The organism is Pseudomonas sp. Gutcm_11s (assembly GCF_028649395.1).
Classification (GTDB): domain Bacteria; phylum Pseudomonadota; class Gammaproteobacteria; order Pseudomonadales; family Pseudomonadaceae; genus Aquipseudomonas.
Genome location: NZ_JAQSUW010000015.1, coordinates 164265 through 218645, shown reverse-complemented (window position 1 = coordinate 218645; position 54381 = coordinate 164265). Strand labels below are relative to the sequence as shown.

Sequence of the window (54381 nt, the reverse complement as noted above, 5' to 3'; positions counted from 1 at the left end):
TTTCCGACAGCACCAGGCCGAGCATGGCGCCCATGAACAGCAGCAGGTAGGCGAAGAAGCGGCCAATCGCCTCGCGCTCGGACAGGTAGTAGCGGGCGTAGAGGATGACCAGCAGGCCGATGCCGAGAATCAGCAGGGCGAAGAGGAAGGACAGACCATCGAGGCGCAGAGACAGGTTGAAGCCCAGCTGGCTCAGCCAGGGCTGCGAGACCACCAGCACCTCACCGGCGAACACTCGCGGCGCCTGCCACAGCAGCAGGCCCAGGCCGAGCAGCGGCGCCACCGCCGTGGCCAGGCTGGCAGCCAGGCGACCATGACGCTCGAACAGGATGGGAAGCAAGGCACCGAGAAACGGCAATCCGACTATGAGCAATAGCTCCATGCATCTCCCCTATCCGGGCCCCGGCGCTGGTCTGGCTGGGGCAAATCTGTTCTTTCCTCGCGCGGCGGTGCCTCTGTCAGCGAAGGGCGTGCGGCGATTATCCATAACTATCAGAACTAAGCCATAGATAAATTATTACATTATGCACAGAGCGTCCCGCTTCTGGCCGAGGATAGATCAGATGGGCGCGCAGCGAGTGCCCTCAGGATTCGCCGGCCGCCTGCAGAGCAGCCTCCCAGGCATGCACCCGCTCCGGGGCCGTTGCGAAGTCATGCGACAGGAAGGTCGACGGCGCCAGGGTTCGACCACTCTTCTTGAACTTCATCTTCACCAGAATTTCCGCGGCCAGCTCACCCCGCACTCGCAGGGCGTGAAGGAAGTAGGCGCACTTGTCGTCAGCATGCAGCAACCGCGTCTCGACTCGCACGCAACTGAACAGTGCGACCGGGCGCAGGAAGCGCACCTGCTGGGCCAGGTTGACGAAACCGGCGCCGCTGCGCAGCACACTGAAGAAACTGCCGACCTTGAGCAGGTAATCCAGCTGCGCCGTCTCGGCGTACTGCAGGTACTTGTCACTCTTGAGCACCCGCACCCCGGAATCGAAGGGGCTCACCCAGAACCAGGTCGTCACGCTGTCGGTCGCCGCATGGCTGGCGTGGCCAGGCAGGCCGAGGAAGAAGGCGAGGATGTTTCTCAGCAGACCGGACATTGGCGACTCCCTGCCCAGGCGTCGCCCATGCCTCATATGGTCAAGCCGGCGCGCGCCTATGGAACCCTAGATACAGCTGTTTGAGGGGTGCCGGTAACTGCTGCCAGTACCCCTCGGCCCTGTCCGCCGGCACCTGCCAGAACAGATTCTCGACGAACGAGACATCAATACAGTTGCGCACTTCCGCGCTGCAATCCCCCAGCGCATCGCTGATAAGAGTGAATAACGGCAGATGATTGGCCGGGGCAACAGCCTTCTTCATCTGTGCATTGAGCGCATTGGCCAGGCTCTGGAACCAGGAGTACTCGTACTCGGGAAACGGCTCACCCCAGTAGGCGAGGTACTCGCGATCGGCCTTGGCCGCGATATCGGGAAAAGCGCTGCGCACGACCTCGCACAGCGCCGCGATGGTTTCCAAGTGCTGGCTCAATGCCTACTGCCCTGCCGGCTTGGCCACACCCCTGATCACCAGATACAGCAGCGGGCCGACGGACGCGAAGACAGCCGTGATCGCGAAGTACGGCAGCAGCGAGGCGAGCGAGCCCCGGCGCGCCTGGTTGTCCCGATACATCCAGACGCAGGCCAGGGCAGCAAATATGTAGAGATCGATGACCACCTGGGCGGTATCCGGGCTGGACATCAACTGCATGCCGAACTGCAGCAGCGACTGCTCGGCCTGGAGCATCACGAAGATGGTGTAGAGCGAAAACGCGACCAGAACGGCCAGCGGCAGAATCCTTTCCTTCATGAGATTTCCCTGGATCGATATGAAAAGGCCCGGCGAATGCCGGGCCCCTGTCCTTCAGCTCACTCAGTGAGCGACGCGGCTGGTACCGTCGACCGTCATGATGCGCACGCGGTCACCCACGCGGAACACTTCGTTCTCCTGCACCTGCTGCACGTAGGCGCGCAGGCTGCCGTCATCTTCACGCACGGTGATCTCCACACCCTGGGTGCGGGTCAGGCCTTCCTCGGTCATGGCGCCCAGCAGGCCGCCCGCGACCGCACCGATCACCGCCGCCACGGCCGCACCGCGACCGCCACCAATGGCACTGCCGCCGACACCACCGACCACCGCACCGGCACCTGCGCCTATCGGAGTCTTGGTGCCCTCGATCTTCACCGGGCGCAGCATCTCGACGGTGCCCAGACGCACGGTCTGCACCTTGCGCGCCTCGTCGCGGCTGTAGGAGTCGCCGCTGAGGTTGGAGGCACAACCGCCCAAGGCCAGAGTCAGAGCAACGCAAGAAGCGGTCAACAGCTTGGTAATACGCATGAGGTTCTCTCCGTGTAGGGCAATGTCCATTAGACCGCGACGCAGACGACCTGTCACCCGCCGCTCTACCGCCAGTGTAGGGGACGGGTGCGACATCGGGTCAGGTTTGCAGCGCAGGCACGCAGGGGCAGGATGACGCACGCACTCTCGAGAATCACGCAATGGACTACTTCATAGTCGCCGTCACCACCCTGGCGGGCCTGTACTTCCACTGGTGGATCTATATCCGCATCCGCCGCTGGATGGACCGCGACCTGGCCCTGTCCATGGCGGCCGGCGACCCGGCCATGGGCGCCTACATGCTGGAATGCCTGGCCGCGGCCAAGGCCCAGGGCATTCGTCGACGCCATCTGGAAGACTGGCTGCACCAGGCCGCCTGCGACTATCTCAAGCACGGCGCCTAGCCGCGTGCCAAACGCCACATGCGCGCCAGGTCGCAGGCGCGCGCCGCTAGCTCGGCAGCGGCGTCCTGCATGGCCTGCTCCAGACTCTGCGGCCCGGAGGTCAGACTGAAGGCCGCATCGATACCCGCGCCATACAGCGCCTGATAGGCCTCACCCAGGCTGCCGGCCAGGGCGACCACCGGAACCCCGGCTGCCTTGGCCACACGCGCCACGCCGACAGGCGTCTTGCCGTGCAGGCTTTGCGAATCCAGGCGTCCCTCACCGGTAATCACCAGATCAGCGCCCTGCACCGCCGCCGCCAAGCCGGACAACTCGGCCACCAGCTCGATGCCCGGACGAAAGCCGGCATGCAGGAACGCCTTGGCCGCAAAGCCCAGGCCACCCGCGGCGCCGACACCCGGCTGCAGGCTGTGATCATCGCCCAGCGTTGCCGCAACCACCCGCGCGTAGTGCCCCAGGGCGGCGTCCAGCAGCTCCACCTGCTGCGGGCTGGCGCCCTTCTGCGGGCCGAAGACATGCGAGGCACCACGGGGGCCGCACAGCGGGTTGTCGACATCGGCGGCGATCTCCACCCGTGCCTGCAGCAGACGCGGGTCCAGACCACTGACATCGACACGGGCCAGGTGCGCCAATGCCGCGCCGCCAGGTGGCAGCTCGGCGGCGTCGACATTCAGGAAGCGCACACCCAGTGCCTGCAGCAGCCCGGCACCGCCGTCATTGGTGGCGCTGCCACCGAGACCAAGGATGATGCGCGTGGCGCCGGCATCCAGCGCCGCGCGAATCAGCTCGCCGGTGCCGAAACTGCTAGTCAGCGTGGCATCGCGACGCTCGCGCGGCACCCAGTGCAGGCCGCTGGCGGCGGCCATTTCCAGCACCGCAGTGCCCTCGCCCAGCCAGCCCCAGTGCGCCTGCACCGGCTCGCCGAGCGGGCCACGCACCAGGCATTCGCGGCGCTCACCACCGGTGGCCGCCAGCACGGCATCGACCGTGCCCTCGCCACCATCAGCCATGGGCCGCAGGAGGATATCGGCGTTGGGAAATACCTGGCGCCAGCCGCGCGCAATGGCAGCCGCCACCTCGGGCGCAGACAAACTCTCCTTGAAGGAGTCGGGAGCGATGACCAGCTTCATGCCGGGCTCAGGGTGCCAGGCGTTCGCGCAGCCAGGCGCCATCCACCGAGCGGTAGTTGAGGCGGTCGTGCAGGCGGCTGGCCCGTCCCTGCCAGAACTCGATGCGTTCGGGCAGCAGGCGGTAGCCACCCCAGTGCGGCGGGCACTCCGGCGCGCGGTCGAGAAAACGTCGCTCGGTCTCGGCGAGCAGCTGCTGCAGCTCCTCGCGATCGCGAATCACCCGGCTCTGCGGCGAAGCCCAGGCACCGATGCGGCTACCCAGCGGGCGTACCTGGAAGTAGGCATCGGATTCCTGCGCCGAAACCTTCTCCACCCGCCCTTCGATACGCACCTGGCGTTCCAGGCTGGGCCAGAAGAAGGTCATGGCCGCAAAAGGCCGTGCCGCCAGTTGGCGAGCCTTGGCGCTCTCGTAGTTGCTGAAGAAGGTGAAGCCCTGCTCGTCCAGGCCCTTGAGCAGCAGCACCCGGCAATGCGGGCGCCCCTCCTCGTCGACCGTGGCCAGGGTCATGGCGTTCGGTTCGACCGGCAGCTGCTCGGTCTTCACCGCGTCGTCGAACCAGCGGCGGAACAGGGCGAAAGGCTCGGCCGGGGCCTGCTCTTCGCCGAGTCCGTCGCGGGTGTAGTCACGCCGCATATCGGCCAGGGTCTGGGTCATGCGCACATCCTCTCAGTGATGTCGCAAGCTTACTGCGCCTTGTCCTTCTTCTTTTGATCTGCGGCAATCTGCGCCACTGGCAGGTTGGCCGCAGCTGCGGATGCGGTGGCAGTCGCCGGGGCCGGCTGGCTGTAGCGGGCCAGCAGCGCGACCAGGGTCTTCTGCGGGGTCAGGACGATTTCCACGCGGCGGTTCAGCGAGCGGCCGGCGGCGCTGTCATTGGCGGCACGCGGCATGTCGGAGCCGACACCCTTGAGCAGCAGACGGTCACGCTGCAGGCCGCTGAGACGGAAGATCGAGGCCACGGCCTTGGCGCGGTCCTCGCTGAGCACGCGGTTGTCTTCGACCTTGCCGGTGCTGTCGGCATGGCCGAGGATCAGCACGCCAGTGTTCTTGTCCGCCTCGAGGATCTTCGCCACCTTGGTGAACGGGCCGAGTACCGCCGGCATCAGCATGCTCGGGCGGTCCGGGTTGAACGAGCTCTCCACCGGTGCGGTGACCACCAGCACATTCTCGCGGCGCTCCAGCTCCATCTTGCTGCCGCTCAGGGCGGTCTTCAGGCGCGGCTCGTACTCATCCAGCCAGGCATTGGTAACTTCATGATCGATCTTGGGCGGAGCCTTCTTGGCAGCGGCGACCGGCTTGTCGCTGTCGCCGAACGGCCACCAGCTGCTGGAGGTTTCTTCCTTCTTGTCCGAGTTGGCGCAGGCAGCGAGGCTCAGGCAGCAGAGCAGAATGAGTGTTTTCTTGTGCATGGTCAGGTCTTCCCCCAGCAAGTTACAGGCATTGGCCCAGCGCACGCGCCAACTTCTGCGCACGCGGGTCCATCAATACGTATGGTCCGAGACTATTGGTGACGAAGCCGAAAGCGACTTCGCGTTCTGGATCGGCAAACCCGACGGAGCCGCCCGCTCCTGGATGACCGAAGGATTTGCGCCCCAATCCATAGGTGGCGTTGGCAACGTCCGCCTGGTCGAGCATGCAGCCCAGCCCCAGGCGGGTCGAAGTCAGCAGGGTGCGGTCTTCGCCGCAGGAGTGTTCGCGGGTCATCTCGCCCAGCAGTTCCGGCTCCAGCAGGCGACCGTCGAGCAGGGCCGCATAGAAGCCAGCGAGGGAACGCGCATTGCCATGGCCATTGGCCGCCGGCTGTTGCATGAGTCGCCACTCCGGCTTGTTGGTACTGGTGAGGATAGACGGCGGGTTGGCGAACGCGCGGGTGGACAGCGCAGTCGGCTCGCTCATCATGCACTTGAGCAGGCGCTGGGCGGCGGCATCGCCCATGTCACCCTTCTTGCGGGCGATGTGGGCGACGCGGGGAAATTCTTCCTCGGCCAGGCCGACATGGAAGTCCAGGCCCAGCGGCTGGGCGATGCGCGCGGCGATGGTCTCGCCCGGCCCGCGCCCCTCGACCCGGCGCAGCAGTTCGCCGACCAGCCAGCCATAGGTGATGGGCGAGTAACCGTGCGCTTCGTCGGGCGTCCACCAGGGTTGTTCGGCGGCCAGGGCGGCGGTCATCTGTTGCCAGTCGTAGAGCGCCTCGGCAGGCAGCTGCGCACGCAGTGCCGGCAGGCCGGCACGGTGGCTGAGCAGTTGGCGCAGGGTCACGCGCTCCTTGCCGGCCGCCGCGAACTCCGGCCACCAGCGCGCCACGGGAGCATCCAGCTCGAGCTTGCCCTGCTCTACCAGCTGCAGAGCGGCAACGGCGGCAAAGGTCTTGGTGCAGGAGAACAGATTGAGGATGGTGTCTGTATGCCAGGCCTCGGCGCCATCCTTGTCGGCCGTGCCAGCCCAGATATCGACGACGGTTTCGCCGCCGATCTGCACGCACAGAGCGGCGCCACGTTCTTGGGGATCGTCGAAGAGTTCGACGAAGGCATCCTTCAGCGCTTCGAAGCGCAGGTCGAAATGGCCCTGGATCTGCAACCTCTTACTCCTCGGTCCGAATGGCCGGCATTGTTTCAGCACCGACTGTTCATGGGAATCCTGCCGCTTTGCTCAAGTCACTTGGTCAGACCAACGGTCTAGCGCCCGGAAGCGCGGCAACGCGTTCCGGGACGGGACTCACGCAAGCAGATCAGGGTTTCGCGGGGGCCGCTTCGGCCTTGGGCAGCAGCTTCTCGGCCACCTTGAGGTTGGCCTTGCGCACGGCTTCGACGAAGCCCTGCCAGGGGCGGTCGGTGATGGCGACCAGGCCGAAGTGGCCGTTCTCGCCGTCCAGCAGACGACCGCTAGCCGGTTGATCGAGGTACTGGAACCAGTGCACGCCGACGATCGCCGGTTCTTCCAGGGCCTTGGCCAGGAAGTTGGCGTAGGCCGGGCCACGCTCCTCTTCCTTGTAGGTCTCGGTCACACCACCCCAGAACGGCCCACGGTCACGCGAGCCGAAATGGAACTCGGTGACCATCAGCGGCTTGTCCAGCGCACGCAGAGCGGCGAAGTCGTAGCCGTGCTGTGGCTCCCTGACATAGAAGTTGAAGCTCAGCACGTCGCAATACTGGGCGCAGGCCGCGATGGCCTCCGGCGTGGCGATGGCGAAGCGGCCACCGAGCAGCATGTGATTGGGCGAGTGCCACTTCAGCGAGTCGGCGATGGTCTTGAAGTAGGTATCGGCGAACAGGCGCTGGAAGTTCTGCAGGTCCTGCTCGATCTGCGGGAACTCGGCGCTCGGCAGCGGCGGCTCGAAGCCCGGGTCCTCCATCAGCTCCCAGGCCTTGAGCTCGATGCCCCAAGCCTTGGACAGGCCATTCTGGTTGCGGTACTTGTCGCGCAGCTGCTTGAGGAAGGCGCGCTTGGCCGGCACGTCGGTGGTCAGGCGCAGGGTGCCGTAGGCCAGGGCGTAGCGGGCTTTCGGATCATCGCCGGGAGCGGCCCAGGCCAGTTCGTTGTCGGCGAAGAAGCCCATCAGCCAGGGGTCGTCGCGGCGATCGCGAGTGGCGATGGCGATGGCGCGTTCGGCAGCCATGGCAAAGCGCGGATCAAACGGGTCGGGCATGCCGCCCCACCAGTCGTGGCCGGTGCTGATGGTGGCGTAGTCGCCGGAAATCGACAGCGGGATGCTGTAAGGCAGGCGCTGCGCCTTGCCCAGGGTATCGTCGCTCCAGTTGCCCAGGCTGTTGAAGCCCCAGGCCTGCAGGCGGTCCAGGGTATTCTGGGCCCAGCGATCGGCATCGAAGCCAGGCGGCGGGCAGGCTGCCGGCTCGGCCGGTGCTGGCGTCGCGGCCAGCGGCGGCTGGGCCGCCTGGCAGGGCTCGGCGTAGCTGCGCTGCAGGTTGGCGCGGTAGAAATCGTACCAGCGTCCGTGGTCGAAGGCCCGACCACGGCTGGCACCGCTGTCGCTGCGGCTGTCACGCTTGCCGTAGTAGCTGGCCAGCGGCTCGCCATCCTTGGGCAGGGCGGCGAACATCGACTCGCGGCCCTCGACATAGGTCTGGCTCTGCCAGGCGCTGACCGCATTGACCCCGAGGGAATAGAAGGGATGCCCCTCGGGCGTGACCAGGTACCAGCGGCCATCGCGCTTCTCGGTACGGAAGAAGCCCTTGGCCTCGAATGTCGGGCCGCTCATCCAGCCGCCGAACTTGTCCTGCTGCGGGCGCTCTGCCAGCCAGGTCTTCAGTTGCTCGCGCTCGCGGGCCGCGCCTTCGCGCAGCTGCTGATCCTTGTCGACCTTGCCCGGCCATTGACCGCGGCTGTACTGGCCATAGGCGTCGATGATGCCGGTATAGACGGCCTGTTGCGCCGCATCGCCGGCCTGCACGCCAAAGCGGCCGAGCAGGACGCTCTGTGGCGCATCGGGCTTGCTCATGCTCAGCGTCACAGCACTGACCTGCGCGGCCGTCAGCTCGCCCTCGACTACGTCGGCAAGCAGCACGCGCTGCCCCTCGACGCTGATCGGCATGGGCGGTGCAGCGCGCATGCCCTGAGCTCGCGGCGAGGTGGCGGCGAGCGGCACCAGCAGGGTCTGCGCCGGGCCGGCAGGCAGGGCGATACGGCTGGTCAGCACCTTGCCGTCACGGCTCTCGATGCGCACATCCAGCGTCACCGCCCAGTCCATCGCGCTCTGCAGGCGCAGGCTCATCGCGCCGGCCTGCGACCAGTCCCAGTCGCCGGTCTGCGGACTCAGGCGCAGGCTGGGGTTGTCAGCAGCATTGAAGGTGAAACGGCGCAGCACCTCGCCCTCGGGCGTCGGCTCTGCGGTCAGCTCGGGAAAACTGGCGGCCTGGCTCTCGACCTTCACCACATCGGTGGGCTTGATAAAGCTGAACAGGGTCTGCTGGCCCTCGGGCGCAGCCAGGGCGGGTGCGGCGAGATTGAGGGCGATAACGAGCGGAAGAATACGGCGGATCATCGAACAGGCACTCCGGAAGATGCCCAAGTAGACACCAGGCAGGGTTGCTATTGCCACCCCGGAGCCCGCCTGGCGGCTACGCAAGTGCCTGATTTCAGACAGAGCTGGCCTTGATTCGATCCAGCAAACGGTCCGGCAACAGCCGATTGAGCAGGCGGAAAAGCCTTGCTGGCACCGTCACCGGATAGCGGGTACGCGGCACTCGGCTATCCAGCGCCTGCAACACGGCCTCGGCCACCGCCTCCGCCGGCAGGGTGAATTTGACCGCCGCGCCTTCCCGGGCCAGGCGCTCTTCCATCAGCGCGTAGCTGGCCGCATGGGCACCGCGACTGGTGTCCACATGCTTGCGCAGGGCCAGCAGGCTGTTGGCGCGGAAGCGCGCGATGATCGGCCCCGGCTCGACCAGCACCGCTTCGATGCCGCTGCCGGCCAGCTCCAGGCGCAGGGTGTCGACTAGCCCTTCCATGGCGAACTTGGAAGCGTTGTAGGCGCCGCGCAACGGCAGCGCCGCATAGCCGAGCACCGAACTGTTGAACAGGATGCGGCCATGACCCTGGCGGCGCATGATCGGCAGCACCGCGGCGGTCAGCTCGATGGGGCCGAACAGGTTGCTCTCGAACTGCTCGCGCCAGGCCACTCGCGGCAGGTCCTCGATGGCGCCGGGCTGGCCGTAGCCGGCGTTGTTGAACAGTGCATCCAGGCCACCGCCACTCTGCTCCAGCACCCAGGCCAGTGCCGCAGCGATGCTGGCGGAGTCGTCCAGGTCGAGCTGCACCGTCTCGAACCCCTCGGCCTGCAGGCGCTCAACGTCCGCCGCCTTGCGCGCGCTGGCGAACACTCGCCAACCAGCGTTACGGCAGGCCAGCGCCGTGGCGTGGCCGATACCCGAGGAACAGCCGGTAATCAGGATGGTGCGCATAGCCAACTCGCTGACAGGTGAACGGGATCAGGCGATCTCGCGACGGAACGGCGGCAAGGCATTGAGGATCGCCTTGCCGTAGCGCTGGGTGACCACGCGGCGATCCAGCAGAGTGATGGTGCCGCGGTCGGCCTCGGTACGCAGCAGGCGGCCGCAGGCCTGGATCAGGCGCAGCGAGGCGTCGGGCACGGCGATTTCCATAAACGGATTGCCGCCGCGCGCCTCGATCCATTCGGCCAGCGCCGCTTCTACCGGGTCATCCGGCACGGCGAAGGGAATCTTGGCGATCACCACATGCTCGCAGTAGGCGCCCGGCAGGTCGACACCCTCGGCGAAGCTGGCCAGACCGAACAGCACGCTCTCGTCGCCATCGTCGACCCGCGCCTTGTGCTTGTTCAAGGTCTCCTGCTTGGACAGGTTGCCCTGGATCAGCACGCGCTTGCGCCAGTCGCGATCGAGGCCGTCGAACACGTCCTGCATCTGCTTGCGCGAGGAATACAGCACCAGGGTGCCGCGCGCGCCCTTCACCAGTTCCGGCAGGTCACGAATGATGGCGGCGGTATGGGCGGCGGCGTCACGCGGGTCGGCCTTGAGGTCCGGCACCCGCAGTACGCCAGCATCGGCATGGTGGAACGGGCTGGGCACCACGGCGGTTACCGCCGCCTTGGGCAGGCCGGAACGCATGCGGAAGCGGTCGAAGGTGCCGAGTGCGGTCAGCGTGGCGGACGTTACTAGGGCGCCATAGGCGACATTCCACAGGTTGCGGCGCAGGGTCTCGGCGGCGAGGATCGGGCTGGCGTTGACCTCGATATCGAACAGCGCACTGCTGTCGGCCAGGGTCAGCCAGCGCGCCATCGGCGGGCTGTCTTCCGGGTCCTCGACAGTGAAGGCGGTCCACAGCTCCCAGTTGCCCTGGGCGCGAGCCAGCAGGCTGCCGAACAGCGGGTACCACTCCTCCGCCTGGTGGCTGGCAAGGCCCAGGCTGGTGCCCTCGTCGTCCATGGCCTGCTTGAGCAGTTCGGTGAGGCGGGTGAAGACGTCGGTGAGCTTGGCGAAGCCCTTCTTCAGTTCGATGCCCAGCTCGCGCAGGTGCTCGGGCACCAGGCCGCCCTCGAAACGGTGGCGCGGGCGCTCGCGGCCCTCCATGTCCTCACCGGCTCGGAAGTCGGCCAACTGCTCGCAGGCGCTGAACATGAACTGCTGCTGGGTGCGCAACTCGCGGGCCTGCTCGGGCACCTGCTCGATCAGGCGACCGAGGTCGCCAGGCAGCGGATGCTGGGCCAGCAGCTTGGTCAGGTTCTTCTCCACCTGGCCGAGCCAGTCGGCAGTGCTGCGCAGGCGGGTGAAATGGGCGAAGTGGCCGATGGCCTTGTCCGGCAGGTGGTGACCTTCGTCGAACACGTAGAGCGTCTCGCGCGGATCCGGCAGCACGGCGCCGCCGCCCAGGGCCAGGTCGGCCAGAACCATGTCGTGGTTGGTGACAATCACGTCGACCTTGGTCATGCCCTCGCGCGCTTTATAGAAGGCGCACTGCTGGAAGTTCGGGCAATGGCGGTTGGTGCACTGGCTGTGGTCGGTGGTCAGGGTTCCCCAGACCTGGTCTTCCAGCTCCTCGGGCCAACTGTCACGGTCGCCGTCCCAGCGATTGCCGGCGAGCTTCTCGATCATCTTGCTGTAGAGCTTCTGGCTGTGCTCGTCGACGTCGATACGAAAGCCTTCTTCCTCGAACATCTGCGCGGTAGCACTCTGCGCCTGGCCTTCCTGCAGCAGCATGTCCAGCTTGGACAGGCACAGGTAGCGGCCCCGGCCCTTGGCCAGGGCGAAGCTGAACTGCAGGCCGGCGTTGCGCATCAAGTCCGGCAGGTCCTTGTGTACGATCTGCTCCTGCAGCGCCACGGTGGCGGTGGCGATCACCAGGCGCTTGCCGGCGGCCTTGGCGGTGGGAATGGCAGCGAGGCTGTAAGCGACCGTCTTGCCGGTACCGGTCCCCGCCTCCACCGCCACCACGGCGGGCTCGCCATCGCGCTGGCCTTCTTCGTTGTGCTTGATCGCCCCCAGCACCTTGGCCACTTCGGCGATCATCAGGCGCTGGCCATAACGGGCCTTCAGCCCCTTGGCTTCGAGAAAACGGCTGTAGGCGCCCTGGATCTGGGACTTGAGTTCGGAGCTGAGCATGGGCGCGGAAAAGGCTGGATAAATTTTCAGTAGTTTACCGATAGGTTATGCTCGCGCGCCATCGCTAACCGGAGCTTGCCGATGACTGTCTTTGCTGCCCTCTACGCCGTGCATGTGCTGGCCGCCCTGGTTTGGGTCGGTGGAATGTTCTTCGCCTGGATGATTTTGCGCCCCGCCGCCGTGGCCAAACTACAGGCACCGGAACGGCTGAGCCTGTGGCTGGACGTGTTCCAACGCTTCTTCCTCTGGGTATGGATCGCCGTGCTGGTGCTGCCGGTTTCCGGCATGGGCATGCTGCATATGCGCTTCGCCGGTTTCGAGACCGCACCACGCTATGTGCAGATAATGATGGGCCTGTATCTGGTGATGCTGGCGCTGTTCCTGCGCGTGCGTTTCCTGCAACTGCCGCTGCTGCGTCAGGCCTTGGAGGCACAGAACTGGCCGGCAGGTGGCGAGGCTCTCGGGCGTATCCGCCGTCTGGTGGGAAGTAATCTGCTGGTGGGGCTTGCCCTGGTGGCCATTGCGGCCGCCCGCCCGACTTTCTGATAGCGCCGAATCAGCTCCCGCACCACCCGAGAGAGGTGCGGGAGTAGATCACCGCCAAAAACGCTATTGCGCGGGTTGTGCCTCGACTGATGCCTCGACGCGACGGTTGACGGCACGTCCCTCGTCGGTGCCATTGTCGGCCACCGGGCGAGACTCGCCATAACCTACCGACGACACCCGATCACTCGCCACGCCGTACTGGTTGACCAGTACGTCACGCACCGCATTGGCACGCCGCTCGGACAGCCCCTGATTGTATGCATCGGAGCCGTTGGAGTCGGTGTGGCCTTCCACGGTGGTGCTGGTCTGCGGGTACTGGCTCATGAAGTCAGCCACTGCCTTGATATCGGCCTGGCTTTCTTGCTTGACCACGGACTTGTCGTAATCGAACTTGACGTCCAGTTCGACGCGTACCGGATCACCAGCCTCGACCACAGGCTCGCTAGCGGGTGCGGAATCCGGATATTCAGGCAACGGACATCCGTTGTGACGTACCGGTGTGTTGGGCGGGGTATCGGGGCAACGGTCACGACGGTCGAATACACCATCGCCATCCTGGTCGCCGTCCTGGGCGTAGCAGATCAAGGTTCCGATGACCGCACCGGCCACCGCACCTCCAGCTGCCCAAGCAGAACTTTCGATGGCGCCAAGACCTCCTCCGGCCAGGCCGCCAATCGCCGTACAAATGGGCCAGTTCCCTTGGTTGAGCGGCGCATCTCCCGTACTGGAAGTCGTGACGCAACCTGAGAGAACACTACTGACCAAGAGAAGGGGTACAACTGCCCTTGAGATGCTTCTCATGGCGGGATCTCCTGTGTCACCGGTTCGATTACCGGTAACACAGGAGTAAAGACCCGTCCCCCAAAGTGTACAAGCCAGTCCCGGTGGACGACTGCGCGGGATGCTGCAGCCGCCTTGCCGGGAGAAGACTACTTAGGGGCGAGCTTCGACCTCAGCTTCAACGCGACGGTTGATGGCGCGGCCTTCGCTGGTGGCATTGTCGGCCACCGGACGGCTCTCGCCATAGCCGACCGAGCTTACGCGGTCGCCACCTACGCCGTACTGGTTGACCAGTACGTCGCGCACGGCATTGGCACGGCGCTCGGACAGGCCCTGGTTGTAAGCGTCGGTACCGACGGAGTCGGTGTGACCTTCAACCACGGTGCTGGTGGATGGGTATTGGCTCATGAAGTCAGCCAGCGCCTTGATGTCGCCTTGGCTTTCTTCCTTGACCACGGTCTTGTCGAAGTCGAACTTGACGTCCAGTTCGACGCGAACCGGCTCGGCAGGCTCCGGAGTAACAACTTCTTCGACGACAGTCTCTTCGACCACCGCCACCTGCTCCTCAGCGCCATGCACCCAGCAATAAGCTGCGGCTACACCAGCACCGACCAGTGCACCGTAACCGGCCCACTCGGAGTTTTCGATCGCACCCAGCGCTGCACCTGTTACACCGCCCACGGCCGCACAGGTCGGCCAATCGGTTTTCTGAATGCCTGCACAGCCGGTCAACAGACTGCTCGCCAGAATCAGGGGTACTGCTTTCCTTGTGATACTCATCTTCTTAGGTCTCCTGTTTAGGAAATCGGCATAACCGACAGCAAAGAAGTAAAGATCGCTTCCTTACTATCCGCCAGTTATAGGCACTTTCCATACCAATATCCATAGGATCGGTCCGCAGAGCGCGATAGTCTTGGCAAACCGTCAACGAATTTTGCGCACCATGAACCACGACCAATCTTCGCGTACCCCGCAGCAGGCGCTCGCCGCCCTGCTCGACCACCATGAGCCGCAGCGCCTGCTGCTGGTTGGCGCCAGCCAGTTGCCGGCGATCTCCGCATTCCAACAAGCCCACCCACAGGCCGTGGTCGCCCAGGCCCCGGCAGGCGCGCTACCCGCAGAGCTGGCTGCCCAGCGTTACGATCTTGCACTTGTGGTCGATTGCCTGGAGCACCTACCCAAGCGCACCGCACTGGAACTGCTGGGCGGCATCCGCAACCTCAACGCCAGTCGCATGGCCGTGCTGGTCGACCTGAACGCCTGCGGCTGGCAGGCGACCGAACTGTTCGCCCTGGCCCTGCAAGCCACTGAATCGTTCCAGCGTGATGGGCAGACGCTCACTTTGTTCACCTACGACCTGCGCGACTACAAACAGGTGCCGGACTGGCTCAATTCCAAGTTCTGGGCCAACCCGCAAAACTTCGGCAAATACTGGTGGTGACCCATGAGCCAAGCCTGCCCCTGCGGTAGCGGCAGTTCGCTGGAGACCTGCTGCGGCCACTACCACCAAGGCACGCCAGCGCCGAGCGCCGAGCACCTGATGCGTTCGCGCTACAGCGCCTACGTACTCGGCCTGGTCGATTACCTGATAGCTACCACCCTGCCCGCCCAACAGACGGCGCTGGACAGCGAGAGCATGCGGGCCTGGAGCCTGGGCAGCACCTGGCTGGGCCTGGAGGTGGAAAGTAGCGAGCTGGTCGGGGCGCAACCCGAGCATGCCTTCGTCACTTTCACCGCACGCTGGCACGACGGTAGCGGCGAACACAGCCATCGCGAGCGCTCATCCTTCGTCCAGCGCGACGGACGCTGGTACTTCCTCGACCCCACCACACCACTCAAGGCGGGTCGCAACGATCCCTGCCCCTGCGGTGGCGGGCAGAAATTCAAGAAGTGCTGTAGCGGCTATCTGAGCTGACCAAACTCTGCTTCATTTGTTGGCCAGAACCCGGCGGGGGCCGGGCCAACAAGGAGAAGTAGATGCACAAGCACAGTGGAATACGGGCCATGCTGGCCGCATTGCTGGTTGCCGGCGCCATCCAGGCCCATGCGGAAGCGCTGCAGGTCAGCCTGGGCAGCAGCGAACGGGCCACCCGGCTATTTGCCTACCCCAACAACTGCAGCGTCATCTGTTACCGCGACTGGACCCTCGAACAGACCGCCGAGCACTACCTCAAACAGAGCCTGCAGCGTGACGGCTACGCCGACGCCACGGTCGCGGTGAGCCGCGACGGCGACATGTTGTCGGCCAGCTTCACTGGCGTCCCGACCACCTACGGCGCGCCGCTGACCAACCTGCTCAATGCCGGCGACCTGGCCTTCGACGGCGCCAGCAAACTCAATGGCGATGGCAAGTGGCAGTTCAGCTGGTACTTCTTCCTGCCCCTTGGCATGGCCCTGGAAAACCGCAAGAGCGTCGAGCTGCTGCACTTCCCGCCGGACTACTCGCTGACCCAGGCCCAGGATTACCTCGAATCCAAGACCACCGACCGCTGGGCCTCACTGCTCACCGAGAACGGTGTGGCGACGGCGCAGACGCCTGCCTACCAGACCATCATCGACATCGCCCCGATCGCCGCACCGGCCAGCGCCGGTGGCGACCTGGAAGGGGTCTACGGCTACTTCACCGACTACCAGACCACCATGGTCGCCCAGCTCACTGCAGGCAGCGGCACCCCGCTGCCCATGGTCGCCTTCGGCGGACCGGTGCGCAGCTGGGTCAACAGCCAGTACAAGGTGAACATCGGCGTGCTAGGCCTGGACGAGATCAGCCCGGTGCCAGGCCAGAGTGTGCCGGTGCTCGGAGCCAACCACCCGAGCTACATCTGGTACGCGGCCGATCCGGAAAACTATGGCGGCGACCAGGCGAAAGCCGATGCCGCCGGGCTCAAGGTCATGGGTCAGGACATCAGCGCCGCCTGCTGGCAGGCCGGCATGGGCCAGAACCCCGCAACCGACCCGCAGCAGATGCTGGACAGCTGCACGCAGAAGTGGCAGGTGACGGACAAGGTGCAGACCTGCGAGCTGTTCTACACCTCGATCCGCAGCCTGACGCCGCCCCAGGCCCAGGCCAAGTGCAGCACCAGCGAGAGCTGACGCCAGATGAAACGAGGCCCGCAATCGCGGGCCTCGTTCTTATTCCTGCAGCTTGAGGTGCGAGGTGTCCGGCGGCGGTGCGGCCGGCGCCCCCTTGGCCTGCCCCATGTCACTGCCTACCGGCGCCAGGCTGAACTGCGAGAGATCGACCTGCGGCGCCTGCGCCTCGGCCTTGGCGTCCTGCAGATCGGCGCCGACCGGCGCGATGCCGAAGTCCGGTGCCTCCACGTCGCTGAAGGCGGCCATGTACTCATCACGCGGAATTACCCGCGCAGAGCCCGCGCTCGGCACTGGCGCCGCAACGGCAGCGGCAGCCACCGGGGCTGGGGCTGGAGCGACTGGAGCCGGCGCGGGCGGCGGCGCCAGTTCGACCTCCTCCACCTGCAGCGACTGGACGATGGCCACGGCACCAGCACGTTCCATGGTCGCGCGATATTTCTCGGCGCCGGCAGCATCCAGGCCGCTCTTGATCACGATGCGCCGCCCGGAAAACAGCAGGGCGATGCGCTGGGCATCCGCCTGGAACAACCGCGCCAGATTCTCCTTTACCTGCTCCAGCGGCGCACCCGGCACCACCTGCCCAGCAAAGGCGATCTCGTAGAGACTCATGGTCACACTCCTGTCCAATTCTGCCGCCAGTATGGCGCAGTTTTTTTCCGCGAACAGCTTGTGGTTGCCAAGCAGCCGCTTGTTACACTGGGGACGTCCAATGGAGTCACAGCATGCTTTCATGGGTACGAGCACGCACCATCTACTTGGCGGTCATCACCAGCCTCTGCGCGAGCCTGTGGGGATGCGCCGGCTGGTTCGGTGGTGACTTCCGGAACCCCGAGGTCCACCTGGTCAAGGTCGACGTGATCAAGGCCAAGCTGCTGGAACAGCAGTTCTCCCTGCGCTTTCGCATCGACAACCCCAACGACTCCGACCTGCCGGTACGTGGCCTGGTCTACGCCATCCACCTGAACGACATCAAGCTGGCCGAAGGCGAGTCCAGCGAATGGTTCAGCGTGCCTGCCCACGGCCGCACCGAGTTCGAGGTACCGGTGCGCACCAACCTGTGGCGCCATGTGAAGGGCATCGTCAAATCCCTCGAGGAGCCTGACCAGCCGATTCGTTATCGCCTGAACGGCGAGGTGAAGACCGGCCTGTTCTTCGGCCGCAACGTGCATATGCAGCGCAATGGCGAGATAATCCCCGGCGATTACATCCCGGAGTGAGTTTCATGACTCAGCAACCCCACGTACACGGCCCCGACTGCAACCACGACCACGATCACCACCACGATGACGACGGTCATGTGCACGGTCCGCACTGCAACCATCACCACCAGGAGCCGGTGCGCAACCCGCTGAAAGAAGTCGGCCGCAACGATCCTTGCCCCTGCGGCAGCCAGAAGAAGTTCAAGAAGTGCCACGGCGCCTGATCTGAACTACCCGCCGGCAGGGCTTCTCGCCCTGCCGCGCCCCTACTCCCCGACGCATTCGCCCTCTACAATCCGCACCCATCATCCGTCTCCCTGCGCCAGGAGCCAGCCATGGGTTCGCGCCTCGTTTCCCGCCCGCTGTTCATCGCCGCCGCTGCCACCTTGTGCAGCACCCTGTTCCTCAGCGGCTGCCAGTCCTTCCTCAATGGCCGCTATGCCGACAGCGTGCACCCGGACCAGGGCATCGTCCGCGTCCAGGGCCTGGCGCAGAGCGTGGTAGTCCGGCGCAACGCGCTGGGCATGCCGCTGATAGAGACCACCACCTTCCATGACGCCCTGTTCACCCTGGGCTACGTGCACGCCGCCGATCGCCTCAGCCAGATGGTCGGCATGCGCCTGCTGGCCGAGGGCCGCCTGGCCGAGATGAACGGCCCCGGCGTGCTGGAAATCGACCGTTTCATGCGCACGGTCAACCTGCGCGCCAGCGCCGAGGTGCTGTACAAGAACGCCTCGCCACGGATCAAGAAGTTCTTCGAGGTCTACTCCCGCGGCGTCAACGCCTATCTGTTCCGCTACAAAGACAAGCTGCCGATGGACCTGGCCGAGAGCGGCTACCGCCCGGCCTACTGGAAGCCGGAAGACTCGGTACTGCTGTTCTGCCTGCTCAACTTCGGCCTGTCGGTGAACCTGCAGGAAGAGATCGCCGCCCTCACCCTCACCGACAAGGTCGGCGCCGACAAGCTGGCCTGGCTGCTGCCGAGCTATCCGGACGAGCCATTGCCCTTCGAGGAAGCCGAGAAACTGCGCGGCCTGAGCCTGGCCGGCAAGATTCCGGGCCTGGCCGCGGTGAACGACGCCGCCGGCCAGGTGGCCGCGCTGAACATGCTCGGCGTTGCCGCTTCCAACAACTGGGCCATCGCCCCGCAGAACAGCCGCAGCGGCAAGAGTCTGCTGGCCAACGACACCCACCTACCGCTGTCGATGCCCTCGATCTGGAACTTCGTGCAGATCCGCTCGCCGAAATTCCAGGCCGCCGGCGTATCCATCGCCGGGGTACCGGCCGTGGTCGCCGGCTTCAACGGCAAGCTCGCCTGGGGCATGACCATGGTCATGGGCGACAACCAGGACCTGTTCCTGGAGAAGGTCAAGCGCGAGGGCGGCCGCCTCTACTACATGGCCGACGGCAAGTGGCAGCCGGCCCGCGAGCGCCAGGAGACCTTCTTCATCAAGGGCCAGCGGCCGATCCGCGAGACCATCTGGGAAACCCGCCACGGCCCGCTGCTCAACTCTGCCCTGGGCGAACGCAAGACGGCCATGCAGCCGCTGCAGTTCTCCAGCGGCTACGGCCTGGCGCTGCACAGCATCCAGAACGAGGCCGATCGCTCGATCGACGCCTTCTTCGATCTGTCCCGCGCCCAGTCGGTAGAGCAGGCCTTCGAGGCCACCCGCGAGGTGCGCGCCATGGCGCTGAACATCGTGTTCGCCGACGCCCAGCACATCGGCTGGCAGGTCACCGGCCGCTACCCCAACCGCAAGCAGGGCACCGGCCTGGTGCCGTCACCGGGCTGGGATGGCGCCTACGACTGGGACGGCTACGCCGATCCCATGCTGCACCCCTACGACCAGGACCCGATGCAGGGCTGGCTGGGCACCGCCAACCACCGCACGGTGCCGCGCGGCTATGGCATGCAGCTGTCCAACTCCTGGTTCTACCCGGAGCGTGCCGAGCGCATCGCGCAGCTGGCCGGCGGCAAGCGCCAGGACCAGAAGAGCATGATCGCCATGCAGTACGACCAGACCACGCCCTTCGCCGGCAAGCTACAGGCGATGCTGGATGCACCGAACATGGCCGCGCCACTGCAGAAGGCCATCGCCGCCCTGCCCGCCGCCGAGCGTGCCAAAGCCGAAGAAGCCTACAAGCGCCTGATGGCCTTCGACGGGCGCATGGCCGCCACCTCGGCGGACGCGGCGCTGTACAGCGCGTTCCTGCACGAGAGCGCACGGCAGACCTTCCTCGACGAGCTGGGCCCGGAAACCTCGCCGGCCTGGCAAGCCCTGGTGGACACCGCCAACAACAGCTACTCGGCACAAGCCGACCACCTGCTCGGTCGCGACGACAGCCCGTTCTGGGACAACGTGAAGACCGCGCAGAAGGAAGACAAGCCGGCGATCATGGCACGCAGCCTGGCCGGTGCCGTCAGCTACCTGGAAGGCAAGCTCGGCGCCAATCGCAGCGCCTGGCAATGGGGCAAGCTGCACCAGTACAACTGGACCAGCGAAGCCACCAAGATGGCGCCCTACCTGAGCGCCAGCCAGCGCAGCGGCATCGAGGCCATCAGCGGCTACCTGAACCGCGGCCCCTACCCGGCCGGCGGCGACCACGGCACCCTCAACGTGGCCGCCTACGAATGGGGCAAGGACTTCAATGTGTGGCTGATCCCGGCCATGCGCATCGTCGTCGACTTCGGCCTGGAAGAGCCGATGATCGGGGTCAACAGCTCCGGCCAGTCCGGCAACCCGGCCAGCCCGCACTACGCCGACGGCATCGACGCCTGGCTCAAGGGCGGCTACATGAGCTTCCCGTTCCAGAACCGCAACGTCGACAAGGTCTACGGTAGCAAGCGCCTGCTGCTGACCCCGGGCCGCTGAAGGGGCTCAAAGCTCGTAAGCGCCGAGGTCGCAGACAGCGCTGCCGTCACCGTCGCTATCCTTCGGCCGCTCGCCGTGGCGCTGGTCATGGCTGGCGCAGGAAGCCAGGGCGGCGTCCAGCGCCGGGCTGATGCTGCGCAGCTCGTAGTACAGCGTGTCCAGCCCGTCCCAGGGGCGGGTACTGCGCAGCTGCGGAATCAGCACCGAGGTGAACACTCGCTCGAGCGCCACCCGGACACTGCTCCGGGTACAGCCGCCGCCTCTTCCGGCCAGCAGCCCCAGGGCCCGGTAGCTCACGCCCTGATCATTGCAATCCGCCGCCAGCTGGTCGAGCAGGTTCCCGGCGACGATGCTGTTGCGCACCGTCAGGCTGCCCAGGTTGCTCAGCCCCAGCCCGTGATTGCCGGCGATGGTGACGTGGCTCAACAGCATCTTCGCCTGGGCCCCTGTCGGCATGTGGCCGAACAGGCCGTTGGCGACCACGCCGTTGGTGTCGGTGCCGTGGTTCTCGCTGATCGTGCTGTTGACCAGCTGCAGCACGCCGCTCTCATTGTTGACGATTGCCGCCCCACCACCGCCGCCACCGTACTGCCCGGCGAGGTTGTCGACGAAGGAAGAGCGGGCGATGTCGGCCAGGCCCTCGTTGTAGATGGCCCCTCCGTGGGCGTAGTCGACGTCGTTGTCAGTGACGCTGTTGTTGTTGAAGTGGGTGTCGCGCACCAGCAGCGTGCCGAGGTTGTAGATGGCCCCGCCACGACCCGTGAAGCCCTCGTCGCCGTTGGAGTTGTTGCCACTGAACAGACTGAAGCTGACGCTGAGATCGCCGAAGTTGGCGATGGCTCCGCCTTTGCCCTGAATGCCCGGCGTGGCGCGATTGTTGTAGAAACCGACGAAGGCGATGACCGCCTCGCCGTCGTTGCGGATGGCGCCGCCGTAGGTGTCGGCACGGCCTTCGATCAGGCTGAGGTGACGCAGATTGAGACGGGCGCCGGGCAGCACCTCGATCAGGCGGTCGGAGACACCCTGGATGAAGGTGGATGCGTAGTTGGAGTTGGCGCCGACTATGGTCAGCTCGCCATCGATGTCCAGGTCGCCGCGCACCCCGGCGTCCTCGTCCGGGTCGGATTCCTCGTCGGCGTTCCACACCGGGTCGGACAGGCTCAGCACATAGAAACCGGGGTGTAGCTCGATACGGTCGGGGCCGGGGTTGTTGTTGGCCTGGTAAATGGCCTCGCGCAGCGAACAGTCGCTGGTACAAGCCGGACGGAATAAATCCTGGGTATTGCTCACGATAAACGTGGCGGCCTCGGCCAACGGCGCAAAGGCGGTAGCAAGAACAAGAGAGGACAGGCGAGAGAGGCCGGGCATGACGATTCTCTAGAGGCGTTGAGATTTCCAGTCGGAGAATGCTCGGCTTCCGGCACCGTCATCCGGCTAACGGCCGATGAGCAGCTATCGCTAGACAGGCAAAACGGACCCCAGTTCGCAACCCTGCGTGACGGCTATCACACAACCTCGAAAGGCGCTGTTAGACGAGTTAAGAATCGCTTCACAAACCGCTCTAGGGCGGTGCTTTCCGTTCGTCGCCCTCGGCATTTCGCCAGCATCCATATACGCCGTTGCGCTACCCGTTTCGCTGTGACGGAAAAACCTTGTGGATCAAGGCAATAGAAATTCTGGAAATACCGCCAAATTACCGCCAATTTTTGGACGTCAATATAGCGACAAACGGTAATTATCAAAGTCCCGACTGCTCCGTATAAAGCGCTCCGTGCCCAGCCAATCCACCGGCCAGGCATGCAAGAGCTTCATTCCATGTGCATGTAACTGGCAGGGCGGCTAGGCAGTTTTTCAAGTCGGGATCGACCTGCGCTTCGAATGAGTTTTTCGATTTTTCTTCCGGAGCACGTTACGCACCATGATCGACCTGAACACCTGGAACCTGTCCATCCCCGTCGGCGAGCCGGCCACCACCATCACCACCCCCCTGCTCGTTTCTGGCTATCAGGACGACTACTTCAAGAACATCAATGGCACCCTGTTCTTCTGGGCTCCGGTCGACGGCACCACCACCAAGAGCGCCAAGTACCCGCGCAGCGAACTGCGCGAGACCTATGCCGATGGCAAGCTGCGCAACTGGAAGTACAAGGAAGCGGACAACTACCTGCGCGCGACGCTGAAGGTCACCCAGGTACCGTCCACCGGCAAAGTGGTGATCGGCCAGATCCACAACGTGGAAGGCGACGATCCGCCCATCAAGCTGCAGTACGAGTACAGCGCCGCGGCCAAGACCGGCAGCGTCACCGCGATCTACCGCCTGAAGCCGGGCATCGACACCAGCAAGGCCATCGTGCTGCGCAACGTGCCGCTGGGGCAGAGCTTCAGCTACACCATCCGCCTGACTCCGGGCGGCACCCTGGCGGTGTACGCCAAGCTGCCGAGCGCTGCGCAGGTGAAGTGGTCCGCCAAGCTGGACCCGAGCTGGGACGCTCAGACCATGTACTTCAAGGCAGGCAGCTATGTGCAGGACAACGTCGGCGACAACACCGAAGCCGGCAGCGCGCAGTTCACCAGCCTGAAGATCGAGCACCTCTAAGCAACCCAACCAGGTAGCCAGCCCCCTCTGGCTACCTGGACGAGTAACTGATCATTTTTTAATCGCGCGCAGTCATATCAGCCCGCCAAGAAAGGCTGAAACAATTTAAAAACAACCCTTTACGCTCGATTTGTAGCACTACACTTCAAATCGAGCGGCTAACCCCGCTTCCGGCGGGGTCTTTATTAGAACCAAGAACAGCTGCCAGGCATCTGACCCCGCCGGCACCTTTCACGAGGGCCTTATGGGAATTGCCGCCAGCGATCTCTGCCAACACGTGATCCGCCCTACCCTGCTTTATATAGGGCGCCATTCCCCAACCGCCGAAGCCCTGCTGCTGGGCGCCGCCGCCAGCCAGTCCGCACTGGGTAGCGCGCTGGACGACCAGCGCGGCCATGGCCTCTACCGCATCAGCGAGCAGCGCCACGAACAACTGTGGGACCAACACTTGGCCCGCGACCCGGACCTGGCCAGCCTGGTCCGCGGCCTGGCCAGCCAGCATGCCTTCCTCGCCGCGCCGCACCTCGAGTTGACCGTCAACCTGCGCTATGCCACGGCGATTGCCTGGCTGCTGGTCGAGGCGGAGCACGCGGCACTGCCGGCCGAGGATGACTTGCACGGCATGGCTCGCATCTGGCGGCGGGTTTTCCAGCCTCAGGGGCAGCTACGCGACTTCATTCAGGCCTGGCAGCAGTTCGTCGCCCAACAGCCTCGCGCCGCTTGAACCAATCGCGTTTTTACTGACCTATAAGTCAGTTCCATCGGCAAAATCATTTTCACAAATCATCACGAAATTCCCGTCGCAGAGCGGTTGGCAAGGCGTAGCAAAACGCGTAGCTTGCCGCCCCTCGTTTTGCATTCCGTGAGCTTACTAATGAAAAAACTCTGGTTGAAGACCTCTCTCGCACTCGCCGTCGGTGCGGTTTCCACTCACAGCCTGGGCAACGGAATTGCCATTAACGAGCAAAGCGTCAGCGGCATGGGCACCTCCTTCGCCGGCCGTTCTTCCTCGGTCAACGACGCCAGCGTCCTGTACGGCAACCCGGCTGGTCTGAGCAAGCTCAAGCGCGCGGAGATGGTCGGCGGTTTCGGCCTGATCAAGGCCAACGTCGATATCGACCACGCCAGTGACCAGACCGCCAAGGGCGACATGGTGCCGATGACTCCGGTTCCGTTCGCCTACTACGCCAGCCCGATCGACGAGAAATTCAGCTGGGGCCTGGGCATGTACGTCCCCTTCGCCCTGATCAACGACTCCGAGAAGAGCTTCGGCGGTCGCTACAAGGGCCTGTACAGCAAGGTGGAAGTGGTCACCGTACAGCCGACCCTGAGCTACCAGGTCAATGATCGCGTGTCCGTCGGCTTCGGCCCGACCATCAACAAGATCAAGGGCAAGCTGACCAACAAGCTGGACAACACCGCCGTGGGCGGCGCCGGCGAGACCAAGGTCGGCATCAAGGGTGACGACGTAGGCTACGGCTTCAACGCTGGCGTGCTGGTCGACGTGACCGACCAGCTGGCCTGGGGCCTGACCTACCACTCCAAGGTCGACTACACCCTGGAAGGCCGTACCCGCGTCAGCGGCGGCAACGGCCTGACCGCGCTGTTCAACGGCCAGTACGACGCCACCCTGGACTTCACCACCCCGGAAAGCGTCGACACGTCGCTCACCTACCAGTTCGACGACAAATGGACCTTCCACGCTGGCGCCACCTGGACCCGCTGGAGCCGCCTGCAGGAAATCGTGGTCGAGAACAACGGCACCCCGCTGGGCCTGCTCGACGAAGTCAGCGAAGAGCTGAAGTGGCACGACACCTGGTCCTATGCCATTGGCGCCACCTACCAGTTGAACCCGCAGTGGGTGCTGCGTACCGGCCTGGCCCTCGATCCGTCCCCGGCCGAAAACGCCCACCGTACCGTGCGTATCCCGGTCGGCAACCGCAAAGTGTTCTCCTTGGGTGCTGGCTGGTCGCCGAACCCCGACCTGACCATCGACGTGGCTTACTCGTACCTGCGCGAGAATCCCGCCAAGGTCGACCAGCCCGCCACCGAACTGGGCGGCGTGGAAATCGCTCCGGGCTTCAGCGCCGAGTACAAGAACAGCGCCCACGGCCTGGGCCTGCAAGCCACCTACCGCTTCTAAGCGCAGTAGGCAGCAACGAAAAAGCCGGGCATCTGCCCGGCTTTTTCATGCCCGTCGATTCACTGCTGGGCGATGGCCTTGTCGATCGCCTCGATCAGGTCCTCGTCGTCCGGCTTGGTCAGGCTGGAGAAACTGGCGATCACCTTGCCATCGCGCCCCACCACGTACTTGTAGAAGTTCCAGCGCGGCGCACTGCTCTGCTCGGCCAGCTCACGGAACAGCGGCACCGCATCGTCACCACTGACCGCCTGCGGCTCGCTCATGGCGAAGGTCACGCCATAGTCGATGAAGCAGATCTTGGCCGTTCCCTCGGAGCTATCGGCTTCCTGGCGAAAATCATCGGACGGCACGCCGAGCACTTCCAGCCCCTGCCCCTTGTAGCGCTGATAGAGCGCCTCGAGGCCCTTGAACTGCGGAGTGAAGCCGCAATGGCTGGCGGTATTGATCACCAGCAGCGGCTTGCCGGCGAAGCGCTGGCACAGGTCGATACGCTCCTTCGAGCGCAACTGCTGCAATTCGCCCTGGTCCTTGAGCAGCGGCGGACAGTCAGCCGCCCACAACGGCGAGGACAGCAGGCAAAGCAGGGACAGCGAGGCGATTCGCGGCAACATGACGACGGACTCCTATTCGGTCATGCCGTCCACGCTACGCGCCCACGGCCGCTGCGGCAATCTTCAGCACAGGCTCATGTTCAACTGCAGCAGGGCCAGGCCGGCGCGGCTCCAGCCCCACCAGGCCAGCGCCAGCAGGCCGGCGACCAGTAGCGCCAGAAGACCCAGGCCGGCCCTGCGACTCATGCCGGCTCCGCACCGCGCAGGCGCGCGACTGGCTCTTCACGCACCGGCCAGTTGAGCGCCGCCGCCATCAGGCCGAAGAGGATCGACAGCTGCCAGACCACCTCATAGCTACCGGTATGGTCGTACAGGTAGCCACCCAGCCAGCCGCCGAGGAAGGAGCCCAGCTGGTGGAACAGGAACACGATGCCGCCGAGCATGGACAGGTTGCGTACCCCGAACAGGGTAGCCACGGTGCCATTGGTCAGCGGCACGGTGGACAGCCAGAGGAAGCCCATGGCCATGCCGAAGGCATAGGCGCTCCATTCGGAGAGCGGCAGGTAGACGAAGGCGACGATCACCAGCGTGCGCGCCAGATACAGGCCGGTGAGCAGTTTGGGCTTGGACAGCCGCCCGCCCAGCCAGCCGGCAACATAGGTGCCGAACACGTTGAACAGGCCCACCAGCGCCAGCACGGTGGTGCCCACCGATGCAGGCAGATGCTGGTCGACCAGATACGACGGCAGGTGCACGCCGATGAACACCACCTGGAAGCCGCAGACGAAGAAGCCCAGCGCCAGCAGCCAGAAACCGGAATGCGAGCAGGCCTCGCGCAGCGCCTCGCCCAGGCTCTGCTCGCCGCCCGCCGGGGCCGGCAGCGGCGTGTCGCGCACCATCAGCGCCAGCGGTGCGATCAGCGCCACCAGCATGGCCAGCGCGAGCAGCGCCGAGGACCAGCCGAGCCAGCCGATCAGGCCCAGGCTGCCGGGCAGCATGGCGAACTGGCCGAAGGAGCCGGCGGCAGCGGCGATGCCCATGCCGATGCTGCGCTTCTCCGGCGGCAACGCGCGACCAACCACGCCGAGCATCACCGAGAACGAGGTGCCGGACAGGCCGATACCGATCAACAGACCAGCGCTCAGCGATAGCGACAGCGCCGAGTCGGACACCGCCATCAGGCCCAGACCGGCGGCATAGAGCAGCCCGCCGCCGATGATCACCCGCCGCGCGCCGAAGCGGTCGGCGATGGCGCCGGTGATCGGCTGGGCCAGGCCCCAGATCAGGTTCTGCAGGGCGATGGCGAAGGCGAACACCTCGCGCCCCCAGCCGAACTCGCTGCTCATCGGCCCGAGGAACAGGCCGAAGCCATGCCGGATGCCGAGGGACAGGGCGAGGATCAGCGAAGCCCCTACCAATAGCCAGGCCGCCGTGCGCCACGGATTGCTCATGTCGTTGTCTCCACGGGCAGCGGCCCGTCAGTCGATGGTTTCCAGATCGTCCAGCAGCAACATCAGCGCCGCTCGCTTGTCCGCGCCCAGGCGCAGCGCCACTTCCTGCTGCGCCCGTTCCCAGAGTGCTGCGCCCCGCTCCAGCACCTGCCGGCCGGCTTCGCTCAGCAGCACCTCGCGGCTGCGCTGGTCGGCACCGCCGCCCAGCTGCACCAGGCCCATGCCCTCCACCACCCGCAGGTTGCGGCCGAGCGTGCTGCGGTCCAGGCCCATGGCCTCGGCCAGCATGGAAATGCTCGGGCTTTGCAGACGCTGCAGGTTACGCAGCAAGGAAAACTGGGCGGCATTGAGCCCGACATCGGCCAGGGCTTCGTCGTAGATGCGGGTCACGCAGCGGCTGGCACGGCGCAACTTGGTACACAGGCATTGGGTCGGCAACATGGATACAGGTATATACCCGTACTCGCCGAACAGGCAGTTACAGTTGCGCGATAAGGCAGCGGAACAGATGAATCAGAGGAACAAGGCGAGGCTCAGCAGCACCGCGCATTCGGCCACTTCCAGCAGGGCGCCGGCGGTGTCGCCGGTGGTGCCGCCCAGGCGCGGGACGAAGGCACGGCGCAGCAGGCAGAACACCAGCGCGGCGGCGAGCAGCGCCAACAGCCCGCTCCAGCCGAGCAGCAGCATGGCCAGGCCATGCACCGCCAGCACCAGCGGCAGACGCTCGCGTGGCAGATGCTCGGCCAGTGCCGCGCCCAGGCCGCCGGCTCGCACATAGGCGGTGGTCAGGAACAGCAGCGGCAGCAGCGCACGACCGAGCCAGGGCGCCAGCAGCAGCCCGGCCCAGGCGCCGCGCTCGAGCAACACGACCAGAGCGGCGAATTTGAGCAGCAGCACCAACAGCAGCACGACCACCGCGATGGGGCCGCTGCGCGGGTCCTTCATGATCGCCAGCGTACGCTCGCGATCACCGTAGCCGCCCACCCAGGCATCGGCCGTGTCGGCCAGGCCATCCAGATGCAGGCCACCACTAAGCCCCACCCAGACCGCCAGCAGAATGGCCGCCTGCAGCAGCGCCGGTGTGCTGCCGAGCAGCCCGTGCAGCCCCAGCAACAGGCCGCCGAGCAGCAACCCCACCAGTGGATACCAGAGCAGCGAGCGGCCGATCTGCTGCGCCTCCGGCATGCCGGGCAGACGTACCGGCAAGCGCGTGAGGAACTGCAGGGCGATCAGCAGCGGCTGCGGCAGCATCAGGCTTCGCTCAGCTGCAGACCGGCCTCGACCTGCAGGCCATGCAGCGCGCCATAGCCGACATCCACCTGCAGCAGCTGGTTCTCCGGCAGGTTGCGCGCGCGAGCCAGCAGCAGGCGCATCACGCCGCCATGGGTCACCAGCAGCAAGCGCTGGCCATCCAGCTCGGCCTGCAGGCGCTCGACGGCGCCCAGCACGCGCTTGGCGAAGTCCTTGACCGGCTCAGCTTCCGGCGGGGTGAAGCGGTAGGGATCGTTCCAGAACTTGCCGAGGGCCTCCGGGTCCTCCAGCAACACCTCGGCCGAGTTGCGGCCCTCCCAGGCGCCGAAGTGCAGCTCACGCAGATCGGCCTCGATGCGCAGCGGCAAGCCGTTGGCTTCGGCGAACTGACGAGCGAAGGACTCGCAACGCTGCAGCGGCGAGCTGATCACCAGGTCCCAGCCACTCTTGCCGGCCAGGGCCTGCTGCATCTGCTGGCGGCCCTGCTCGGTCAGCGCGTCGTCGCTGCTGCCACGAAAGCCGGGGCCGGCGTCGGTCACGCCGTGGCGCAACATATCCAGGGATAGGGTCATTGTTTGTCCTCAACCAGAGCTTCAGAAAAGGTAGCCATGCCGCCGTGCAACACACAGGCAAGCTTGATCAGGGGCAGCGCCAGCGCAGCACCGCTGCCCTCGCCCAGGCGTAGGCCGAGGTCGAGCAGCGGTGCGGCATCGAGCTCGGCCAGCAACGCGGCGTGGCCCGGCTCGGCGCCGGCATGGGCGAACAGCAGCCAGGGCTGCACGCCAGGGTTCAGGCGCACGGCGCACAGGGCCGCCGCGCTGCAGATGAAGCCGTCGACCACGGCCGGAATGCTGGCCTGGGCACAGGCCAGATAAGCACCGGCGAGGGCCGCCAGCTCGAAGCCACCGACCCGGCGCAGCGCCTCAAAGGGATCGGCAAGCGCTGCGCCATGCAGGGCCAGGGCGCGCTCGATCACCGCCTGCTTGTGGCTGACGCCGGCGCCATCCAGGCCGGTGCCGGGGCCGGTCAATTGGCCCGGTGTGAGATCGCTCAGGGCGCAGGCCAGGGCCGTGGCGGCGCTGGTATTGCCGATGCCCATCTCGCCGGCCAGCAGCAGGTCGCAGCCCGCGGCTAGCGCTTCCTGCGCCGCATCACGGCCGGCCTGCAGCGCGGCGGCGCACTGCTCGGCCGTCATCGCCGGCTCGACGGCGAAGTTGGCGGTGCCGGCGCCGAGGCGCAGGTGGCGTACGCCTGGCAGTTCGAGGGCGAGATCGATGGTGCCCAGGTCGACCAGGCGCAACGGCACGCCCTGCTCGCGGGCCAGCACGCTGACGGCGGCGCCGCCGGCGACGAAGTTGCCGAGCATCTGCGCGGTCACCGCCTGCGGGTAGGCCGAAACACCCTCGGCGACCACGCCATGGTCACCGGCGAACAGCACTAGTTGCGGACTGCGAATGTCCGGCTTCTCGCGCCCCTGCAGTGCGGCCAGGCGCACGGCCAGCGCCTCCAGCGCACCGAGGGCGCCGGTCGGTTTGGTCAGTTGCGCCTGGCGCGCCAGGGCAGCGGCTTCGGCGGCGGCATCGGGTTGGCGGCAGGCCTGCTGCCACCAGAATGAAGAAGTCATAGCGGCGCTCCTTTGAGCAGCATGGGCAGGCCGGCAACGCAGAACTGCACGCGCTCGGCGCGCTCGGCCAAGGCCTGGTGCAGCCAGCCGGCCTCGTCGACGTAGCGTCGGGTCAGCTCGCCGAGCGGCACCACGCCCAGGCCGGTCTCGTTGCTGACCAGGATGATGCGCCCGGGCAGCTCGCCCAGCGCCTCGAGGAAGGCATCGCGCTGCATGGCCAGGCGGGTCTCGTCTTCCAGCATCAGCAGGTTGGTCAGCCACAGGGTCAGGCAGTCGACCAGCAGGCAGCGCTCGGGGGCGGCATTGTCGCGCAGGGCGCGGGCCAGTTCGAGGGGCTCCTCAACCAGGCCCCACTCGGCCGGGCGTGTGCTGCGATGGTGGGCGATGCGCTTGGCCATCTCGCCGTCCCAGGCCTGCCCGGTGGCGATATAGGTGACCTCCAGGCCGCTGTCCGCCGCCAGCTTCTCGGCCAGGCGGCTCTTGCCGGAGCGGGCGCCCCCCAGGATCAGTTCGAGCATGGTTTGCCTCTTACAGGCCGCACAGCTCGCGGAGCAGGCGGGTATCCAGATGCGCCTCGACCAGATCGGCCAGGCGCTCGATGTCACGTTCGCGGCGCGCATGGTAATCCACCTGGCGTGCCTCGCGCAGGCCGGCCCAGCGCAGCAGCGCGGCGCAGGCGGCCGGCTGCTCGAACAGGCCGTGCAGGTAGGTGGCCATGACCTGGCCGTCGGCACTGATGGCGCCGTCGGCGCGGCCGTCGTCCAGGCGCACGGCGGGCGTGTTCAGCGCCGGGCCGGAGCTGACCCCGGCGTGTATCTCGTAGCCGCTGACGTCTAGTTCGCCCAGAGTCAGGCGGCCGCGCACATTGCGCAGCTGCTTCTCCGGCTCCAGCACGGTGGCGTAGTCAAGCAGGCCAAGCCCTGCGCTGCTGCCGGCCGGGCCCTCCAGCCCATGCGGATCGTCGATGCGCGTGCCGAGCATCTGCAGGCCGCCGCAGATGCCGAGGACCTTGCCGCCGTAGCGCAGGTGACGCGCGATGGCCGCGTCCCAGCCATGCTCGCGCAGGCGCGCCAGGTCGGCGCGTACGCTCTTCGAGCCAGGCAGGATGATCAGGTCGGCCGGCGGAATCGCCTGGCCGGGGCCGATGAACTGCAGATCCACCTGCGGGTGCAGGCGCAGCGGGTCGAAGTCGGTGTGGTTGCTGATACGCGGCAGCACCGGCACGGCGACGCGCAGCACCTCGCGCTCCTTGTCCGGCTGCAGCACCTGCACCGCGTCCTCGGCCTCCAGGTGGAAGTCCATCAGGTAGGGCAGCACGCCGAGCACCGGCTTGCCGGTGCGCTGTTCCAGCCAATCCAGCCCAGGCTGCAGCAGGGCGATATCGCCACGGAAGCGGTTGATCACGAAGCCCTTGACCCGCGCCTGCTCGCTGGGCGAGAGCAGCTCCAGGGTACCGACCAGGTGGGCGAACACGCCGCCCTTGTCGATATCGGCGATCAGCAGCACCGGGCAATCCACCGCCTCGGCGAAGCCCATGTTGGCGATGTCGCCGGCGCGCAGGTTGATCTCGGCCGGCGAGCCGGCGCCCTCCACCATCACCACCGGGTATTGCGCGGCAAGGCGGGCATGGGACTCGAGCACCGCCTCGCGAGCGACGCGCTTGTAGTCGTGGTAGGCCACGGCGTTCATGTTGCCGATGGCGCGGCCCTGGATGATCACCTGGGCGCCGGTGTCGGAGTTGGGCTTGAGCAGCACCGGGTTCATGTCGGTGTGCGGCGCGAGGCCAGCGGCCTGGGCCTGCACCGCCTGGGCGCGACCGATCTCGCCGCCGTCATCGGTGACGGCGGAGTTGAGCGCCATATTCTGCGGCTTGAACGGCACGACGCTGACGCCCTGGCGTTGCAGCCAGCGGCACAGGGCGGTCACCAGAGTGCTCTTGCCGGCGTCCGAGGTGGTGCCCTGGATCATCAGGGTGGCCGAGGCAGTCATCGCGGCATCTCCTGCAGTGCCTGCTCCAGGCGCTGCCAGCCAGCCTCGTCGCCGGGCAGGCCAATACGCAGGCAGCGGGTCTCGGCGAACAGGCGCAGGAGAATGCCGCGCCGGGCGAAGTAGCCATGCAGCCCTACCGCCTGCTGATGAGGCGCCAGCTGGAACAACGCCGTGCCGCCGGCTGGCGCCAGGCCATAGGCACTGAGCAATAGGGCCAGGCGCAAGCCATCGGCGCGCAGGCGCTCGCGCTGCTGACGTTGACCATCGACATCGTTCAACAGCGCCTTGGCCACCACCCGCGCCGGACCGCTGACCGTCCACGGGCCGAGCAACTCGTTCAGGCGCTCGAGAATCTCGGGCTCGGCCAGCACGAAGCCCAGGCGGATGCCGGCCATGCCGAAGAACTTGCCGAACGAGCGCAGCACCACCAGCCGTGGCAGGCCGCTGTCGGCGCCCAGGCTGTGCTCCGGCGTGCAGTCCATGAAGGCCTCGTCGACCACCAGCCAGCCATCGCGCGTCGCCAGCCGCGCATGCCAATCGAGCAGGCGCTCGCGCTCGATCAGCCGCCCCGTGGGATTGTTCGGGTTGACCACCAACAGCACGTCGAGGCGATCCAGGCTGCGCTCGACCGCCCCTTCGCTCAGCTCGATCACCTGATGACCCTCACGGCGCCAGGCCTCGGCATGCTCGGCATAGGCCGGCGAGACGATGCCGACGCGCCGGCCCTGCCGGCGCAGGCGCGGCAACGCCTGGATCGCCGCCTGCGAGCCGGCGACCGGCAGCAAGGCCGGCACTCCATAATAGTCGCGGGCGGCGGCCTCCAGGCCGTCGTCGAGTTCGGGCAGGCGCAGCCAGGCGCTGTCCGGCACCGGCGGCAGCGGCCAGCCATAGGGGGCGATGCCGGTGGACAGGTCGAGCCAGTCAGTCAGGGGAATGCCGTAGCGCTGCGCCGCTTCGCGCAACCGACCGCCGTGATCAAGCAAGGTACAAGCCTCCTGCCAGCAGCAGAAGCAGCCACAGGGCCACGCCGCCATACACCAGATTGATGGCCCGCTCGATATCGCGCGCCCGGGCAGGAGCGCCCTCGCCCAGCTGCGGGCGCTGCTCCTCGACACCGTGGTAGACGGCCGCGCCACCCAGGCTGACGCCCAGCGCGCCGGCGCCGGCAGCCATTACCGGGCCGGCATTGGGGCTATCCCACAGTGGCGCCTGGCGGCGCCAGCAGCGCAGGGCCATGCCGGTCCTGCCGAGCAGCGCATAGGTCAGCGCCACCAGGCGTGCGGGGAGGTAATTGAGCACGTCATCGATGCGCGCCGCAGCCCAGCCGAAGCGCTCGAAGCGCTCGTTGCGATAGCCCCACATGGCGTCCAGGGTGTTGCTCAGTCGATACAGCACCACGCCCGGCGCACCGAGCAGGCAGAACCAGAACAGCGCGGCGAACACCGCGTCGGAGCCGTTCTCCAACACCGACTCGGTGCCGGCACGGGCCACGCCGGTGGCGTCCAGCTCGGCGGTGCGCCGGCTGACCAGGTAGCCGACGCGCTGGCGCGCGGCGGGCAGATCGCCCAGGCGCAGCGCCTGGGCCACCGGTAGCGCATGCTCACCAAGGCTCTTCAGGCCGATGGCGAAATACAGGGCGAGGACCTCGACCAGCCAGCCCAGGCCGGACAGGCTCAGCAGCCAGACCAGCAGCACCGGCGGCAGCACCGCCAGGCACCAGCCCGTCACGCCATGGCTGCGCCAGCCACGGCCACCGGCGTTGAGGCGTTGCTCGATGCGTCCCGCCAGGTCGCCGAAGCCCACCAGCGGGTGCCAGCGCCGCGGCTCGCCGAGCCAGGCGTCCAGGCCGACCCCGGCCAGGGCAGTCAGCGCCATACTCAAGATCGCTGTCCCCAGTGGTCGGCGAAGACCAGCTCGTCCAGCGGCCGCTCGCGGGCCCAGCCTTCCTGCACCAGCATGGGCTGCTCGTAGAACTCGCCGACCGGCCCCAGGCACAGCACCGCCACCGGCTGGCTGCCGGCCGGCATGCCGAGCAGCCGGGCCAGTTCGAGCGGATCGAACAGCGACACCCAGCCCAGGCCCAGGCCCTCGGCGCGAGCCGCCAGCCAGAGGTTCTGGATCGCGCAGCTGAGCGAGGCCAGGTCCATCTGCGGCAGCGTGCGACGGCCGAACACATGAGCCTCGCGGCCCTCCATCAGCGCCGCCACCAGCAACTCGGCGCAGTCGCCGATGCCCTCGACCTTGAGCCGCATGAATTCGTCGCTACGTTCGCCGAGGGTCTCGGCGGTCTTCACCCGCTCGACCTCGACCAGCGCCTGGATGCCTGCGCGCAGCTCCGGCCGAGTGATGCGAATGAAGCGCCAGGGCTGCATCAGGCCGACGCTGGGCGCCTGGTGGGCCGCCTGCAGCAGGCGCGCGAGCAGCTCCGGCGCCACCTCGCCACCGACGAAGTGGCGCATGTCGCGGCGCTCGGCGATGGCGCGGTACACCGCGGCGCGCTCCTCGGGGCTGAAGGCGTGGTCACTCATGGCAGCAGTAGCTCGGCCGCCGCCCTGGGGTTGGACGGCAGATAGAAGTGGATATAGGAAGCGGTCAGGCGCCCGCTGCGGAATACCGCCTCGGCCACCGGCTTGCCATTCGGGCAAGCGCCACGGGCCAGCGGCGCCTGGGCGCAGTCCAGCACGGAATGGTGGTAAGTATGCCCGCGTAGAGCGCCTTCCGGCAGTTCCACCTGTTGCAGGGCCAGGGCCGCCAGGCGTGGCTGCATGCGCGCGGTGCCCGGCAGCAGGCCGAGCAGCTCGGCGCCCTCGCCCTGCTTGTCGGTCAGCGCCTCGAGCAGGTAGAGCATGCCGCCGCATTCGGCGAGCAGCGGCTTGCCGGCGGCATGATGCGCGCGGATCGCCTGCAGCATCGCGCGGTTGCCGGCCAGGGCCTGCAGGTGCAGTTCGGGATAGCCGCCGGGCAGATACAAGCTGTGCACGTCCGGCAGAGCCTGGTCGGCCAGTGGCGAGAAGAACACCAGCTCGGCACCCAGCGCGCGCAGCAGATCGAGATTGGCCTGGTAGAGGAAGGCGAAGCTGGTGTCGCGGGCCACGCCAATGCGCACGCCGGCCAGCAGCGGCTCGAGGGCCTGCACCTGCGGTTCGGCAAAGCTCAGCGGCTCGGGCAGCAGCTCGCCGGCGCTGGCCAGCAGGGCATCGGCGGCGGCGTCCAGACGGGCATCCAGATCGGCCAGCTCCTCGGCCTGGATCAGTCCCAGGTGACGACGAGGCAACTCCAGCGCGGCAGAGCGCGGCAGGCCGCCGAACCAGCGGATGTCGGGCGGCAGGCTGTCACGCAGGATGCCGTTGTGGCGCTCACTGCCGGTGCGGTTGGCCAGCACCCCGGCGAACGGCAGGTCGGGCTGGAAGTGCGCCAGGCCATAGGCCAGGGCGCCGAAGGTCTGCGCCATGGCGCCGGCTTCGATCACCCCCAGCACCGGCACGCCGAAGCGCCGCGCCAGGTCGGCGGCCGAGGGCGCGCCGTCGAACAGGCCCATGACCCCCTCGATCAGGATCAGGTCAGCCTCGCCGGCCGCTTGCCAGAGCAGGCGCCGACACTCTTCCTCACCGACCATCCACAGGTCCAGCTGGTACACCGGAGCGCCGCTGGCGCGGGCGAGGATCATCGGGTCGAGAAAGTCCGGGCCACACTTGAACACCCGCACGCGCCTGCCGGCACGGCTGTGCAGGCGCGCCAGGGCGGCGGTGACAGTGGTCTTGCCCTGCCCCGAGGCGGGAGCGGCGATCAGCAGGGCCGGGCATTGGCGTGCAGTCAAAACTCCACTCCCTTCTGAGCTTTAACCCCGGCCTTGAAGGCGTGCTTGATCAGGCTCATCTCGGTCACCGTATCGGCTGCCTCGATCAGCCCCGGCTGTGCGCCACGGCCGGTCACCACCACATGCTGCAGCAGCGGGCGTGCCTCGATATCGGCGAGTACGTCGTCCAGCTGCAGATAGCCGTGCTTGAGGGCGATGTTCAGCTCGTCCAGCACCACCAGGCCGATGTTCTCGTCGGCCAGCAGGCGGCGCGCCACCTGCCAGGCCTCGCCGGCCATGGCGATGTCGCGCTGGCGATCCTGGGTCTCCCAGGTGAAGCCCTCGCCCATCACGAACCACTGCACCTCGTCGGGGAAACGGCGGAAGAAGGCTTCCTCGCCAGTGCTGGCGGCGCCCTTGATGAACTGCACCACGCCGACCTTCATGCCGTGGCCCAGCGCACGAGCGACCATGCCGAAGGCCGAGCTGCTCTTGCCCTTGCCGTTGCCGGAATGCACCAGCAGCAGGCCGTACTCGTCCTGGGCCTGGGCAATCTTCTCGTCGATAAGCGCCTTCTTGCGCTGCATGCGGGCAAGGTGGCGGGCATCGCGCTCGGCCGATTCGCTCATCTCGGACTCCTGGGCGCATGGCGCCATGCGCACCCGCAGGGTCTCGGGCGCGAAATCATTGGGGCAGGAGGAGAAAGGCGGTGATCGACACGAATGCCGCAACCGCAGAGCCCGCCGCACTGCCGTGGATAGCGACAGGCCGGTCTCCGGGCTCGTGAGCCAGGCCTCGCGGCCTGCGGATCGCGCCTTCCCATGCCGAAGCACAGTGGCCTGAGCGACCCTTGTCTCACCTACCGTTGCGGGGGCAGCGCCGGAATCTGTACCGGCTTCCCTGTTTCACCCGCGGTCGCATCGCGCCGGGGCACCTGAAGCAGGCGCGCAGCTTAGAGCCCGGCCGGGGCCCGGTCAACGTGCACCGTCTGGCAGAAGGGTCGAACCCGCTGGCGAGGGCAGCCTCACAAGCAGGACAAGCCACCCCAGAGGAGAGCCCCATGGTTCGTCAACGCTACGCCTCCTGCATCCAGGCCTGCAGCGCCTGCGCCATCGCCTGCGAGACCTGCGCCGCCGCCTGCCTCAAGGAAATGGACGTACAGCACCTGGCCACCTGCATTTCCTGCGACATCGAATGCGCCGACCTGTGCCGCCTGGCCGAGCGCCTGATGGCCCGCGACAGCCCGCTGGCCGATGAAGTCTGCCGGCTCTGCGCGATTGCCTGTCAGGCCTGCGCCGAGGCCTGCAGCAAGCATCAGCACGATCACTGCCAGCAGTGCGCCCAGGCCTGCCAGCGCTGCGTGGTGGAGTGCGAAGCCCTGGCGGCCGGCGCCTGATGCTCAGGGTCTGGGCGTGAAGCCGGCCGGCTTGCTCGCCAGCCATTCGACGAAGGTGCGCAGGCGCTCGTCGCCGAGCAGGGCCTCGCGGCTGTTGTAGGTCAGCGCCAGTTCCTTCTCGCTGAACAGCTTGTGGATCTGGTTGTGGCAGGCGCGGCAGACCCACAGCGTGGCCGTGATGCGCTCGCTCCTGGCGAAGCGCTTCTGCACATAAGGCTTGTCGTGCAGGGCCTTGGGAATCAGGTGATGGCGGGTCAGCGGCAGATGGCGAGCGCAGAGCTCGCAGGCATCGGGCTGCGGTGGCAGGCGAATGGCTTCCGGCATGGCACGTTGCTGGGCGCCTCAGCGCTTGCGGCAGAGGGTCAGGCCATCGCCCAGCGGCAGCAGGCTGATGTCGACGCGCGTGTCGCGGCGCAGGCCCCGGTTGAGCGCCTGCACGGCGCGGGTATCCGGGCTGTCCGGACTCTGCTCCAGCACCCGGCCACTCCACAGGGTGTTGTCGAACAGAATCAGGCCACCTTTGCGCGCCAGTACCAGCGCGTGCTCCAGGTACACCGTGTAGTTGGCCTTGTCGGCATCGATGAAGATCAGGTCGAAGCTCTCACCATGGCCGCCGCGTTCCAGCGCATTGAGCGTCTCCAGCGCCGGCGCCAGACGCAGGTCGATTCGCTCGTTGACGCCGGCCTCGTACCAGTAGCGCTCGGCGATAGCGTTGTACTCGCCGGGCAGGTCGCAGCAGATCAGTCGGCCGTCCTCGGGCATCGCCTGGGCCATGCACAGCGAGCTGTAGCCGGTGAAGGTGCCGATCTCGAGAATCTTGCGGGCGCCGCTGATCTGCACCAGCAGCGCCATGAACTGGCCCTGCTCGGGCGCGATCTGCCAGCGCGCCATGGGCAGCTGTGCGGTTTCATCGCGCAGGCGCTTGAGTAGCGGCGACTCGCGCAGGGAGACGTCCAGCAGGTACTGGTACAGGGCGTCGTCGAGGTTGAGCGTGCGATTGGTCATGGCTGACGCGCCAGTTGGCCGGCAGCCAGCACCCGCTTGGCGCCGAGGTAGCTCTTCTGCCAGTAGGCCTGGGTCAGGTAGTCCAGGCGCACGGTGCCACCGCTAGAGGGTGCATGCACGAAGCGGCCCTCGCCGACGTAGATGCCGGCATGGCTGACCGTGCCGCCGCCGTTGGTGGCGAAGAACACCAGATCGCCGCTCTGCAGCTCGCCACGCCCGACGTTGGGCACACGCAGGTTGATCATGTCGCGGGTCGAGCGCGGCAGCGCGATGCCGGCGGCATTGCGATACACGTAGCCGATCAGGCCGCTGCAGTCGAAGCCGCTCTCCGGCGTGTTGCCGCCATAGCGATAGGGCGTACCTTCCAGGCCGATGGCGCTAATCACCACGTCATCGGCATTGCCGCCGACGATAGGGAAGGGATTGCTGGGTTCTTGGGAGGGAGGGTTGCCGGCGCATGCGGTAAGCAGCGCGGCGAGGGCTAGCAGGGAGAGGCGAGCCGTGAAGTGCATGGGCGGTCGTCCTGGCCGGAATGCGCCCTACTCTGCCGGCTTGCAGGCACGGGCGCAAGGCCCGTGCCGCATGGATCGGACTCAGCGATGCAGCGGGGAACGTCGCTCGCTAACGGGTTCCGGCGCCATGGCCAGCACACGCTTGGCTTCCATGTAGCTGCGGCTCCAGTAGCTGTCGTCCAGGCTGTCCACGCGCACACCGCCGCTGCGGCTGCTGCTGGAGTGGATGAACTGGTCATCGCCCAGGTAGATGCCGGCGTGGCTGACGCGACCGCGACCACGGTTGTTGAAGAAGATCAGGTCGCCCGGTTCCAGGTCGCTGCGCGACACCAGCGGGGCATCCATGTTGATCAACTCACGGGTGGAGCGCGGCAGCTTCATGCCGGCCTCTTCCTTGAACAGGAAGCCGACAAAGCCGCTGCAATCGAAGCCGCTGGTCGTCGACGTACCGCCCATGCGGTAGCGAGTACCGACCAGGGACAGGCCGTGGGCCAGGATGTTGTCTGCCAGCGACGGCAGCTCATACGGCTTGTCGTCGGTCAGATCAACCATCTGCTCGTCGGTCAGCATGGTGACCGGCTGCGATGGTTCTTGTTGCGCCAGATCCATCTGGGGCTGCGGTGCCTGCTGGTTGGCGCACGCCACCAACAGGACTGAGAGTGCAATGGGCACGAGGGGTGCGAAGCGCTTTAGCATGGGCACGACCGTGTCTGTCTGGTTTTTATAAGGGGGCGACTATGCCGTCACCAGACGTAATTTGCAAATTCAATGCCCGGAAATGTGACTTAGTAGTTCCGGCAAAACGTCTGACGCCCTTCCTGACAAATGGACGTCCAGCCAGCGGCTGATTTCGGTCTTCTGTGGGTTCACTTCCACGGTGAAACCCCCATTCCTGCGGGCCTGCACCACCGGTTCGACTATGTAGGGGAAGCTCGCGGTAGTACCCACCGCGATAACCACATCGAACCCCTGATGCACCTGATCATAAAGCCGACCAATGGCATCCTCGGGCAGCATCTCCTCGAACAGCACCACCGGCGGGCGCAGCACGCCTCCACATCGAGCACAGCGTGGCGGCAAGGGCTTGTGCAGGTGCGCGGCCAGCTCGGCATCTTCTGCACCGCAGGACTGGCAGAACAGCGGCGCCAGCTCGCCGTGGATCTCGATCAGCCGCTCCATCGGCGAACCCGCCTGGCGGTGATAGCCGTCGATGTTCTGCGTCAGCACCCAGCAACCCGGCTTGCGCCGCTGCAGCTCGGCGATAGCAGCGTGCCCGGCGTTGGGGCTGGCAGCCAGGCAGGCCTCGCCGAGCTGCGCCAAGTACTTCCAGCACAGCGCCGGATCGCACTGCAGCATCGGCCCGGACAACGCCGCCTCGATGGGTAGGCCCTCGGCCGTCAGGCCGTTGTACAGGCCGCCGAGACCGCGATAGGTAGGCAGCCCGGAATCCGCCGAGAGCCCGGCGCCGGTGATGATCAGAATGCGCTCGGCCTTCTGGATGGCCTGGGCGACACGAAGAATGTCCTGCTGCATGGCATTACCTCCTCGGACCACAAAGCGGCTTTGTTAGTGATTGACCGTATGCGCCAGCATCACCGACAGCTGACACAACGGCCGCCCACTCTGCGCGTGCCACTCATTGAAGGCAGCCTGCACCAGGGCCAGGTCCTTCAGGCTGGTCGGCGCCTTGTCGATGATGTCCTGGGCCTTGAGCGCGGCGACCATGTCGTCGGTAGGGATGAAGGTGTCCTTGCCGACCATGCGCAGGAAACGCGGTGCCGAGAGGCCGCCCAGCTGGTTGCCGTGCTTGGCCAGGTATTTCCACAGGCCGACGATGTCGGTCACCGGCCAGTCGGCGATCAGCGCACCGAAGCGGCCTTTTTCCTTCTGCACATCGAGGACGAACTGGGCGTTGCGCGGCACGCTCTTGAGCTTGCCCAGGTGTCGAATCAGCCGCGCGTCCTGCATCAGCCGCTCCAGGTGCTCCGCGCCCATCAGCACCACCTTCTGCGGATCGAAGCCGAAGAACGCCTGCTCGAAGGCCGGCCACTTGGCGTCCACCAGGCTGTGCTTGAGACCAGCGCGAAACACCCGCAGTGCGATTAGCGACAGGTAGCGGTCATCGCTCAGCTCGCGCAACTCGGCGTCGCTTTTCGGCTGCGGCAGCCTGGCCTCCAGCGCCGCGGCCGAGCCGAAGCGGTTGAGGCAGTACTCATGGAGCCATTTGTAGTCGCGCATTGGGTGTCCTTGCGGTGTTGCGTAGGCCGCACAGGTTGCCCGCACCCTCAACGGCACGCAATATTCGCCGCCATGAACGATCCCGTGGAAAGCTTCTTCGCCCAGTGCCAGGCCGTGCTCGCCGGCGAAGCCGCCCTGCTCGCCCAGCTGCAGGCGGCGGGCTTCGATTGCCAAGCCGGCTACTGGGCCTTCCGGCTGCCGCAGCTGCAGCAGTGGCTGGCGCCGCAGCTGGACTACCCGCGCTTTCGCCAAACGCTCTACGCCAGCGAACTGAACACGCGATTGAAAGCGCTGGGCGGCGAGATCGCCATCGCCGACAACCAGGGCAACAGCGACCTCAGTCTGTACTGCCTGCGCCGTCTTTCCTGAACAGGTGGCGAGTAGCCTCGGCATACAGCGCCGACTCGCTGAAGTCCGCAGGCTCCAACACCCTACCGACCAGGATCAGCGCGGTACGGCGAAAGCCCTTCGCCGCCACCCTGGCCTCGATATCCGCCAGGGTGCCGCGTACCCAATCCTGATCCGGCCAGCTGGCGCGATGCACCACGGCGACCGGGCAATCGGCACCGTAGTGCGGCAGCAATTCTTCAACGATGCGCGGCAGATGCTGCACGCCGAGGTGAATGGCCAGGGTCGCACGGTGGCTGGCCAGGGCGCCCAGCTCCTCCCCCGCCGGCATCGGCGAGTTGTGGCCGTAGCGGGTGAGGATCACCGTCTGCGCCACCTCGGGCAGGGTCAGCTCGGCCTCCAGCAGCGCCGCACAGACTGCGGTGGCAGTCACACCGGGGACGATCTCGAAGGGAATCTGCAGCGCGCGCAGCTCACGAATCTGCTCGCCGATGGCGCCGTACAGCGAGGGGTCTCCAGAATGCACGCGGGCCACGTCCTGGCCCCTGGCGTGAGCTTCGGCCAGCAGCGTGACGATCTGCTGCAGATGCAGTTCGGCGGTGTTCACCACCTGCTCGGCGCTGTGGCCCTGCAGCACAGCCTCGGGCACCAGCGAGCCGGCATAAAGGATCACCGGACAGCTGCGGATCAGGCGCTGCCCCTTGACGGTGATCAGCTCGGGATCGCCGGGGCCGGCGCCGATGAAATAGACGGTCATGAGAGGTTCCGATGTCAGGCGCGGGCGATGGCCAGGGTAGCAGCGGCGCTGCGTTGCTTGGGACAGATCAGGGCGGCGACACGGCCGGAGCGCTCACTTGCACTGGCCAAGGCACTGGCCTCAGCCACGCTGGCGGCGCCGGTCAACTCACGCACGAACTCCGAGCCTTCGCTCAGCTGCGACTCGTGAGCCGCCAGCTGTTCGGCCGAGAAGAAATCCAGCGGCAGCTTGAGCTCGGCGGCCAGCTGCAGCAGCCCGGCCTCATCGCGCTTGAGTGCGCTGCTGGCCAGGCCATCCAGCGCGCTCAGCGGCAGCGCGAGCTGCGCCAGGGTCTGCTCCAGCAATTCGCGCAGCTCGGCCGCCGTGCATCCGCGACGGCAGCCGAGACCGGCGACGATCACAGGATCAGGCTCCCTGCTGTTCGCCACGGGCGAAGAACCAGGCGGCGGCCAGGCCCAGGGCGGACCAGAACACGGCGTTGGTCAGCAGCGAGGCGAGGATGAACTCACGCTCCAGGGCGGCGGGCGCCAGGCTCTCGTGCACTTCCGGATGCGGCGCGCCGATCAGGTGCGGCACGGCCAGCAGCACCAGGCCAACGCCACGCAGTGCCCAGTTGCAACCGAAGGCGATCAAGCCCAGGCCGGCGGCGGTGGCGACAGCAGTGCCGATCCACCAGTACTGGCGCAGCAGCAGGTCAGCGGCGGCGGTGCCCGGCAGCTCCGGCGGCAGGCCGGCGGATGGCGCCAGGCTGAACACGGCAAAACCGCCCAGGCCCCAGAGCAGGCCCTGCCAGGTCTGGTTCGGTGCACGCAGGGTGAACAGGCCGGCCAGCATCAGCGCGAAGCCAACGGCCACCACCAGGTTGCTCAGGCCGGTGGCCAGGGTGCGCTGCCAGCCATCTTCCGGCGCCCAGGCCTCGCCGTCATGGCTGTGGCCGGCACTCGCCTCGTGCTCGTGTTCATGGGCGGCGACTGGCGCCTCGTGGCTGTGCTCGGCCACCGGCTCGGCGGTCTCGAAGGTTTCCGCATGCAGAATCAGCGGGGTGACCCACAGGCTCTGCAGCAGGGTCAGGACGATGGCGGCCAGCAGGCCGGAGAAGCCCGCAGTCTGGGCGATGCGCTTGATCATGGCGGGCGGTCTCAGTGGCAGGGGAAGGCGGCGCTGTGGCGCGTATCGTGGGCGGCGTTGTGCATCGCCTCGATGTGCGAGAAGCCAGCGACGAAGATCAGCAGCGCGCCGAGCAGGCAGCTGCCGGCGGCGATGGCCAGGCGTTTGGACAACGGGAGTGAAACGGCGACGGAGGACGACAGCGTGCGGCTGGACATGATGGGCACCTTCCAGGGATTGGTATTCCGGCAGAAGGTCGCAGCAAGGAAATGGCCCGCCCAGGGCCATAAACCGGCATGCGCCCGCCCACCGCGGGTTGCCAACGAGCCCGTTCGACTCCTGCTGCGCACCAGCCCTGCGCAACAACGGCAGGCCCTGGCTCACGAGGCGTCTCATCGGGTTCTAACGAAGATTCAGGCCGGTCTCCGGGCTTGCGACGCCTTTGCAGGAACCGGGTCGGCCTTCCCATGCGCGAGGCACAGTGGCATTGAGGACCCGTCGATCGCTTACCGTTGCGGGGGCAGCGCCGGACTCGCCCACTCCACGCGGAGAAGGGCCCACCGGCTTCCCGTTTCACCTCGCGCACGGCGGCGAGAGGCACCTGAAACAGCTTTTCTAGAACATCACGAAGCCCGCTCCAGCGTCAACCGCGCGGTTGACCACCCTTGGGGCACTGCGTAGCCTTGCAGCCTTTCCGAGGTTCTTCTTCGCCAGCCGAAGAAGCTAAGAGGGAACAGGGTCCATGCCCTGGCTGCCCCCGCAACTGTGAACGGACGAAATCCTTCGAAATGCCACTGCCACCAGGCGGGAAGGCGAAGGATCAGGAACCCCAAAGTTCCACGCCGTGAGCCAGGAGACCTGCCTCGCAAATGTTTCGACAACCGGGCGGGGTGATCCGGTGGTGTTCGGCCCTCGCTCGTCCGCGCGTGCCCCGCCCTGCCCGTCCGTCCATTTCACGACGCTTCCGGGGCTGCCATGCAATCGCTCGCCAAACTTCCCGTCACCATCGTCACCGGCTTTCTCGGTGCCGGTAAAACCACCCTGCTCCGCCACCTGCTGGCCAACGCCGGCGGCCGCCGCATCGCGGTGATCGTCAACGAATTCGGCGAACTGGGCATCGACGGCGCCATCCTCAAGCAGTGCTCCATCGGCTGCACCGAGGAAGAAGCCAACGGCCGCGTCTACGAACTGGCCAACGGCTGCCTGTGCTGCACCGTGCAGGAAGAGTTCTTCCCGGTGATGCGCGAGCTGGTGGCGCGTCGTGGCGAGCTGGACCACATCCTTATCGAAACCTCCGGCCTGGCCCTGCCCAAGCCGCTGGTACAGGCCTTCAACTGGCCGGAAATCCGCACCGCCTGCACCGTGGATGCGGTGATCACCGTGGTCGACAGCCCGGCCGTGGCCGCCGGCACCTTCGCCGCCTTCCCCGACCAAGTGGACGCCCAGCGCAAGCAGGACCCCAACCTCGACCACGAGTCGCCGCTGCACGAGCTGTTCGCCGACCAGCTGGCCAGCGCCGACCTGGTGGTGCTGAACAAGACCGACCTGCTCGACGCCGATGCCCTGGCCGCCGTGCGCGCCGAAGTGGCCGAGGAGTTGCCGCCGGCAGTCAAGGTGATCGAGGCCCAGGGCGGCGACCTGCCGCTGGGCGTGCTGCTCGGCCTGAACTGCGAGACCGAGCTGCACATCGACGCCCGTCGCACCCACCACGACGAGGAAGACGAGGACCACGACCACGACGAGTTCGACTCCTTCGACCTGGTCCTGCCGGAGGCCGAGGAAGCGCGCCTGCTGGCCGCCCTGAAGGACGCCGTGGCCAAGCACGGCATCCTGCGCGTCAAGGGCTTCGCCGCCATCCCCGGCAAGGCCATGCGCCTGCTGGTGCAGGGCGTCGGCCAGCGCTTCGACCGCCACTTCGACCGCGCCTGGGGCGAAGGCGAAGCACGCCAGAGCCGCCTGGTGCTGATCGGCCAGACCCTGGACCGCGCTGCCATCGAGGCGGAGCTGAAGGCCGCACTGGCCGGCTGACATGCACCTGCTGCGCGCCCAGGCCGGCGTCACCCTGCCGGCCGACAGCATCGCCGACCTGGGCCAGACCCCGGCCGAGCTGGTGATCCTCTGCACCGGCGACTCGCACCTGTCGCTGCTGGCCGAGGTGGCGCGCGAGCTCCCCGCGGACTTCCCCAGCCTGCGCCTGGCCAGCCCGGCGCAGCTGCCCAACCACGCCTCGGTGGATTTCTACGTCGAGGAGGTACTGCGCCACGCCAAGGTCATCCTGATCTCGGTGCATGGCGGCGTCAGCTACTGGCGCTACGGCATCGAGCGCCTGGTCGAGCTGGGCCGCCAGGGCGCCAGGATCATCCTGGTGCCCGGCGACGACAGCCTCGATCCCGAGCTGAGCGAACTCAGCAATGTGCCGAGCGAGGACAGCCAGCGCCTGTGGCAGTACCTGCGCCAGGGCGGCGCGGACAACGCCCGCCATCTGCTGCACTGCATCGCCAGCCATTGGCTGGACCGCGACTACCCCTGGAGCGAGCCACGCGCCCTGCCGCGCACGCTGATCCATCACCCACGCCACGCTGTGGCAACCCTGGATCACTGGCGCGCCGACTGGCAGCCCGACCGGCCGGTGGCGGCGCTGCTGTTCTACCGCGCCCAGGTGCAGGCCGCTAACACCGCCTTCGTCGATATCTTCTGCCAGCGCCTGCAGGCCCAGGGTCTCAACCCGCTGCCCATCGCCGTCGCCAGCCTCAAGGAGGCCGAATGCCTGGCCCAGGTCGAGGCCTGGCTGGACGAGGCCGACGCGGCGGTGATCCTCAACACCACCGGTTTCGCCCAGTCCAATCCGGAATCGCCACAGGCCCGGCCGTTCCGCCGTGATGTGCCGGTGCTGCAGGCGCTCTGCGCTCTGGACAGCGAGGAGCAGTGGCAGGCCAGCGCCCAGGGCCTGGGCCCGCGCGACCTGGCCATGCACATCGCCCTGCCCGAGCTGGACGGCCGCCTGATCACCCGCCCGATCAGCTTCAAGGGTGTGGCCGCACGCAACGAGCGCAGCCAGAGCGACGTGGTGCGCTACCGCCCGCATCTGCCGGGCATGGACTTCGTCGCAGAGCTGGCACGGCGCTGGACGCAGCTTGCAGCCAAGGCCAACGCCGACAAGCGCGTCGCCCTGATCCTGGCCAACTACCCGACCCGCGACGGCCGCATCGGCAATGGCGTCGGCCTGGACACTCCGGCCGCCGCGCTTAATATCCTGCGCGCCCTGCAGCAGCAGGGTTATCCGGTCGAGGGACTGCCGAGCGATGGCACCACGCTGATCCACCAGCTCCTCGGCGGCGTGACCAACGACCTCGACAATCTCGACCAGCGCCCCTGCGCGCAGAGCATGGCGCTGGACGACTACCAGCGCTGGTTCGCCAGCCTGCCCGAGGCCAACCAGCACGCCGTGACCGAACGCTGGGGCCCGCCCGAGCAGGACCCGATGTACCGCGGCGGCCGGCTGATGATCGCCGGCCTGCGCTTCGGCCTGACCTTCGTCGGCATCCAGCCGGCGCGCGGCTATCAGCTGGACGCCGCGGCGGTGTACCACGACCCGGACCTGGTACCGCCGCACGGCTACCTGGCCTTCTACTGCTGGCTGCGCACGGCATTCGCCGTCGATGCGCTGATCCATGTCGGTAAGCACGGCAACCTGGAATGGCTGCCAGGCAAGAGCGTCGGCCTGTCCGAGGCCTGCTGGCCGAGCGCGATCTTAGGACCATTGCCCAATCTCTATCCCTTTATCGTCAACGACCCCGGCGAGGGCGCCCAGGCCAAGCGCCGCACTCAGGCGGTGATCCTCGACCACCTGATGCCGCCGCTGACCCGCGCCGAGAGCTACGGCCCGCTGCGTGATCTGGAACGCCTGGCCGACGAGTACTACGAGGCCAGCCAGCTCGACCCGCGCCGCGCCGTGGAGCTGCGCAGCGAGATCCAGCGCAAGGTGCGCGAGGCCAGCCTCGACCGCGAGCTGGGTCTGCAGGTAAACGACGCCCCGGACAGCTGGCTGCCACAACTGGACGCCTACCTGTGCGACCTCAAGGAATCGCAGATCCGCGACGGCCTGCACTGCTTCGGCGAATCGCCGAGCGGGCGCCTGCGCCGCGACACCCTGCTCTCCTTGGTACGCATCCCGCGGGGCGACGGTCATGGCCAGCACGCCAGCCTGTTACGCGCGCTGGCCCAGGACCTGGCTCTGGACTTCGACCCGCTCGGTGGCGAGCCGGCCGAACCCTGGCACGGCCCGCGCCCGGATTGCCTGCTGCCCCTGAGCACTGAGCCCTGGCGCAGCCGTGGCGACACCCGCGAGCGCCTGGAGCTGCTCGCCCTGCAACTGATCGAGCAGCCCGAATCGCCTGCGCCCGGCCCTGCCAGCGCCGCAGTACTGAACGAGCTACGCGGCCATATCGCCCCGCTGCTGGACAGCTGCGGCGCCGCCGAAATGAACGGCCTGCTCGCTGCATTGCAAGGCCGCTTCGTGCCGCCTGGCCCGAGCGGCGCACCCAGCCGCGGCCGCCTGGACGTGCTGCCCACGGGCCGCAACTTCTACTCGGTGGACGTACGCCACCTGCCCACGCCCACCGCCTGGCGCATCGGCGTGCAGAGCGCCGAGCGCCTGCTCGAGCGCCACCTGCAGGACGAGGGCGAGCATCTGCAGCGCCTGGGCCTGTCGGTATGGGGCACGGCGACCATGCGTACCGGCGGCGACGACATCGCCCAGGCCCTGGCCCTGCTCGGCGTGCGCCCGGTATGGCAACCCGGCAGCCAGCGGGTCGAACGCATCGAGGTACTGCCGCTGGAACAGCTCGGCCGTCCACGGGTGGACGTGACCCTGCGCGTGTCCGGCTTCTTCCGCGACGCCTTCGCCAACCTGATCCGCCTGTTCGATCAGGCCGTGCAGGCGGTGGCCGAACTGGACGAGCCGGAACATATGAACCCGCTCTCGGCACGGGTGTGGCAGGAAACCCTGGCCCACCAGGACCAAGGGCTGGACCCGGTCGAGGCACGCCGCCAGGCCGGCTGGCGCATCTTCGGCGCCAAGCCGGGCGCCTATGGCGCCGGCATCCAGAACGCGGTGGAAGAACGCCTGTGGCAGACCCGCGCGGACCTGGCCGAGGTCTACCTGAACTGGGGCGGCTACGCCTACGGCCAAGGTGCCGAGGGCCTGCCGGCGCGCGCGCAGTTCGCCGAACGCCTGCAGCAGCTGCAGGCGGTGCTGCACAACCAGGACAACCGCGAGCACGACATCCTCGATTCCAACGACTACTACCAGTTCCAGGGCGGCATGCTGGCGGCGGTCGAGACCCTGCGCGGCGCCAAGGCCGCCAGCTACTTCGGCGACAGCAGCCAGCCGGACAACCCGCGCATCCGCACGCTCAAGGAAGAACTCGGCCGCGTGGTGCGCGCCCGCGCGGTGAATCCCAAGTGGATCGCCGGGATGAAGCGCCACGGCTACAAGGGCGCCTTCGAGCTGGCCGCCACGGTCGACTACCTGTTCGGCTTCGACGCCACCAGCGAACTGGTCGACGATCACCAGTACGCCCTGCTGGCCGACGCCTACCTGCTGGACAAGGACACCCGCGACTTCATCCAGCAGCACAACCCCGGCGCCCTGCAGGACATGCTCGAACGCCTGCTGGAGGCTCAGCAGCGCGGCCTCTGGCAGCAACCCGGCGACTACCAGGCTGCGCTAGAAAACCTGCTGCTGGATGCGGAGGAGTCCTGATGCCCTCAGCGCCCCGCCCGCAGCCGCTCGGCCGCCTCGCGCAGCATCGCCTCGGTGCCGCTCCAGCCCAGGCAGCCGTCGGTAATCGACACGCCGTAGCGCCGCTCGGTGGACAGTGCCTGGCAGCCGTCGAACAGGTGGCTCTCCAGCATCACCCCGCGCAGGCTGGCGTCGCCGGCCAGGCGCTGGTCGAGCACGTCGCGCAGCACCGCCGGCTGGCGCAGCGGGTCCTTGCCACTGTTGGCGTGGCTGCAGTCGACCATGATGCGTGCGGCGATGCCCTGCTTCTCCAGGCTCGCCCGCGCCACGGCCACACTGGCCGCATCATGGTTCGGCCCGCCATGGCCGCCGCGCAGCACCAGGTGGGTATCCGGGTTGCCCTCGGTCTCGACCAGCGCCGGGCGGCCCAGGCCGTCCACACCGAAATGCTGGTGCGGGTGCGCAGCCGAGCGCATAGCGTCGCAGGCGATGGACAGGCTGCCATCGGTACCGTTCTTGAAGCCCACCGGCACATCCAGACCGCTGACCAGCTCACGGTGCACCTGCGACTCGCTGGTGCGCGCGCCGATGGCGGCCCAGCCCAGCAGGTCATCGAAGTAGCCAGCCACCAGCGGCTGCAGCAGCTCGGTGGCCACCGGCAAGCCGCGCTCGAGCATGGCCAACATCAGCCGGCGCGACAGCTCCAGGCCTCCGGCCATGTCGCCGCTGCCGTCCAGCTGCGGGTCGTATACCAGGCCCTTCCAGCCGATGGTGGTGCGCGGTTTCTCGACGTAGGCGCGCATCACCAGCAGCAGCTGGTCGCTCACCTCGGGAGCCAGTGCGGCCAGGCGGTCGGCATATTCCAGAGCGGAAATCGGATCGTGCAGGGAACAGGGGCCAACGACGACCAGCAGGCGCGAGTTGGAGCCGTCGAGCACGGCGCGAATGGCCTCGCGCTGGGTGTGAACCTGGCTGGCGAGAGCGGCGGACAGCGGCAGGCGCTGGCGCAGATCGGTGGAGCTCGGCAGCGGCGTTGCGCGGCGGCGAGTGGTGGATGGCGGCACGGCTTGTGCGCGCAGAGCAGTAACGGAAGCATTCATGGCGGTGGTCCTCGTCCGGCGTGGCCTCATGCCACGCGCGGCGCGCTATCTGGGTGTTCGACTGGAATCTCGGTGGTGCGCGGCAGCGCTGCTAAATCGCCAGGCGGAGTTGCGGTAATAAGTGCGGTAGTAAGCGGTCATGTTTCGATCCTCTGTGTGCATCGTGCTGGCCTTGTGGGCCGAAAAAACAAAAACCCCGGTCGGGTGGCCGACCGGGGTTTCGTGAAACTGGCTGGTGGCGACCCTTTGCTCTGGGGCGCCTGTGGGGTATCAGGCGCGCCGCTGGCTAAACCAATACCCATAAAAGAAATAAGCGACGGCCTCGACCTGCGCGCGCACGCCAGCCACGCCGACAGCGGCGGAGCGAACGAGGCGGTTCAGGGAAGGACGAGACGACATGCTGATCTCCAAAACGATGGTTGCCACGCTAACCGATCGCCCTACCTAACTTCAACCCTTGTCCCGAGGTAACGCCATGCAGCCCCATTTCCCCCTGGCCGCCGTGGTGGCCGCCGACGAGCTCAAGCTGGCGCTGTGCCTGGCCGCCATCGATCCGGCCCTGGGCGGCGTGCTGATCGAAGGTCCGCGCGGCATGGCCAAGTCCACCCTGGCTCGCGGCGTGGCCGACCTGCTCGACGGCGGGCGCTTCGTCACCCTGCCGCTGGGCGCCAGCGAGGAACGCATCGTCGGCACCCTCGACCTGGATGCCGCACTCGGCGAGGGTCGCGTGCGCTTCTCCCCCGGCGTGCTGGCCAATGCCCACGGCGGCGTGCTCTACGTTGACGAGGTCAACCTGCTACCCGACCACCTGGTGGACCTGCTGCTCGACGTGGCGTCCAGCGGCATCAACCACATCGAACGCGATGGCCTGTCGCACAGCCATCCGGCGCGCTTCGTACTGATCGGCACCATGAACCCCGAGGAAGGCGAGCTGCGCCCGCAGTTGCTCGACCGCTTCGGCCTCAAGGTGCAGCTCGGCGGCACCCCAGAGCCAGCGCAGCGCGCGGAAATCGTCCGCCGCCGCCTGGCCTTCGACGGCGCCCCCGAAGCCTTCCTCGCCCAGTGGCAGAACGAGCAGGACGCCCTGCACCAGCGCTGCGCCGAGGCCCGCCGACGCCTGAACGCCATCCCGCTGGACGACGCCAGCCTGGACGCCATCGCCCAGCGCTGCTTCGCCGCCGCCGTGGACGGCCTGCGCGCCGACCTGGTGTGGCTGCGCGGCGCCCGCGCCCATGCTGCCTGGCGCGGCGCCAGCCGCATCGAGGAGCAGGACATCGACGCCCTGGAATCCTTCGTCCTCGCCCATCGCCGCCGCGAACACACGCCGCCCGCCGCGAGCCAGCCGCCGGCGCCAAACCGGTCGGAACAACAACCAGCGCAACAGGAGCAGGGCGAAGGCCAGTGGGGCGCACTGCCGCCGCAGGCCGTGGCCGTCGGCGAACGACGCGAGCCACCGAGCTGGCCAAAAAAGCCCTGAGCATCCGCCCGCGCCAGGCCCCAGGCGCGGATGCCCTACCCCTCCCCGGCCAGGCCCAAGGCGGACGCAGTGGCGCACGCGGCAGCGGCACGCCCACGCGCATCGACTGGCCGGCGACCCTCGCCCACGGACGCCCGCGCCGCCATGCCGACCTGCACTGGCACGCCCGCCGCGTGCGCCCCGGCGAGCTGTGGTTGGTAATCGTCGATGCCTCGGCCAGCACCCGTCGGCATGGCGCCCTGGCCCAGGCCAAGGGCCTGCTCGCCGAACTGTTCGCCAGCGCCTATCGCCAGCGCGCGCGCCTGGCCGTGCTCGAAGCCGGCGGCGCGCAGCCGCGCTGGCTGTGGCAGGGGCAGAAGGCCTCGCCTGAACTGCACGCCTGGCTGAACCAGCTCGGTGCCGGCGGTGGCACGCCGATCATCGAGGCCCTGCAACTGGCCACGCCCTGGTTGCTGCGCCGGCAGCACCACAAACCGGGCGAACAACAACGCCTGCTGCTGCTCACCGACGGCCGCCTGCGCGACTGGCCGCGGCTTACCACGCTACCCTGCCCCGGCCTGCTGCTGGACATCGAACGCGCGCCCATCCGCCTCGGCCGCGCCAGCCAGCTGGCCTTTGAGCTGGGCGCCGACTACCACCATATCGACGAACTGGCGCCCGCAAGCCGAGCGCCCATCTGGAACAGACCATGAAAGAACTGCTGCTGGTCGGCATTGGCGCCGGCGACCCGGACTACATCACCCAACAGGCTATCAAGGCCCTGCGCCGCAGCGATGTGATCTTCCTGATGGACAAGGGCCCGGCCAAACACAAGCTCAACGCCCTGCGCCGGGAAATCTGCGAGCGCTTCCTCGAAGGGCACCTGCCCCGTTTCGCCGAAGGCCAGCAGCCGGAGCGCGAACGCGACGCCGCCGACTACCGCGCCAGCGTGGACGAGCTGAACCGCGACAAGCAGGCAGTGTTCGAGCAGCTGATCGACGAGCAGATGAGCGACGGCGAAGTAGCCGCCTTCATGGTCTGGGGCGACCCCTCGCTGTACGACAGCAGCATCCGCATCATCGAATCCATCGCTAGCGCGCGCAGCGACCTCAGCTATGACGTGATCCCCGGTATCACCAGCCTGCAGGCCCTCACCGCCCGCCACCGCATACCGCTGAACCAGATCGGCCGCGCCGTGGAAATCACCACCGGCCGCCTGCTGGCCGAGGGCTGGCCGCAGGGCGTGGATAGCGTGGCGGTGATGCTCGATGCCAAGGACACCTACCTACGGTTTGTTGGGCAGGGGCTGCATATCTATTGGGGAGCGTATGTGGGGACGGCGGATGAGATTTTGATTGCTGGGGCGCTGGATGAGGTGGCGGAGCGAATTGCCGCTACTCGTGCGGAGGCGCGGGAGAGGAATGGGTGGATTATGGATAGCTATTTGCTGCGTAAGAGTGGAAGCGCAGAGCTGAGAGCAACGAAAAAGGAACCCTTCATCCAAGCCACTCTGCTCTATTCGTCATAGCTCAGGTACTTCAGTAGCCGCTGCTCTTTCGCTACGATCCAACGTCAATTTCTCACAGCAAGGTATACATCATGGAAGAACAAGAGCGCCTGGGGACAAAAAAAATTAAGCAACCCCCCGTCCTTTTTTCCAAAACCCAGGCAGCCATTGAGGAAATATCCAAGGAATTGGGAGGCCCGGTTATCTGCTATTGGAACAACTCCAGAGGCGCCGTTTGCTCAAATGATGTGATCGCGCTGAACAACATTCTGGAGCGTTTGGGCCAGCACGACACTCTTTACTACTTCATCAAGTCCGACGGTGGCAATGGCCAAGCCTCTCTTCGTATGGTCAACCTGTTACGCCAGCATTGCCGGCAGCTGATAGCTCTAGTGCCACACGAATGTGCATCTGCAGCAACAATGATCGCAATTGGCGCAGATCAGATTTTGATGGGTCCCACAGCCTATCTAACTGCGGTGGACACTTCGCTGAATCATGCACTGTCCCCTAGAGATCGCGACAATGACCGCGTCAGCGTCAGCCTTGACGAACTAAACCGAGTGGTCAAACGGTGGCGGGCTGAGGCTCCTGATGGTGGCGACAACCCATACAAGAGCCTATTTGAGCATGTGCATCCATTAGTGATTGGCGCCGTTGACCGAGCGGAATCGCTATCGATCATGCTGTGCAAAGAGTTGCTTTCCTATCACATCAAAGATGCAACTAAAGCATTGGACATATCGACCACACTCAACTCGAAGTATCCGTCACACAGCTATCCGATCCTTATGGGAGAGGCCCGCGAAATTGGACTAAACGTCGCAGCGCTACCGCGTAACGTCAACTCGCTGCTCCTCGACCTACACCTTCTGTACAGCGAAATGGGGCAGAAAGCAGTCACGGACTTCAGTGAAACCCTGTCGCACAGCAATGAGATTCTTAACATCCACGAAGCAATGGGTATTCAGTTGTTCTACCAAAACGACAAGGATTGGTTCTATCGGGGTGAAGAGAGACGCTGGATAACCATGAACGACAACAGCAGTTGGCGTAGTGTGGAGCGACAAGGAGGTCGGCTTAAGAAGAATGTGCTGCATATATCCTGATCGGAGCTAACCACTAGTCCAATCTGTATCAGAGTCATTCCGGGTGTGCCTTCCGCAAGCCATCATGCTTGCCGAAGAGCACCATTTTCGCCCTTACGGCGAGTTACTTTCTCTTTGCACGCTCAAAGAGAAAGTAACCAAAGAGAAAGCGCGCCCGACATCCGGGTCTGGCCTGCGGCCAGACTTCCCTCCCTCCGGTGCCGCTCCGGGGGCCGG

At 66.6% G+C, this 54381-nt stretch carries 58 protein-coding genes, 2 pseudogenes and 3 riboswitches (1 of these 63 cut by a window edge); of the genes and pseudogenes, 19 read left to right on the top strand and 41 right to left on the bottom strand.

The genetic code is table 11. The annotated features are described in order from the left end of the window. From PTT45_RS16045 to PTT45_RS16025, 5 genes are all read right to left on the bottom strand, one after another. Positions 1–382: the beginning of a monovalent cation/H+ antiporter subunit A gene (locus PTT45_RS16045; protein ID WP_273814578.1), read on the bottom strand. The gene continues 2420 nt to the left of window position 1, outside the view; the window shows 382 of its 2802 coding nt (coding positions 1–382); its start codon is at positions 380–382; the stop codon falls past the left edge of the window. A 202-nt stretch (positions 383–584) separates the two neighbouring features. Then, entirely contained in the window at positions 585–1091 is a 507-nt protein-coding gene (locus tag PTT45_RS16040; protein WP_273814577.1) for a thioesterase family protein, read from the bottom strand. Between the two features lie 40 nt (positions 1092–1131). Continuing rightward, entirely contained in the window at positions 1132–1509 is a 378-nt protein-coding gene (locus PTT45_RS16035) for a DUF7674 family protein (protein WP_273814576.1), read from the bottom strand. A gap of 15 nt (positions 1510–1524) precedes the next feature. After that, a complete protein-coding gene (locus PTT45_RS16030) occupies positions 1525–1839 on the bottom strand; it encodes a DUF2834 domain-containing protein (protein ID WP_273814575.1) in 315 nt (104 codons plus the stop codon). 63 nt (positions 1840–1902) lie between these two features. Continuing rightward, the gene (locus tag PTT45_RS16025) at positions 1903–2367 is read right to left on the bottom strand and encodes a glycine zipper domain-containing protein (protein ID WP_043311800.1); all 465 of its coding nucleotides are present in this window, start codon (positions 2365–2367) and stop codon (positions 1903–1905) included. Positions 2368–2528: 161 nt separating this feature from the next. Between PTT45_RS16025 and PTT45_RS16020 the strand changes: the two genes are divergently transcribed. Beyond that, positions 2529–2771, top strand: a complete 243-nt coding sequence (locus PTT45_RS16020) for a hypothetical protein (protein WP_273814574.1) — start codon at positions 2529–2531, stop codon at positions 2769–2771. Here the strand turns inward: PTT45_RS16020 and PTT45_RS16015 are convergent. The 7 genes and pseudogenes from PTT45_RS16015 to dinG all read right to left on the bottom strand — a co-directional run bounded on the left by PTT45_RS16015 (position 2768) and on the right by dinG (position 11995). Continuing rightward, positions 2768–3901: a glycerate kinase gene (locus PTT45_RS16015; protein WP_273814573.1), complete on the bottom strand. Its 1134-nt coding sequence runs from the start codon at positions 3899–3901 to the stop codon at positions 2768–2770. The genes PTT45_RS16020 and PTT45_RS16015 overlap by 4 nt on opposite strands. A 7-nt stretch (positions 3902–3908) precedes the next feature. Beyond that, positions 3909–4556: a pyridoxamine 5'-phosphate oxidase gene (gene pdxH, locus PTT45_RS16010; RefSeq protein ID WP_273814572.1), complete on the bottom strand. Its 648-nt coding sequence runs from the start codon at positions 4554–4556 to the stop codon at positions 3909–3911. Between the two features lie 68 nt (positions 4557–4624). Further along, a pseudogene (locus PTT45_RS16005) lies at positions 4625–5311 on the bottom strand (OmpA family protein); the annotation flags it as partial. Positions 5312–5333: 22 nt separating this feature from the next. Continuing rightward, entirely contained in the window at positions 5334–6479 is a 1146-nt protein-coding gene (locus PTT45_RS16000; protein ID WP_273814569.1) for a serine hydrolase domain-containing protein, read from the bottom strand. A gap of 151 nt (positions 6480–6630) precedes the next feature. Then, positions 6631–8901, bottom strand: a complete 2271-nt coding sequence (locus tag PTT45_RS15995) for a beta-agarase (protein WP_273814568.1) — start codon at positions 8899–8901, stop codon at positions 6631–6633. Positions 8902–8995: 94 nt separating this feature from the next. Beyond that, positions 8996–9820: an SDR family NAD(P)-dependent oxidoreductase gene (locus PTT45_RS15990; RefSeq protein ID WP_273814567.1), complete on the bottom strand. Its 825-nt coding sequence runs from the start codon at positions 9818–9820 to the stop codon at positions 8996–8998. Between the two features lie 27 nt (positions 9821–9847). Then, positions 9848–11995 (bottom strand): ATP-dependent DNA helicase DinG, encoded by a 2148-nt coding sequence (gene dinG / locus PTT45_RS15985; RefSeq protein WP_273814565.1) that lies wholly within the window; start codon positions 11993–11995, stop codon positions 9848–9850. A gap of 81 nt (positions 11996–12076) precedes the next feature. On the opposite strand from dinG, the gene PTT45_RS15980 reads away from it, so the two are divergent. Then, a complete protein-coding gene (locus tag PTT45_RS15980; RefSeq protein ID WP_273814564.1) occupies positions 12077–12541 on the top strand; it encodes a CopD family protein in 465 nt (154 codons plus the stop codon). A gap of 63 nt (positions 12542–12604) precedes the next feature. Here PTT45_RS15980 and PTT45_RS15975 read toward each other — a convergent pair whose 3' ends face one another. Further along, complete coding sequence (locus PTT45_RS15975) at positions 12605–13342, bottom strand: OmpA family protein (RefSeq protein WP_273814563.1); 738 nt, start codon at positions 13340–13342, stop codon at positions 12605–12607. A gap of 132 nt (positions 13343–13474) precedes the next feature. After that, positions 13475–13837, bottom strand: a pseudogene (locus PTT45_RS15970) (OmpA family protein); the annotation flags it as partial. A 427-nt stretch (positions 13838–14264) separates the two neighbouring features. Here PTT45_RS15970 and PTT45_RS15965 point away from each other — a divergent pair. The 3 genes from PTT45_RS15965 (at position 14265) to PTT45_RS15955 (ending at position 16414) form a co-directional block, all read left to right on the top strand. After that, on the top strand, positions 14265–14762 hold the full coding sequence (locus PTT45_RS15965; protein ID WP_273814561.1) for a DUF6231 family protein: 498 nt from the start codon (positions 14265–14267) through the stop codon (positions 14760–14762). 3 nt (positions 14763–14765) lie between these two features. Beyond that, positions 14766–15236, top strand: coding sequence for a YchJ family protein (locus PTT45_RS15960; RefSeq protein ID WP_273814559.1), 471 nt, complete (start codon positions 14766–14768; stop codon positions 15234–15236). A 62-nt stretch (positions 15237–15298) separates the two neighbouring features. Next, on the top strand, positions 15299–16414 hold the full coding sequence (locus PTT45_RS15955; RefSeq protein WP_273814557.1) for a hypothetical protein: 1116 nt from the start codon (positions 15299–15301) through the stop codon (positions 16412–16414). 39 nt (positions 16415–16453) lie between these two features. On the opposite strand, the gene PTT45_RS15950 is transcribed toward PTT45_RS15955, so the two are convergent. Then, positions 16454–17023 (bottom strand): hypothetical protein, encoded by a 570-nt coding sequence (locus tag PTT45_RS15950; protein ID WP_273814555.1) that lies wholly within the window; start codon positions 17021–17023, stop codon positions 16454–16456. Positions 17024–17136: 113 nt separating this feature from the next. Between PTT45_RS15950 and PTT45_RS15945 the strand changes: the two genes are divergently transcribed. The 3 genes from PTT45_RS15945 (at position 17137) to PTT45_RS15935 (ending at position 20486) form a co-directional block, all read left to right on the top strand. After that, positions 17137–17631: an LEA type 2 family protein gene (locus PTT45_RS15945; protein ID WP_273814553.1), complete on the top strand. Its 495-nt coding sequence runs from the start codon at positions 17137–17139 to the stop codon at positions 17629–17631. A gap of 5 nt (positions 17632–17636) precedes the next feature. Next, on the top strand, positions 17637–17837 hold the full coding sequence (locus PTT45_RS15940; RefSeq protein WP_081963338.1) for an SEC-C metal-binding domain-containing protein: 201 nt from the start codon (positions 17637–17639) through the stop codon (positions 17835–17837). 111 nt (positions 17838–17948) lie between these two features. After that, positions 17949–20486, top strand: coding sequence for a penicillin acylase family protein (locus PTT45_RS15935; protein ID WP_273814551.1), 2538 nt, complete (start codon positions 17949–17951; stop codon positions 20484–20486). 6 nt (positions 20487–20492) lie between these two features. Here the strand turns inward: PTT45_RS15935 and PTT45_RS15930 are convergent, their stop codons facing one another. Further along, the gene (locus tag PTT45_RS15930; RefSeq protein WP_273814550.1) at positions 20493–21854 is read right to left on the bottom strand and encodes a choice-of-anchor Q domain-containing protein; all 1362 of its coding nucleotides are present in this window, start codon (positions 21852–21854) and stop codon (positions 20493–20495) included. Positions 21855–22404: 550 nt separating this feature from the next. Between PTT45_RS15930 and PTT45_RS15925 the strand changes: the two genes are divergently transcribed. From PTT45_RS15925 to PTT45_RS15915, 3 genes are all read left to right on the top strand, one after another. Continuing rightward, positions 22405–23082, top strand: a complete 678-nt coding sequence (locus tag PTT45_RS15925) for a polysaccharide lyase family 7 protein (protein ID WP_273814549.1) — start codon at positions 22405–22407, stop codon at positions 23080–23082. Between the two features lie 244 nt (positions 23083–23326). Then, positions 23327–23806 (top strand): hypothetical protein, encoded by a 480-nt coding sequence (locus PTT45_RS15920; RefSeq protein WP_273814546.1) that lies wholly within the window; start codon positions 23327–23329, stop codon positions 23804–23806. 150 nt (positions 23807–23956) lie between these two features. After that, positions 23957–25225 (top strand): outer membrane protein transport protein, encoded by a 1269-nt coding sequence (locus PTT45_RS15915; protein WP_273814545.1) that lies wholly within the window; start codon positions 23957–23959, stop codon positions 25223–25225. 59 nt (positions 25226–25284) lie between these two features. Here PTT45_RS15915 and PTT45_RS15910 read toward each other — a convergent pair whose 3' ends face one another. From PTT45_RS15910 to cobO, 14 genes are all read right to left on the bottom strand, one after another. Next, the gene (locus PTT45_RS15910; RefSeq protein ID WP_273814543.1) at positions 25285–25836 is read right to left on the bottom strand and encodes a glutathione peroxidase; all 552 of its coding nucleotides are present in this window, start codon (positions 25834–25836) and stop codon (positions 25285–25287) included. Positions 25837–25899: 63 nt separating this feature from the next. Then, positions 25900–26022 (bottom strand): hypothetical protein, encoded by a 123-nt coding sequence (locus PTT45_RS15905; protein WP_273814542.1) that lies wholly within the window; start codon positions 26020–26022, stop codon positions 25900–25902. Next, positions 26019–27227: an MFS transporter gene (locus tag PTT45_RS15900; protein ID WP_273814541.1), complete on the bottom strand. Its 1209-nt coding sequence runs from the start codon at positions 27225–27227 to the stop codon at positions 26019–26021. The genes PTT45_RS15905 and PTT45_RS15900 overlap by 4 nt, the downstream gene beginning before the upstream one ends. 27 nt (positions 27228–27254) lie before the next feature. After that, a complete protein-coding gene (locus tag PTT45_RS15895) occupies positions 27255–27668 on the bottom strand; it encodes a MarR family winged helix-turn-helix transcriptional regulator (RefSeq protein WP_273814540.1) in 414 nt (137 codons plus the stop codon). Between the two features lie 72 nt (positions 27669–27740). Beyond that, positions 27741–28478: an adenosylcobinamide-GDP ribazoletransferase gene (locus tag PTT45_RS15890; RefSeq protein WP_273814539.1), complete on the bottom strand. Its 738-nt coding sequence runs from the start codon at positions 28476–28478 to the stop codon at positions 27741–27743. Then, positions 28478–29050: an alpha-ribazole phosphatase family protein gene (gene cobC / locus PTT45_RS15885; protein WP_273814537.1), complete on the bottom strand. Its 573-nt coding sequence runs from the start codon at positions 29048–29050 to the stop codon at positions 28478–28480. The genes PTT45_RS15890 and cobC overlap by 1 nt, the downstream gene beginning before the upstream one ends. Further along, positions 29047–30102, bottom strand: coding sequence for a nicotinate-nucleotide--dimethylbenzimidazole phosphoribosyltransferase (gene cobT / locus PTT45_RS15880; protein WP_273814535.1), 1056 nt, complete (start codon positions 30100–30102; stop codon positions 29047–29049). The genes cobC and cobT overlap by 4 nt, the downstream gene beginning before the upstream one ends. Next, positions 30099–30620, bottom strand: coding sequence for a bifunctional adenosylcobinamide kinase/adenosylcobinamide-phosphate guanylyltransferase (gene cobU / locus PTT45_RS15875; protein WP_273814533.1), 522 nt, complete (start codon positions 30618–30620; stop codon positions 30099–30101). Before cobU ends, cobT begins: the two co-directional genes overlap by 4 nt. Positions 30621–30630: 10 nt before the next feature. Continuing rightward, positions 30631–32091, bottom strand: a complete 1461-nt coding sequence (locus PTT45_RS15870) for a cobyric acid synthase (protein WP_273814531.1) — start codon at positions 32089–32091, stop codon at positions 30631–30633. Then, on the bottom strand, positions 32088–33074 hold the full coding sequence (gene cobD / locus PTT45_RS15865; protein WP_273814529.1) for a threonine-phosphate decarboxylase CobD: 987 nt from the start codon (positions 33072–33074) through the stop codon (positions 32088–32090). Before cobD ends, PTT45_RS15870 begins: the two co-directional genes overlap by 4 nt. Further along, positions 33067–33972, bottom strand: a complete 906-nt coding sequence (gene cbiB / locus PTT45_RS15860) for an adenosylcobinamide-phosphate synthase CbiB (protein WP_273814527.1) — start codon at positions 33970–33972, stop codon at positions 33067–33069. Before cbiB ends, cobD begins: the two co-directional genes overlap by 8 nt. After that, on the bottom strand, positions 33969–34619 hold the full coding sequence (bluB, locus tag PTT45_RS15855; protein ID WP_273814526.1) for a 5,6-dimethylbenzimidazole synthase: 651 nt from the start codon (positions 34617–34619) through the stop codon (positions 33969–33971). The genes cbiB and bluB overlap by 4 nt, the downstream gene beginning before the upstream one ends. Beyond that, entirely contained in the window at positions 34616–35908 is a 1293-nt protein-coding gene (locus tag PTT45_RS15850) for a cobyrinate a,c-diamide synthase (RefSeq protein WP_273814524.1), read from the bottom strand. The genes bluB and PTT45_RS15850 overlap by 4 nt, the downstream gene beginning before the upstream one ends. Continuing rightward, on the bottom strand, positions 35905–36516 hold the full coding sequence (gene cobO, locus PTT45_RS15845; protein ID WP_273814523.1) for a cob(I)yrinic acid a,c-diamide adenosyltransferase: 612 nt from the start codon (positions 36514–36516) through the stop codon (positions 35905–35907). The genes PTT45_RS15850 and cobO overlap by 4 nt, the downstream gene beginning before the upstream one ends. 120 nt (positions 36517–36636) lie before the next feature. Continuing rightward, positions 36637–36840: riboswitch (cobalamin riboswitch) on the bottom strand. A gap of 107 nt (positions 36841–36947) precedes the next feature. Between cobO and PTT45_RS15840 the strand changes: the two genes are divergently transcribed. Beyond that, positions 36948–37283, top strand: coding sequence for a four-helix bundle copper-binding protein (locus PTT45_RS15840; RefSeq protein WP_273814521.1), 336 nt, complete (start codon positions 36948–36950; stop codon positions 37281–37283). A 3-nt stretch (positions 37284–37286) separates the two neighbouring features. Here the strand turns inward: PTT45_RS15840 and PTT45_RS15835 are convergent, their stop codons facing one another. From PTT45_RS15835 to PTT45_RS15810, 6 genes are all read right to left on the bottom strand, one after another. Beyond that, positions 37287–37607, bottom strand: coding sequence for a hypothetical protein (locus tag PTT45_RS15835; protein ID WP_273814520.1), 321 nt, complete (start codon positions 37605–37607; stop codon positions 37287–37289). Between the two features lie 18 nt (positions 37608–37625). After that, on the bottom strand, positions 37626–38288 hold the full coding sequence (locus PTT45_RS15830; protein ID WP_273814519.1) for a class I SAM-dependent methyltransferase: 663 nt from the start codon (positions 38286–38288) through the stop codon (positions 37626–37628). Then, positions 38285–38800: a C40 family peptidase gene (locus PTT45_RS15825; protein WP_273814516.1), complete on the bottom strand. Its 516-nt coding sequence runs from the start codon at positions 38798–38800 to the stop codon at positions 38285–38287. The genes PTT45_RS15830 and PTT45_RS15825 overlap by 4 nt, the downstream gene beginning before the upstream one ends. 81 nt (positions 38801–38881) lie before the next feature. Then, a complete protein-coding gene (locus tag PTT45_RS15820) occupies positions 38882–39496 on the bottom strand; it encodes a C40 family peptidase (protein WP_273814515.1) in 615 nt (204 codons plus the stop codon). A gap of 69 nt (positions 39497–39565) precedes the next feature. After that, on the bottom strand, positions 39566–40333 hold the full coding sequence (locus tag PTT45_RS15815) for an NAD-dependent deacylase (protein ID WP_273814513.1): 768 nt from the start codon (positions 40331–40333) through the stop codon (positions 39566–39568). 33 nt (positions 40334–40366) lie between these two features. After that, a complete protein-coding gene (locus PTT45_RS15810) occupies positions 40367–41038 on the bottom strand; it encodes a DNA-3-methyladenine glycosylase I (protein WP_273814511.1) in 672 nt (223 codons plus the stop codon). Positions 41039–41110: 72 nt separating this feature from the next. Here PTT45_RS15810 and PTT45_RS15805 point away from each other — a divergent pair, with 72 nt between their 5' ends. After that, positions 41111–41407, top strand: a complete 297-nt coding sequence (locus tag PTT45_RS15805; protein ID WP_273814509.1) for a hypothetical protein — start codon at positions 41111–41113, stop codon at positions 41405–41407. Here PTT45_RS15805 and cobM read toward each other — a convergent pair. From cobM to PTT45_RS15785, 4 genes are read right to left on the bottom strand one after another with little or no spacing between them, the layout of a single operon-like run. Beyond that, a complete protein-coding gene (gene cobM / locus PTT45_RS15800; RefSeq protein ID WP_273814508.1) occupies positions 41376–42143 on the bottom strand; it encodes a precorrin-4 C(11)-methyltransferase in 768 nt (255 codons plus the stop codon). The two genes, PTT45_RS15805 and cobM, sit on opposite strands and share 32 nt — an antisense overlap. 14 nt (positions 42144–42157) lie before the next feature. Further along, positions 42158–42544, bottom strand: coding sequence for a cobalamin biosynthesis protein (locus PTT45_RS15795; protein ID WP_273814507.1), 387 nt, complete (start codon positions 42542–42544; stop codon positions 42158–42160). 4 nt (positions 42545–42548) lie between these two features. After that, positions 42549–43271, bottom strand: a complete 723-nt coding sequence (locus PTT45_RS15790) for a CbtA family protein (RefSeq protein WP_273814505.1) — start codon at positions 43269–43271, stop codon at positions 42549–42551. Positions 43272–43282: 11 nt separating this feature from the next. Then, positions 43283–43468, bottom strand: a complete 186-nt coding sequence (locus tag PTT45_RS15785; RefSeq protein WP_225592080.1) for a CbtB domain-containing protein — start codon at positions 43466–43468, stop codon at positions 43283–43285. A 181-nt stretch (positions 43469–43649) separates the two neighbouring features. After that, positions 43650–43870, bottom strand: a riboswitch (cobalamin riboswitch). A 60-nt stretch (positions 43871–43930) separates the two neighbouring features. Further along, positions 43931–44130, top strand: a riboswitch (cobalamin riboswitch). A 95-nt stretch (positions 44131–44225) separates the two neighbouring features. Here PTT45_RS15785 and cobW point away from each other — a divergent pair. Together cobW and cobN are read left to right on the top strand one after the other, a co-directional pair. After that, positions 44226–45278 carry a cobalamin biosynthesis protein CobW gene (cobW, locus tag PTT45_RS15780; RefSeq protein ID WP_273814502.1) on the top strand — a complete coding sequence of 351 codons (1053 nt, stop codon included), beginning with the start codon at positions 44226–44228 and terminating at the stop codon, positions 45276–45278. A gap of 1 nt (position 45279) precedes the next feature. Next, positions 45280–49014: a cobaltochelatase subunit CobN gene (gene cobN / locus PTT45_RS15775; RefSeq protein WP_273814501.1), complete on the top strand. Its 3735-nt coding sequence runs from the start codon at positions 45280–45282 to the stop codon at positions 49012–49014. 5 nt (positions 49015–49019) lie between these two features. Here cobN and PTT45_RS15770 read toward each other — a convergent pair whose 3' ends face one another. Then, complete coding sequence (locus tag PTT45_RS15770) at positions 49020–50093, bottom strand: 3-deoxy-7-phosphoheptulonate synthase (protein WP_273814500.1); 1074 nt, start codon at positions 50091–50093, stop codon at positions 49020–49022. Positions 50094–50568: 475 nt separating this feature from the next. On the opposite strand from PTT45_RS15770, the gene PTT45_RS15765 reads away from it, so the two are divergent. The 4 genes from PTT45_RS15765 to PTT45_RS15750 all read left to right on the top strand — a co-directional run bounded on the left by PTT45_RS15765 (position 50569) and on the right by PTT45_RS15750 (position 54165). Then, entirely contained in the window at positions 50569–51570 is a 1002-nt protein-coding gene (locus tag PTT45_RS15765) for an ATP-binding protein (RefSeq protein ID WP_273814499.1), read from the top strand. After that, complete coding sequence (locus PTT45_RS15760) at positions 51552–52262, top strand: vWA domain-containing protein (RefSeq protein ID WP_273814625.1); 711 nt, start codon at positions 51552–51554, stop codon at positions 52260–52262. Before PTT45_RS15765 ends, PTT45_RS15760 begins: the two co-directional genes overlap by 19 nt. After that, on the top strand, positions 52259–53077 hold the full coding sequence (cobF, locus tag PTT45_RS15755) for a precorrin-6A synthase (deacetylating) (RefSeq protein ID WP_273814498.1): 819 nt from the start codon (positions 52259–52261) through the stop codon (positions 53075–53077). The genes PTT45_RS15760 and cobF overlap by 4 nt, the downstream gene beginning before the upstream one ends. 71 nt (positions 53078–53148) lie before the next feature. Continuing rightward, on the top strand, positions 53149–54165 hold the full coding sequence (locus tag PTT45_RS15750) for an SDH family Clp fold serine proteinase (RefSeq protein WP_273814496.1): 1017 nt from the start codon (positions 53149–53151) through the stop codon (positions 54163–54165). Positions 54166–54381: the final 216 nt, after the last annotated feature.

Excerpts from the sequence above, each read along its gene's own strand:
- PTT45_RS15990 (WP_273814567.1), bottom strand. The coding sequence starts at position 9,820 with ATGCGCACCATCCTGATTACCGGCTGTTCCTCGGGTATCGGCCACGCC.
- PTT45_RS15900 (WP_273814541.1), bottom strand. The coding sequence starts at position 27,227 with ATGAGCAATCCGTGGCGCACGGCGGCCTGGCTATTGGTAGGGGCTTCG.
- PTT45_RS15870 (WP_273814531.1), bottom strand. The coding sequence starts at position 32,091 with ATGACTGCCTCGGCCACCCTGATGATCCAGGGCACCACCTCGGACGCC.
- PTT45_RS15960 (WP_273814559.1), top strand. The coding sequence starts at position 14,766 with ATGAGCCAAGCCTGCCCCTGCGGTAGCGGCAGTTCGCTGGAGACCTGC.
- PTT45_RS16030 (WP_273814575.1), bottom strand. The coding sequence starts at position 1,839 with ATGAAGGAAAGGATTCTGCCGCTGGCCGTTCTGGTCGCGTTTTCGCTC.
- PTT45_RS15810 (WP_273814511.1), bottom strand. The coding sequence starts at position 41,038 with ATGCGCGACTACAAATGGCTCCATGAGTACTGCCTCAACCGCTTCGGC.
- PTT45_RS15935 (WP_273814551.1), top strand. The coding sequence starts at position 17,949 with ATGGGTTCGCGCCTCGTTTCCCGCCCGCTGTTCATCGCCGCCGCTGCC.
- cobC (WP_273814537.1), bottom strand. The coding sequence starts at position 29,050 with ATGACCCTATCCCTGGATATGTTGCGCCACGGCGTGACCGACGCCGGC.
- PTT45_RS15905 (WP_273814542.1), bottom strand. The coding sequence starts at position 26,022 with ATGAGTCGCAGGGCCGGCCTGGGTCTTCTGGCGCTACTGGTCGCCGGC.
- PTT45_RS15940 (WP_081963338.1), top strand. The coding sequence starts at position 17,637 with ATGACTCAGCAACCCCACGTACACGGCCCCGACTGCAACCACGACCAC.
- PTT45_RS15770 (WP_273814500.1), bottom strand. The coding sequence starts at position 50,093 with ATGAATGCTTCCGTTACTGCTCTGCGCGCACAAGCCGTGCCGCCATCC.
- PTT45_RS15975 (WP_273814563.1), bottom strand. The coding sequence starts at position 13,342 with ATGAGAAGCATCTCAAGGGCAGTTGTACCCCTTCTCTTGGTCAGTAGT.
- cobF (WP_273814498.1), top strand. The coding sequence starts at position 52,259 with ATGAAAGAACTGCTGCTGGTCGGCATTGGCGCCGGCGACCCGGACTAC.
- PTT45_RS15835 (WP_273814520.1), bottom strand. The coding sequence starts at position 37,607 with ATGCCGGAAGCCATTCGCCTGCCACCGCAGCCCGATGCCTGCGAGCTC.
- PTT45_RS15915 (WP_273814545.1), top strand. The coding sequence starts at position 23,957 with ATGAAAAAACTCTGGTTGAAGACCTCTCTCGCACTCGCCGTCGGTGCG.
- PTT45_RS15925 (WP_273814549.1), top strand. The coding sequence starts at position 22,405 with ATGATCGACCTGAACACCTGGAACCTGTCCATCCCCGTCGGCGAGCCG.
- cobM (WP_273814508.1), bottom strand. The coding sequence starts at position 42,143 with ATGACCGTCTATTTCATCGGCGCCGGCCCCGGCGATCCCGAGCTGATC.
- PTT45_RS15830 (WP_273814519.1), bottom strand. The coding sequence starts at position 38,288 with ATGACCAATCGCACGCTCAACCTCGACGACGCCCTGTACCAGTACCTG.
- PTT45_RS15765 (WP_273814499.1), top strand. The coding sequence starts at position 50,569 with ATGCAGCCCCATTTCCCCCTGGCCGCCGTGGTGGCCGCCGACGAGCTC.
- PTT45_RS16015 (WP_273814573.1), bottom strand. The coding sequence starts at position 3,901 with ATGAAGCTGGTCATCGCTCCCGACTCCTTCAAGGAGAGTTTGTCTGCG.
- PTT45_RS15965 (WP_273814561.1), top strand. The coding sequence starts at position 14,265 with ATGAACCACGACCAATCTTCGCGTACCCCGCAGCAGGCGCTCGCCGCC.
- PTT45_RS15820 (WP_273814515.1), bottom strand. The coding sequence starts at position 39,496 with ATGCTAAAGCGCTTCGCACCCCTCGTGCCCATTGCACTCTCAGTCCTG.
- PTT45_RS15790 (WP_273814505.1), bottom strand. The coding sequence starts at position 43,271 with ATGATCAAGCGCATCGCCCAGACTGCGGGCTTCTCCGGCCTGCTGGCC.
- dinG (WP_273814565.1), bottom strand. The coding sequence starts at position 11,995 with ATGCTCAGCTCCGAACTCAAGTCCCAGATCCAGGGCGCCTACAGCCGT.
- PTT45_RS15930 (WP_273814550.1), bottom strand. The coding sequence starts at position 21,854 with ATGCCCGGCCTCTCTCGCCTGTCCTCTCTTGTTCTTGCTACCGCCTTT.
- PTT45_RS15980 (WP_273814564.1), top strand. The coding sequence starts at position 12,077 with ATGACTGTCTTTGCTGCCCTCTACGCCGTGCATGTGCTGGCCGCCCTG.
- PTT45_RS15815 (WP_273814513.1), bottom strand. The coding sequence starts at position 40,333 with ATGCAGCAGGACATTCTTCGTGTCGCCCAGGCCATCCAGAAGGCCGAG.
- cobO (WP_273814523.1), bottom strand. The coding sequence starts at position 36,516 with ATGAGCGAATCGGCCGAGCGCGATGCCCGCCACCTTGCCCGCATGCAG.
- PTT45_RS15750 (WP_273814496.1), top strand. The coding sequence starts at position 53,149 with ATGGAAGAACAAGAGCGCCTGGGGACAAAAAAAATTAAGCAACCCCCC.
- PTT45_RS15920 (WP_273814546.1), top strand. The coding sequence starts at position 23,327 with ATGGGAATTGCCGCCAGCGATCTCTGCCAACACGTGATCCGCCCTACC.
- cobT (WP_273814535.1), bottom strand. The coding sequence starts at position 30,102 with ATGACTTCTTCATTCTGGTGGCAGCAGGCCTGCCGCCAACCCGATGCC.
- PTT45_RS16040 (WP_273814577.1), bottom strand. The coding sequence starts at position 1,091 with ATGTCCGGTCTGCTGAGAAACATCCTCGCCTTCTTCCTCGGCCTGCCT.
- PTT45_RS16025 (WP_043311800.1), bottom strand. The coding sequence starts at position 2,367 with ATGCGTATTACCAAGCTGTTGACCGCTTCTTGCGTTGCTCTGACTCTG.
- PTT45_RS15995 (WP_273814568.1), bottom strand. The coding sequence starts at position 8,901 with ATGATCCGCCGTATTCTTCCGCTCGTTATCGCCCTCAATCTCGCCGCA.
- PTT45_RS15910 (WP_273814543.1), bottom strand. The coding sequence starts at position 25,836 with ATGTTGCCGCGAATCGCCTCGCTGTCCCTGCTTTGCCTGCTGTCCTCG.
- cobN (WP_273814501.1), top strand. The coding sequence starts at position 45,280 with ATGCACCTGCTGCGCGCCCAGGCCGGCGTCACCCTGCCGGCCGACAGC.
- PTT45_RS15950 (WP_273814555.1), bottom strand. The coding sequence starts at position 17,023 with ATGAGTCTCTACGAGATCGCCTTTGCTGGGCAGGTGGTGCCGGGTGCG.
- PTT45_RS15785 (WP_225592080.1), bottom strand. The coding sequence starts at position 43,468 with ATGTCCAGCCGCACGCTGTCGTCCTCCGTCGCCGTTTCACTCCCGTTG.
- cobW (WP_273814502.1), top strand. The coding sequence starts at position 44,226 with ATGCAATCGCTCGCCAAACTTCCCGTCACCATCGTCACCGGCTTTCTC.
- PTT45_RS16020 (WP_273814574.1), top strand. The coding sequence starts at position 2,529 with ATGGACTACTTCATAGTCGCCGTCACCACCCTGGCGGGCCTGTACTTC.
- PTT45_RS15840 (WP_273814521.1), top strand. The coding sequence starts at position 36,948 with ATGGTTCGTCAACGCTACGCCTCCTGCATCCAGGCCTGCAGCGCCTGC.
- PTT45_RS15890 (WP_273814539.1), bottom strand. The coding sequence starts at position 28,478 with ATGCTGCCGCAGCCGCTGCTGATCGCCCTGCAGTTCCTCACGCGCTTG.
- PTT45_RS15805 (WP_273814509.1), top strand. The coding sequence starts at position 41,111 with ATGAACGATCCCGTGGAAAGCTTCTTCGCCCAGTGCCAGGCCGTGCTC.
- PTT45_RS15895 (WP_273814540.1), bottom strand. The coding sequence starts at position 27,668 with ATGTTGCCGACCCAATGCCTGTGTACCAAGTTGCGCCGTGCCAGCCGC.
- PTT45_RS15825 (WP_273814516.1), bottom strand. The coding sequence starts at position 38,800 with ATGCACTTCACGGCTCGCCTCTCCCTGCTAGCCCTCGCCGCGCTGCTT.
- PTT45_RS15945 (WP_273814553.1), top strand. The coding sequence starts at position 17,137 with ATGCTTTCATGGGTACGAGCACGCACCATCTACTTGGCGGTCATCACC.
- cobU (WP_273814533.1), bottom strand. The coding sequence starts at position 30,620 with ATGCTCGAACTGATCCTGGGGGGCGCCCGCTCCGGCAAGAGCCGCCTG.
- pdxH (WP_273814572.1), bottom strand. The coding sequence starts at position 4,556 with ATGACCCAGACCCTGGCCGATATGCGGCGTGACTACACCCGCGACGGA.
- PTT45_RS15955 (WP_273814557.1), top strand. The coding sequence starts at position 15,299 with ATGCACAAGCACAGTGGAATACGGGCCATGCTGGCCGCATTGCTGGTT.
- bluB (WP_273814526.1), bottom strand. The coding sequence starts at position 34,619 with ATGAGTGACCACGCCTTCAGCCCCGAGGAGCGCGCCGCGGTGTACCGC.